We start from the raw sequence: 56,194 nt of genomic DNA, 5'->3' as shown, positions 1-56,194 counted from the left end.
CGGCCGTTTCGACCGTCAGGTGTACGTCACGCTGCCGGACATCCGCGGCCGCGAGCAGATCCTGGCCGTCCACATGCGCAAGGTCCCGCTGGGCCAGGACGTGAACCCGAGCGTGATCGCCCGCGGCACGCCCGGCATGTCGGGCGCCGACCTGGCCAACCTGTGCAACGAAGCCGCCCTGATGGCCGCCCGCCGCAATGCGCGCGTGGTCGAGATGCAGGACTTCGAGAAGGCCAAGGACAAGATCTTCATGGGCCCCGAGCGCAAGAGCATGGTCATGCCCGAGGAAGAGCGCCGCAACACGGCCTACCACGAGTCCGGCCACGCCCTCATCGGCAAGCTGCTGCCCAAGTGCGACCCGGTCCACAAGGTCACGATCATTCCGCGTGGCCGCGCCCTCGGCGTGACCATGAGCCTGCCGTCGCAGGACCGCTACAGCTACGACCGCGAGTACATGCTGAACCAGATCAGCATGCTGTTCGGTGGCCGCATCGCCGAAGAAGTGTTCATGCACCAGATGACCACCGGCGCCAGCAACGACTTCGAGCGCGCGACCTCCATCGCCCGCGACATGGTCACGCGCTACGGCATGACCGACGCGCTGGGCCCGATGGTCTATGCCGAGAACGAAGGCGAAGTGTTCCTGGGCCGCTCGGTCACCAAGACGACCAACATGAGCGAACAGACCATGGAAAAGGTCGACGGCGAGGTGCGCCGCATCATCGACGAGCAGTACGCCCTGGCGCGCCGCCTCATCGAAGAGAACAGCGACAAGATGCACGCCATGGCCAAGGCGCTGCTCGAATGGGAAACCATCGACAGCGAACAGCTCGACGACATCATGGCCGGCCGTGCACCGCGTCCGCCCAAGGACTGGACGCCGCGCATCCCGCCTTCGGGCAGCGGCGGCAGTGGTGGCACGCCGGCCGTCAATCCTGACCCGGCGCCGACCGCCGCTTGAGGTGGGCTTGAAATCAAGCAACAACGGGGCCCCTGGCCCCGTTTTCCATGGTGAGCCAGATGGTGCGGTTTGGCAGACCTCGCGTTTCAGGATTGATCTCGCGCAGCCGCGCGTGATGGGCATCGTCAACGTCACGCCCGATTCCTTCTCCGACGGCGGCGCGCACGCGTCGACCGAGACCGCGCTGAAGCACTGCGAGCAGCTGCTGAAGGACGGCGCCGACATCCTCGACATCGGCGGTGAATCGACCCGCCCCGGCAGTCCCGCCGTGCCGCTGGACGCCGAGCTGGCGCGCGTGCTGCCCGTGGTGCGCGAAGCGGTGAAGCTGAACGTGCCGCTGTCCATCGACACCTACAAGCCCGAGGTGATGCGCGCCGTGCTCGACCTGGGCGCGGACATCGTCAACGACATCTGGGCCCTGCGCCAGCCCGGCGCGCGCGAGGCCGTGGCGGCGCACCCGACCTGCGGCATCTGCCTGATGCACATGCATCGCGACCCGCAGACCATGCAGACGCTGCCGATGCAGGGCGACGTGATTCCCGAGGTGCTGGCTTTCTGGGACGCACAACTGGCGCCCCTGATGGCGCTGGGTATCGACCCTGCGCGCATCACGCTCGATCCGGGCGTCGGTTTCGGCAAGAGCGTGGCGCAGAACTTCGCGCTCCTCGGTCGACAGCGGGAATTGTTGGCAACCGGTTACCCCTTGTTGCTAGGTTGGTCCCGCAAGTCCTCCATCGGGGCCGTCACCGGCATCGACAATGCATCCGGGCGTACCGTGCCCAGCGTGGCAGCCGCCGTGCTGGCCGTGGACCGCGGTGCGGCGGTCGTGCGGGTGCACGACGTACGCGACACCGTCGCCGCCCTCGCCGTATGGCGTGCCATGCGCGCGGAGGCACCGCAAGAACACCTTCAAAGAGCAACAACATGACCCGTAAGTATTTCGGCACCGACGGCATCCGCGGCACGGTCGGCCAATCGCCCATCACCCCCGATTTCGTGCTGCGTCTCGCGCACGCCGTCGGCCGCGTGCTCAAGAAAACCCAGGCCCGTCCCACCGTGCTGATCGGCAAGGACACCCGCATCTCGGGCTACATGCTCGAGTCGGCGCTCGAGTCGGGCTTCAACTCCGCCGGCGTCGACGTGGTGCTGCTCGGTCCGCTGCCCACGCCGGGCGTGGCCTACCTCACGCGCGCCCAGCGCGCCAGCCTGGGCGTGGTGATCAGCGCCAGCCACAACGCCTTTCCCGACAACGGCATCAAGTTCTTCAGCGCGCAGGGCACCAAGCTCGACGACGCCTGGGAGCTGGCCGTCGAGGCCGCGCTCGAGGAAGAGCCCGTCTGGGTGGATTCGGCCAATCTGGGCAAGGCCCGCCGCCTCAACGACGCGGACGGCCGCTACATCGAGTTCTGCAAGAGCACTTTCGCCAACGACCTGTCGCTGCGCGGCATGAAGCTGGTGGTCGATGCGGCCCACGGCGCGGCCTACCAGGTGGCGCCGAACGTGTTCCACGAACTGGGCGCGGACGTCACCAGCATCGGCTGCGCGCCCGACGGGCTCAACATCAACAAGGGCTTCGGCGCCACGCATCCCGAGGCACTGGTCGCCACCGTGACGGCGCAGAAGGCCGATTACGGCATCGCGCTGGATGGCGACGCCGACCGGCTGCAGCTGGTCGACGCCAGCGGCCGCCTGTTCAACGGCGACGAGCTGCTGTACCTGATGGTGGCCGAACGCGTCGCGCGCGGCGAGAAGCCGGCGGGCGTGGTCGGTACGCTCATGACCAACAAGGCCGTCGAGATGGCCCTGCGTGCGCAGGACATCGAGTTCGTGCGCGCCAAGGTCGGCGACCGCTACGTGCTCGAGGAGCTCGACAAGCGTGGCTGGCTGCTCGGCGGCGAGGGCTCCGGCCACCTGCTGGCGCTCGATCGCCACACCACGGGCGACGGCATCGTCAGCGCGCTGCAGGTGCTGCAGGCCTGCGTGCGCAGCGGCAAGACGGTGGCGCAGCTGCTCGAAGGCGTCACGCTGTTCCCGCAGACGCTCATCAACGTGCGCCTCGCGCCCGACCAGGACTGGAAGAGCAACCAGGCGCTCGCCAGCGAAACCAAGCGCATCGAGGCCGAGTTGGGCGATGCGGGCCGCGTGCTGATCCGTGCGAGTGGCACCGAGCCGCTGGTGCGCGTGATGGTCGAGGCGCGCGATCCAAAGCAGTCGCAGTCTTGCGCTGAGCGCCTCGCAGCCACGCTCAAGCCCGCCGCATGACGACGGCGAACCGCATCGAAACCCGCCTCGCCGACTACCGCGATCCGCTGCAGGCGGCGGCGGTGGTCGAGCTGCTCGACAGCTACGCGCGCGACCCGGCCGGCGGCGGCACGCCGTTGCCCGCGTCGGTGCGCGAAGGCCTGCCCGCCGCGCTGGCGGCGCGGCCGCAGGCGTTCAGCGTGCTGGCTTTCGACGGCGACACGCCCGTGGGCCTGATCAACTGCATCGAGGGTTTTTCGACCTTCGCCTGCCAGCCGTTGGTCAACGTGCACGACGTGGTCGTGCGCGCCAGCCACCGTGGTCAGCGCGTGGCGCAACAGATGTTCGCGCAGGTCGAGCAGGAAGCCCGTCGGCGCGGCGCCTGCAAGCTCACGCTCGAAGTGCTGTCGGGCAATGCGCCCGCGCTGCGCAGCTACGAGCGCGAGGGTTTCGTCAGCTACCAGCTCGATCCGGAATTCGGCCACGCCGTCTTCCTGCAGAAGAAGCTCTGACCGAATGCGGTAAATAAAAATGCCGCCGACGCGCAAGGCGTAGGCGGCATGGCCAGATCGGAAAGAGAAGGGCGCGGCGATCGCGCCCTTTCTTTTGTCTGGATCAGAAGCGCGTGACAGGCGCGTCGGCGGTGGCACCCGACTTGTCGGCGGCGTACTTGCCCAGCTCCCACTTGGCGATCGCGTTGCGGTGCACTTCGTCCGGACCGTCGGCAAAGCGCAGCGTGCGCGCCTGCGCATAGGCCGAGGCCAGCGGGAAGTCGTCGCACATGCCGCCGCCGCCATGGACCTGCATGGCCCAGTCGATGACCTGGCAGGCCATGGTGGGCGCCACCACCTTGATCATGGCGATCTCGGTGCGCGCGACCTTGTTGCCGGCCACGTCCATCAGCCAGGCGGCCTTCAGCGTGAGCAGGCGGGCCATGTCGATCTTGCAGCGCGCTTCGGCGATGCGTTCCTGCGTGACGGTCTGCGAGGCGACGGTCTTGCCGAAGGCCACGCGCGACGAGGCGCGCTTGCACATCAGCTCGAGCGCGCGCTCGGCCAGGCCGATCAGGCGCATGCAGTGGTGGATGCGTCCGGGGCCAAGGCGACCCTGGGCGATCTCGAAGCCGCGGCCTTCGCCCAGCAGGATGTTGCCCACGGGCACGCGCACGTTCTCGAAGTACATCTCGACGTGGCCGTGCGGCGCGTCGTCGTAGCCCATCACGTTCAGCGGGCGCACGATGCGGATGCCCTTGGCATCGGCCGGCACGATGACCATGCTCTGCTGCGAGTGCTTGGGCGCTTCGGGATCGGTCTTGCCCATGGTGACGAACACGGCGCAGCGCGGATCGGCGGCACCGGAGATCCACCACTTGTGGCCGTTGATGACGTACTCGTCGCCCTGGCGCTCGATGCGCGTGGCGATGTTGGTGGCATCGCTGGAGGCGACGTCGGGTTCGGTCATCGCGAAGGCCGAGCGGATCTGGCCTTCGAGCAGCGGCTTGAGCCAGCGCGCCTTGATCTCTTCCGAGCCGTAGCGGGCGATGGTTTCCATGTTGCCGGTGTCGGGCGCCGAGCAGTTGAAGGCTTCGGAGGCCCATGGCACCCGGCCCATGATCTCGGCCAGCGGGGCGTATTCCTGATTGGTCAGGCCCGCACCCTCATAGCCCGAGGCCGAGGCGCTGTCGACTGGCAGGAACAGGTTCCACAGGCCTTGTGCCTTGGCCTTGGCCTTGAGCTTCTCGACGGTCTGCAGGGCGCTCCAGCGCTTGCCGGCGACCGTGTTGGCGGCCAGTTCGGCGCTGTACTCGGCTTCGGCCGGGTAGATGTGGTCTTCCATGAAGGCGAGAACGCGCTTCTGAAGCTCCTTGGTTTTGGCCGAATATTCGAAATCCATGCTGTCTCCTGGTGGGGTTAAGGGGGAGGGCTGGCTATGCCTTTTGGGCAAATTGCCAGGCCATCTCGGCCATCGGCCGTGCGCCACGGGCGGACGCCACGGCTTGCTCGCTCGATGCGGTACCGGCTTCGACGCGTTTCGCAATGCCCTGCAGGATGGCGGCCATGCGAAACAGGTTGTAGGCCTGGTAGAAATTCCAGTCGGGCGCCAGCGCCTCGGGCGTGCTGATGCGCGTGCGCTCGCAATAGCGGGCGATGTATTCGCTCTCGGTGGGAATGCCCAGCGCAGCCACGTCCACGCCGCCGATGCCGCGGCCGGTGGTGGGGGGCATGTGCCACGACATGCAGTGGTAGCTGAAGTCGGCCAGCGGGTGGCCCAGCGTGGAGAGTTCCCAGTCGAGCACCGCGATGATGCGCGGCTCGGTGGCGTGGAACATCACGTTGTCCAGGCGGTAGTCGCCATGCACGATCGAGACCTTGCTTTCGTCGCGTGCGCTCGCCGGCATGTGGGCGGGCAGCCAGTCGATCAGGCGCTCCATGGCTTCGATGGGCTGCGACAGTTCGCCGGCGCCGTCGGCCGAGGCCTTGTACTGCTTGCTCCAGCGGCCGATCTGGCGCTCGAAGTAGTTGCCGGGCTTGCCGTAGTCGCCCAGGCCGCGGGCGGCGAAGTCGACAGTGTGCAGCGCCGCGATGACGCGGTTCATCTCGTCGTAGTAGGCGGCGCGTTCGGCGTTGCTGAAGCCGGGCAGCGACTGGTCCCACAGCACGCGGCCCTGCATGAACTCCATGATGTAGAAGGCGCGCCCGATGATGGACTCGTCTTCGCACAGGCAGTACATGCGCGGCACGGGCACGTCGGTGCCCTGCAGGCCGCGCATCACCTTGTATTCGCGCTCGACCGCATGGGCCGAAGGCAGCAGCTTGGCGACCGGGCCGGGCTTGGCGCGCATCACGTAGCTCTGCGTGGGCGTGACGAGCTTGTAGGTCGGGTTCGACTGACCGCCCTTGAACATCTCGACCGTCAGCGGACCCTGGAAGCCCTCGAGGTTCTTTTCGAGCCAGGCCGCAAGCGCGTCCACGTCGAAGGTGTGCTGTTGGGACACCGCGCGGGTGCCGATGAAACTGGAGAAGTCCTGGCTCATGTCGATTCTTTTAGTTGTCTGCTACGGAGATTTGCATCAGCGCCGAGCGGTCCAGCACGACCAGTCCGGCCGGCTCGATCCGGATGGTGCCCTCGCGCTCCATCGTCTTGAGTTCCTGGTTGACCCGCTGGCGCGAGGCGCCGAGCAGCTGCGCGAGTTCTTCCTGCGCCAGTTGCAGGCCGATGCGCGTCTGGCTGCCGTCGTCCAGGCTGGGCACGCCGTAGCTGCGCACCAGATGAATGAGCTGCTTGGCCAGGCGTGCGCGCAAGGGCAGGGTGTTGAGGTCTTCCACCAGCCCGAACAGCGTGCGGATGCGGCGTGCCTGCAGCCGCATCAGCGCTTCGTACAGTTCGACGTGCGTGGCCAGAATCTTCTGGAAGTCGGCCCGCGCCACGCACAGCACGGTGGTGTCGCCGTGCGAGTACGTGTCGTGCGTGCGCCGTTCCCCGTCGAACATCGCCACGTCGCCGAACCAGATGCCCGGTTCGACGTAGGTCAGCGTCACCTGCTTGCCCGACACCGCGGTCGAGCTCACGCGCAATGCCCCCTTGGCACAGGCGATCCAGTGCTCGGGCGGGTCGCCGCGCGCGGCGAGCAGGTCGCCGTCCTTGTAGCGTTTGACAAAGGCGCATCGGAGGATGTCGTGCCGTAGTGATGGAGATAGGGAAGAAAACCAGCGACCACTGTTGATCGCTTCACGTTCTTCGATGGTAAGAATGGGGTCGTCCATGGTCTGTCCTCTCGGCGACTGAAAAGCTGTGGGGTGTCTCGGGAGCGACGCCGTGAGGCGTCACTCGTAGCGAGGCGGTGTCTTGTCGAGGAACGCGGCGATGCCGATGCCCGCGTTCGCGTGGTGCAGGTTGCGCACGAAATGATCGCGCTCCTGCGATAGCTGCGACGCCAGTGTGGCGCCGCGCGCGTCGCTCAGCAGCTCCTTGATGCTGGCCAGCGAATTCGGTGCGCGCGCGTTCAGGCGCGTGGCCAGGGCCATCGCGCCCGCCAGCGCCTGCCCGCTGTCGGTGAGCTCGTTGACGAGGCCGAAGGCATGCAGGCGCGCGGCCTCGATGCGCTCGCCGTTCATCAGCCATTCGCTCGCCAGCTGGCGCGGCAGCGCCTGCCCGAGGTGCCAGCTGAGGCCGCCGTCGGGCGACAGCGCCACGTTGCTGTACGAGGCGGCGAACACGGCGTCGCGCGCGGCCACGACGAAGTCGCAGGCCAGCGCGAGCGAGAAGCCGGCGCCGGCCGCCGCGCCCTCGACGGCCGCGATGACCGGCTTGGGGAAGGTGCGGATCGAGTCGATCCAGTTGTGCAGGCCTTCGATGCTCTCGGCCTGCACCGAGCGGTCGAGCTGGCGGTTGGCCAGCAGCCGCTGCAGCGAGCCACCGGCGCAGAACCAGGCGCCTTCGCCCACGATGACGACGCTGCGGATCTCGTCGCTGCTCTCGGCGCCGTTCAGCGCCTCGATGCCGGCGGCATAGATCTCGGGGCCCAGCGCATTGCGCTGGGTCGGGTTGACGATGGTCAGCACCATGGTGCTGCCTTCGCTGGTGCTCTTGAGTTCGGCGGTCATGGTGTGCGTGCTTATTCTTCTTCGTGCAGCAGGCTCAGGCCCAGCGCGCCGCGGCGGCGCAGCCACGGGCTCGGGCGATAGCGCGGGTCGCCGTACACGGTCTGCAGGTTGAACAGCACTTCGAGCATGTTGGTCGGCCCGTAGAGGTTGCCCATGGCGAGCGGGCCGCGCGGATAGCCCAGGCCCAGCTGCACGGCGGTCTCGAGGTCGGCCGGCGTGCACACGCGCTGCTGGCACATGTCGGCGGCGATGTTGACGATGGCGCCGATCACGCGCTGCGTGACGAAGCCGCCGCTGTCGCGGATCACGCTCACGGCCTTGCCGTCGCGCGCGAAGAGGGCGTGCGCGGCGTCGCGCACGTCGCGGCGCGTGGCCGGGTTGGTGGCGAGCACGCGGCGCTTGGTGGCGGCGTCGTCGACCAGCATGTCGATGCCGACGGTGCGCGTGGCGTCCAACCGCTCGACCGCCGCGACCGTCGTCACGTCGAAGCCCAGCGGCGCGACCAGGATGATCGACTGCGGTGCGGGAGCGCTGCCGCTGTCGATCTGCGCACCCAGCGTGTTCACCAGGCGCAGCAGCTCGGCGCGGCGCGCGGCGCGCGGCGACACCCAGACCGCGGGCGTGCCTTCGATCACCGGCGCCGGCGCCTCGGGCGTCTGCTGCATCACGCCGTTGTCGTAGCGGTAGAAGCCTTCGCCGGTCTTGCGGCCGAGTGCGCCAGCGGCCAGGCGCTGCGCGGTGATCACGCTGGGACGGAAGCGCGGCTCTTCGAAGTACTGGTGGTAGATCGATTCCATCACCGGGTGCGACACGTCGAGCGCCGTGAGGTCGAGCAGCTCGAACGGGCCGAGGCGAAAGCCGGCCTGGTCCTTCAGGATGCGGTCGATGGTGGCGAAGTCGGCCACGCCTTCGCCGACGATGCGCAGCGCCTCGGTGCCGTAGCCGCGGCCCGCGTGGTTGACGATGAAGCCGGGCGTGTCCTGCGCCTGCACGGCGCTGTGGCCCATCTGCGTGGCATAGCCGGCCAGCTTCTGGCAGACCTCGGGCGAGGTCTTGAAGCCCGCCACCACCTCGACCACCTTCATCAGCGGCACGGGGTTGAAGAAGTGGAAGCCCGCGAAGCGCGCGGGGTGCTGCAGGCCCGCCGCGATGGCGGTGACCGACAGCGACGAGGTGTTGGTGACCAGCGTGGCCGTGGGCGCGACCACGTCCTCGAGCTCGCGAAACAGCGTGCGCTTGACCTCGAGGTTCTCGACCACGGCCTCGACCACGAGGTCGCAGCCTGCGAGCGCCTGCATGCCGTCGACCGCCTTCACGCGCGCCGCGTAGGCGTCGCGCGTGGGGGCGTCGATCTTGCCCTTCTCGTGCAGCTTGTTCCATTGGGCGGCGAGGGCTTCGCGGCCGCGCTCGGCGGCACCGGCGAAGCTGTCGAGCAGCAGCACTTCGCTGCCGGCCTGGGCGGCGATCTGCGCGATGCCGCGCCCCATGGCGCCGGCGCCGATCACGCCGATTCGGGGGTAGTTCACTGTCATGGGATCAAGGTTCTCATGGGTTGGTGGGTGTCCGGGGCGGCCGCGTCGGCGCGGGTGCGCGACACGGACGAAAGCTCCGATTTTGCAATCTCGCGGGAGACCCGCGCCCCGGGTGTTACGCGGGGCATCGGAATCAGGCCGGGCGGCGGCTGCGGTCGATGGCGATGCTCAGGCCCATGGCCAGCAGCATCAGTGCAAAACCGACCCGGCTCATCCACTCGGTGGCGTCGTTCGCCAGCAGCCAGCCGCCCAGCGCCGCGCCCAGGGCCTGGCCGATGTAGATGCCCGAGCTGTTGAGCGCCACCGAGCCCGGCGCCAGGGCGGGCGCCAGCCCCACGAGGCGCGCCTGCTGCGAGGAGTTGGTGGCAAAGCAGCCCAGACCCCAGGGCACGAGCACCACCGCGAGCCACGCCAGCGTGCTGGCCAGCGGCCACAGCAGCAGGCTCAGCGCGATCAGCCCGGTCGTCAACAGCACCATGCGCCCGGCGCCGACGCGATCGATGTAGCGGCTCACCACCATGTTGCCCAACAGGCCGAAGGCGCCGAACAGCGCCCACATCAGGCTCAGCGTGTTGGCGTCGGCGCCGAAGCCCTGCTTGAGCAGCGGGCCGAAATAGCTGAACAGCACGAACTGGCCGACGCCCTGCAGGGCCGTGACCGACACGATGCCCATCAGCACCGGGCTGCGCAGCACCCGCGACCAGGCGGCGGCCGTGAGCGCGGCGGGCCGGATGCCGCTGGGCAGTGTGAGCCAGACCGAGGCCGCGCTCACCACGCTGAGCGCCGCGATGGCCATGAAGGCCATGCGCCAGCCCAGGTGGCCACCGATCAGCGCGCCGATCGGCAGGCCCAGCACCGAGGCCACCGACCAGCCGAGAAAGACGAAGGTGACGGCGCGCCCGCGCTGCTCGGGCGCCACCAGCATGCCGGCGCAGGCCGCGGCCTGGGGCGTGAAGATGGCGGGCGCGATCACCGTCAGCATGCGCACCGGCAGCAGCGCGCCGAAGCTGGGCACGAGCGCCGCAACCACGTGCCACGCGGCGTACCAGAGCAGGGTGAGGGCCAGCAGCTTGCGGCGGTCCCAGCCAGCGACGGCGGCGGCCAGCAGCGGGGCGCCCAGGCACATCACGAAGGCGGCCGCGCTGATCAGCTGACCCGCTGTGGCGACCTGGATGGCCAGCGAGGCGCTGATTTCATTGAGGGTGCCCGGCACGACCATCACGCCCGTGCCGATCACGAAATTGCCGGCCAGCAGCGCCCAGAGCGCGCCTCGCTGCGGCGCGGGCCGGCTCATGCGTTCACCGCCGGACCTGCAGCGCGCCGGGATTCACGATGTTCGTGGGGTTGCCCTTGATGAAGCTCACGACGTTGTCGAACGCCTGGCCGAAGTAGCTTTCGTAGCTTTCCTGCTCGACATAGCCGATGTGCGGCGTGCAGATGCAGTTTTCGAGGCGCAGCAGCGCATGGCCCTGCAGCGGCGGTTCGCTCTCGAACACGTCGATGGCCGCCAGCCCGGGGCGCCCGCGGTTGAGCGCGGCCAGCAGGGCATCGGCTTCCACCAGCTCGGCGCGCGAAGTGTTGACGAACAGCGCCGTCGGCTTCATGCGCGAGAGGTCTTCGAGCTTGACGAGGCCCTGGGTGTCCTCGTTGAGCCGCAGGTGCACCGACAGCACGTCGGCGGCCGCAAAGAATTCGTGGCGGTTCTGTGCCACCTGGAAGCCGTCGGAGCGCGCCTTGGCGCAGCTGGCCTCGCGGCCCCAGATCACGACCTGCATGCCGAAGGCCTGCCCGTAGCGGGCCACCAGCTGGCCGATGCGGCCGTAGCCCCAGATGCACAGCGTCTTGCCCTTGAGCACCGAGCCCACGCCGAAATTCGGCGGCATCGATGCCGACTTGAGGCCCGACTGCTGCCAGGCCCCGTGCTTGAGGTTGCTGATGTACTGCGGCAGGCGGCGCATGGCCGCCATGATCAGCGCCCAGGTGAGTTCGGCGGGCGCCTGCGGCGAGCCCGAGCCCTCGGCCACCGCCACACCGCGTTCGGTACAGGCCGTGACGTCGATGTGGCCGCCGACGCGACCGGTCTGGGAAATCAGCTTGAGCTTGGGCAGCTTCTCGATGAGCTGGCGGGAGATCTGGCTGCGCTCGCGGATGAGCACGATGACGTCCGCATCCTTGAGGCGAACCGACAGTTGGCCGATGCCCTTGACCGTGTTGGTGTAGACCTTGGCGGCGTAAGCGTCCAGCTTGGCAGCGCACTGCAGCTTGCGCACGGCGTCCTGGTAGTCGTCGAGGATCACAATGTTCATGGCATGCCATTGTGCCTCGCAGCATCGGCACGTCGCACGTGTGAACGTTTGGATACCCCGCGCCAGATGGCGCCCGGGAGGCCTGTTTCAGACCGTTAGGGGTGAATCCGTCGTGCGCGTGCGGGGTGCGCAGGCACGACGGGCTCGTTCGCACCTTCTCAGTGCAGGTGGCTGGGGCGGGGTGCGCCGCTGCCGGCTTCTGCGGCTTCCAGTGCGGCGAGCCGGTCGAGTTCGGCGCACACGTCGGCCATGCGGCCGGAAATCACGACCCGGTTGGCGCAGCCGCGCTGCGAGCCTTGGCGGTCGACCACGCGGACCACGCGCAGCGGACGGGCGGGCGTGGCGGCGGACGGTGACGCGGCCGGCGCCGGGCTGCCAGCGGTGCGCGCCGTGCAGGCCGGGCGAATGGCCACGTAGCGCAGGCCAGCGGCAGCGTCGCCGCTCTCACCGTGCGACGGGCGGCGGGCGGGCATCCAGCGGGTGGCCAGCGATTGCAGGGGCGACCAGAGGTCGGCGATGGCGAGGAGGGCGATTCCCATGTGAACTCCAAAAAAGTATGAGGTTGAACACAGGCAGGATTTCTTGAATCGGCCACGACAGGGTGATGGCGACTTCGCGCCATACGCCCGCCACCTGTCGCGGCCGGATGAGGTGCTGCTGCGTGTGGGCAGCAGGCCCGGGGCCTACATCAGCATCGTGTTGCGGATGAGGCCGACCGCGAGGCCTTCGATCTCGAAGGGCTCGCCGGGCTGGACGATGATGGTCGGGTAGTCGGGGTTCTCGGCGTGCAGTTCGATCACCTGCTTGTTGCGCTTCAGGCGCTTCACGGTGACTTCTTCGCCCAGGCGTGCCACCACGATCTGGCCGTTGCGCGCTTCCTTCGTGGCCTGCACGGCAAGCAGGTCGCCGTCCATGATGCCGGCGTCGCGCATCGACATGCCGCGCACCTTGAGCAGGTAGTCGGGCTGGCGCTGGAAGAGCGTGTTCTCGACGTAGTAGGTCTGGTCGACGTGCTCTTGCGCAAGGATGGGCGAACCCGCCGCCACGCGGCCGATGAGCGGCAGCGCGAGCTGGGCCATGCCGGGCAGCGAGAGCGAGAACTGGTTGCCTTCGCGGTGGCGCGTTTCGTGGAGCGAGCGCAGCGCATCGCCCTTGAGGCGGATGCCACGCGAAGTGCCGCTGACGAGTTCGATGACGCCCTTGCGGGCCAGGGCCTGCAGGTGCTCCTCGGCGGCGTTGGCCGACTTGAAGCCCAGCTCGTTGGCGATTTCGGCGCGCGTGGGCGGCGCACCGGTGCGTGCGATGGCGCCCTGGATCAGGTCCAGGATCTGCTGCTGGCGGGCGGTAAGCTTCACTGCGAACTGCATAGTGGTTTCCTTGCGGCACTGGCTAGATATCCAGTACCTGTATTTTTAACCAGTTTTCAAAAGTTGACAAGCCATGACTCATTCCTCTTCGTCCGAGACGCGCCGCGTGGTCGTGCTGGGCACCGGCGGCACCATTGCCGGCAAGGCCGCCAGCAGCGGCGACAACATCGGCTACACCGCCGGACAGGTGGGCGTGGCGGACCTGCTGGGCGGCATCGAGGCGCCGGCCGGCGTGACGCTGGTGGCGGAGCAGGTCGCGCAGCTCGACAGTAAGGACATGGACGCCGACACCTGGCGCCAGCTGGCCGCGCGCTGCGCGCACTGGCTGGCGAAGCCTGATGTGGCCGGCATCGTGGTCACCCACGGCACCGACACGCTGGAAGAGACCGCCTTCTTCCTGCACGCCGTGCTCTCGCCGGCCAAGCCGGTGGTGCTGACCTGCGCGATGCGCCCGGCCACGGCCCTGTCGCCTGACGGTCCGCAGAATGTCCGCGACGCACTCGCTGTGGCCTCGACGCCCGGCGCACGGGGCGTGACGGTGGTGTGTGCGGGCACGATCCACAGCGGCCTCGATGTGCAGAAGGTGCACACCTACCGCCTTGATGCCTTCGCGTCGGGCGACGCGGGGCCGGTCGGCTATGTGGAAGAGGGCGAGGTGCGGCGCGTGCGTGCGTGGCCGCAGGGCGCGCCGTTCGATGCGGCGCGGCTGGAGGCGGTATCGAAGCCGTGGCCCCGCGTCGAGATCGTCATGAGCCACGCGGGCGCGAGCGGTGCGATCGTGGAGGCGTTGCTGCTCCCGTCGGCTGAGCCCTTGCGCGGGCTGGTCGTGGCCACGACTGGCAACGGCACCGTGCACCATGCACTGGAAGCCGCGGCGTTGAAGGCGCAGGACGGCGGTGTCTCCGTGCTGCGCGCCACGCGCTGTGCGAACGGACGCATCCTGCCGAAACCCGGTGACGGGCTGCGGGATGCGGGCGCACTCACGCCGGTGAAGGCGCGGGTTGCGCTGGTGCTGGAACTCTTGGGAGTGGCCGCCCTCCCGGAATCGGAGGGCGGCTAGGAGAAAGAGGCTGACGAATCAGCCTCTGAATCAGCTGTTCAGTGCGGCAAGCGCGCGCTGCGTGATCTCGTCGACCGTGCCCACGCCCTGGATGGCGCGGTACTTCGGCGCGGCGGCTGGGTCGGTCTTGGCCCAGGCCGAGTAGTAGTCGACCAGCGGACGGGTCTGCTGGCTGTAGACGTCGAGCCGCTTGCGCACGGTCTCTTCCTTGTCGTCTTCGCGCTGGATCAGCTCTTCACCGGTCACGTCATCCTTGCCTTCCACCTTCGGCGGATTGAACTTGACGTGGTAGGTGCGGCCCGATGCCGGGTGCGAGCGGCGGCCGCTCATGCGTTCGATGATGTCGCCGAAGGGCACGTCGATCTCGAGCACGTAGTCGAGCTTGACGCCGGCTGCCTTCATGGCGTCGGCCTGCGGAATGGTGCGTGGGAAGCCGTCGAACAGGAAACCGCCGTTGCAGTCGGACTGCGCGATGCGTTCCTTCACGAGGTTGATGATCAGGTCGTCGCTGACCAGTGCACCCGAATCCATGATCGTCTTGGCCTGCAGCCCGAGGGGGGTGCCTGCCTTGACCGCGGCGCGCAACATGTCGCCGGTCGAGATTTGGGGGATGCCGTATTTCTGGCAGATGAAGGTCGCTTGCGTGCCTTTGCCTGCTCCGGGCGCGCCCAGCAAAATAAGTCTCATGGTGTCCTCGGAAGGTTCTTAGATTTTGTGTCGCGCCCCATGCGCACCCTCAGGCGCGCCGAGGCGGAATTGCATCGAGGATAGCATGCGTCCCCGTGACAAATTGCCGCCGTCTCCCTCGGGGCGGCCTGCAGCTCACGCAGGCGAGCCGGCCGCGAAGACGGCGCGCACGCGTGCCAGGTCTTCGGGCGTGTCGATCCCGGGGCCCGGTGCCACATCGCTCACATGCACCGCGATGCGGTGTCCGTGCCACAGCGCGCGCAACTGTTCGAGCGCCTCGGTGGCTTCGACAGGGGCGGGTGACAGCAATGGAAATTGCCGCACGAAGCCTGCGCGATAGCCGTAGATGCCGATGTGGCGCAGCGGTGCGGGGCTGGGCAGCACCGACGGCGCCGCACCACCCGACGAGCCGTCGCGCCACCAGGGGATCGGCGCGCGGCTGAAATAGAGCGCATGGCCTTGCGCATCGAGCACGGCCTTCACCACGTTCGGGTTCATGAAGTCGGCCAGCGAGTCGATCGCGTGGACGGCGGTGCTCATCGCGGCCTGCGGGCGCGCGCCCAGCGTGGCGGCAACGGCGTCGATCAGCGCGGGGTCGATCAGCGGCTCGTCGCCCTGCACGTTGACGACGATCGCGTCACCGTCGAGCCCGAGCTGTTCGCAGGCTTCGGCCAGCCGGTCGGTGCCGCTGGGGTGGTCCTGGCGGGTGAGCAGGGCCTCGATACCATGCGCCTTGCAGGCGTCGATGATGGTGGCGTCGTCGCCGGCCACCACCACGCGGGCGGCGCCAGACTGGCGGGCACGCTGTGCCACGCGCACGACCATCGGCAGGCCGGCGATGTCGGCCAGCGGTTTGTTGGGAAGTCGCGTCGAAGCCAGCCGGGCCGGCACCAGAACGGTGAAGCTCACAGGCCCAGCTCTTCGTCGGACAGCGTGCGGGCCTCGTTCTCGAGCAGCACCGGGATGCCGTCGCGCACCGGGTAGGCCAGGCGCGCGCTGCGCGAGCAGAGTTCCTGCTTCTCGGCGTTCCAGGTCAGCGGGCCCTTGGTGACGGGGCAGACGAGCAGTTCAAGCAGCTTGGTATCCATCGAGCGATGATAGCTTCGCGTCGAGGGCGGCGAAGAACGCCGGCGAGGGTTCGAAGTGCAGTGGCACGGCGAGCGCGTCGGGCGCCTGCTGCCAGAGCTTGACGGCGTCTTTTTCCGTGCAGACGAGGGGCAGGGCGGGGTCGGCCGGGCGTTGCCAGCCAGTGAAATCGTGGTGGTCAGGCAGCGCGAGGGTGTCTGCGAGCGTCAGGCCGCGTGCGCGCAGCATCGTGAAGAAGGCCTCTGGCCGTGCAATGGCAGCGAGCGCGATCACGGGCTGGCCGGCGAGCGTGTCGAGCGGGATGCGCCGGCCGTCCTTCGCGAAGGCGTACGGCGCCAGCTCGCGGGTGGCGGTGTAGCCCTCGGCGAAGGCGGGCCGCTCGCCGCTGTGCAGCAACAGGTCGCAATGGCGTGGCCACGGCTCGCGCAGGGGGCCGGCCGGCAGCAGCCAGCCGTTGCCGACACCGCGGTCATCGAACACGCAGATCTCGATGTCGCGCGCCAGCGCCAGATGCTGCAGGCCGTCGTCGCTGACGATGACCTGCGTGGCCGGGTGCTGCTCGAGCAGGGCGCGTGCGGCCTCGATGCGCTGCCGGGCCACGAAGACGGGCGCGCCGGTGGCGTGGTGGATCAGCGCGGGTTCGTCGCCGACGTCCTGCGGATCGCTGTCGGCCCGGACTTCACGGCAGTCGTCGGTGCGGCGGCCGTAGCCGCGCGACACCACACCCACCCGCAGGCCGCGCGCCTGAAGATGGCGCACGACGGCCATCACGACCGGTGTCTTGCCGGCTCCACCCGCAATCACATTGCCGACCACGATCACGGGTACCGGCACGCGTCCGGTTTTCTGCCAGCCCCATCGATAGAAGGCGCGCCGCAGCGCGAAGAGGGCGCCGTAGACCTGCGACAGCGGCCACAGCAGGCAGGCCAGCGCACCGCGGCGCAGCCAGGCGTCCTGCAGCCGCGCGCCGGTCGACACTCAGTGACCGGCCTGGGCCGTCGACTGGGCGGCGAAGGTGATCTGCATCAGGCCGGCGCGGCGCGCGGCCTCCATCACCGTCACCACGGCCTGGTGCGGGCTGGCGGCGTCGGCGCTGATGATCACGACGCTGTCCTTGCCACCGGTGGCGGCAGCACCGAGCGCGGCGGCCACGGTGTCGACGCTGCGGTCCGCTAGCGGCGATTTGTTGATCACGTAGCGGCCGTCGGCCGACACCGCCACGATCACCTCTTTCGGGTAGTCGCGCTGGGCGTCGACGTCCGCCGTCGGCAGCCGCAGCTGCATCTCGGTGAACTTGCTGTAGGTGGTCGACAGCATCAGGAAGATCAGCACGACCAGCAGCACGTCGATGAACGGGATCAGATTGATCTCCGGCTCGTCGCGCGCGCCGTGGCGAAACTGCATGCGGCCCCGAGTCATAGGCTCACCCCCAGGCTGCGCGCACTTCGTGTCGCTACGCCAACCCCCTTCCGGGGGCGACACCTGCGGCCCGGCGAAGCCGGTTCCGCGGTGTCCCTGGTGTGGCGGCCGTCGGTTGCTGCGATGGCCGTCATTTGCGAAGTGCGTTCAAGTGGCGCGCGAAGCGCTCGCCCGAGAGTTCGAGGTTCAGCAGGTACTCGTCGACGCGGCTGCGGAAGTAGCGCCAGAAGATCAGCGTGGGAATGGCCACGATCAGGCCGAAGGCCGTGTTGTACAGCGCGATCGAAATGCCGTGCGCCAGCTGCGCCGGGTTGCCCGAACCGACCGCACCGCTGCCGGGCGACTGCGAGCCGAAGATCTCGATCATGCCGATCACCGTGCCCAGCAGGCCGAGCAGCGGCGCCGCCGAGGCGATGGTGGCCAGCGCCGGCAGGTAGCGCTCCAGCTTGTGCGCCACGGTGCGGCCCGAGGCCTCCATGGCGGCGCGCAGGTCGTCTTCGGTGCAGCGCGGGTTGGCATTCAGTGCGCGCAGGCCGGCGGCCAGCACCTGGCCGAGCATGGAGTTGCTTTCCAGTTTGGTCACGACATCCGGGCCGGGAACCGCGCCGCGCGACACGGTGATGGTCTCGTCCAGCAGCTTCGGCGGAAGGACCTTGACGGTCTTGAGGCTGGTGAAACGTTCAATGACCAGCGCGAGTGCGATGACCGAACAGGCGAGCAATGGCCAGATTGGCCAGCCCGCGGCAACAATGATGGAAAACAAGAAAATCCTCCGGCCCGTAGACTGCAAATGCGCGGCGATTATCCACCGAGCCACCATCGGCTCGCGGCTTGTTTGCGTGTCGGCAAGGACGCACAGATTCTGTGGATAACTTTGTGATTAACCCATCGCGCAATGTCTCCGAACCCGCATGGGACGGGCTTTCCGTTAGATCGATTGAATTTTGAGCAGCACTTTTTTTAATGAAATCAACAGCTTGCACGAGAACTCGTGCATCTGTTCCACCATACCCCTCCAAAGTGGGGGGCACGGCGCCCGTTGTGGAAGAGTGGCGCTCGGCGGCGGAGGGGCGCGATGAGCTTCAGGGAGCCGAATGCCGCGCCCGGGCCGCGCGTGTGGGCCGTGGGCGCGCTGTGCCGCGCGGTGGCCGATGCGCTCGATGCGCGCTTCAATCCGGTCTCGGTGCGCGGGGAAATCTCGGGTTTCTCGCGCGCGTCGAGCGGTCATTGCTATTTCTCGCTCAAGGACGAATCCGGCCAGCTGCGCTGCGCGATGTTCCGTCGCGCGGCGAGTCTGCTCGACTTCACGCCGCGCGACGGCGACCAGGTCGAAGTGCGCGGCCGGCTGGCGGTGTACGAACCGCGCGGCGATCTGCAACTAGTGGTCGAAAGCCTGCGGCGCGCGGGGCAGGGCGCGCTGTTCGAGCAGTTCCTGCAGCGCAAGGCACGCCTCGAGGCCGAAGGCCTGTTCGACCCGGCGCGCAAACGGGCGCTGCCCTCCATGCCGCGTGCCGTGGGCGTTGTCACCTCGCTGGGGGCTGCGGCGCTGCATGACGTCGTGACCGCGCTGCGGCGGCGTGTGCCACATATTCCCGTGGTGCTGGCGCCGGCGGCAGTGCAGGGCGCCAACGCGCCGGCCGAACTGGTGCGCGCCTTGCAGTCGCTCTACACGCTGGAGCCGGCTGTCGACGTGATCCTGCTGGTGCGCGGTGGCGGCTCCATCGAGGACCTCTGGGCCTTCAACGACGAAACGCTGGCGCGCACCATCGTGCAGAGTCCTGTGCCGGTAATCAGCGGTGTGGGGCACGAAACCGATTTCACCATCGCCGACTTCTGCGCCGACCTGCGCGCACCGACGCCGACGGCCGCCGCCGAACTCGTCAGCGCGCCGCGCGACCTGTGGCTCGGCGCGCTCGACCTGCTCGACGAGCGGCTCGGCGACGCGCTGGGTGGGCGGCTCGATGTGCTTGGCCAACGGCTGGACCAGGCGGCTGCGCGGCTGGGCCGCCCGTCGGGCCTGGTCGCGCGCCAGCAGTTGCGGCTGGCGCACCACGCGCAGCGGTTGCACTACGCGGTGCTGTCGCGCCGGGAGCGATTGGCGCAGGTGCCGCAGGCCATCGCCACCGATTTTTCCGCGAAGTTCGCGCGTTCGCTGACGCAGCGGCGCGAGCGGCTCGAACGCGTGGCCCTGCGCCTGCGACTGCTCGACCCGGCCCTGGTGCTGCAGCGCGGCTATGCCTTGCTGACCGACGGCGAAGGCCGCGCGGTCGTCAGCGCAGGCAGCCTGCAGGCCGGCGATGCCGTGGTTGCACGCCTTTCGGACGGCTCGGTCGACCTGACCGTGACGCCCGGCGGCGCGACGGGAACACGTCTGACGCCGCCCCCATGATTACTTCCTAGAATCCTTCATTCCCCACAACCAACCCACGAGAAAAAACCATGGAACATGTGCTCCCACCCCTGCCGTACGCCATCGACGCACTGGCCCCCGAGTATTCGAAGGAAACGCTCGAGTACCACCACGGCAAGCACCACAACGCCTACGTGGTGAATCTGAACAACCTGCAAAAGGGCACCGAGTTCGAAGCGATGACGCTCGAAGAGATCGTCAAGAAGTCCAGCGGCGGCATCTACAACAACGCCGCGCAGATCTGGAACCACACCTTCTTCTGGAACTGCATGAAGCCGCAAGGCGGCGGCGCACCCACCGGCGCGCTGGCCAAGGCCATCGATGCCAAGTGGGGCAGCTACGACGCCTTCAAGGAAGCCTTCGTGAAGTCGGCCGTGGGCAACTTCGGCTCGGGCTGGACGTGGCTGGTGAAGAAGGCCGACGGTTCGGTGGACATCGTGAACACCGGCGCCGCCGGCACGCCGCTGACCACCGCCGACACCGCGCTGCTGACCGTGGACGTGTGGGAGCACGCGTACTACATCGACTACCGCAACCTGCGCCCGAAGTTCGTCGAGACCTTCCTGGCCAAGCTGGCCAACTGGGATTTCGCGGCGAAGAACTTCGGCTGAAGCCGGGCCTGGCGCTTGCCATGAAAAAAGCCGACCTGCGGGTCGGCTTTTTTACGGGCGCTCAATTGCTCAGCGCTTGGCGGCCGAGAAGAGCTCTCCGCCGAGCTTGGCGCCCTTCTTGATGTTCTTCTTGGCGAACCAGCCCTGGTTCATCTCGAGCACGTAGCGCACCGGCTCCTCGGAGCAGTGCGAGTTCTCGGTCATCGGCTGCATGTCGACCAGGTTGACGATGCGGCCGTCGTCGGCCACGAAGGCGGCGGTCAGCGGCAGCAGCGTGTTGCGCATCCAGAAGCACTGCGTGGCCGGCTGCTCGAAGACGAAGATCATGCCCTCGGCCTGCGGCATCGTCTTGCGGAACATCAGTCCGATCTCGCGCTCGCGAGGCGATTGCGCCACTTGCGCATCGATCTTGTAGAGGCCGACCGACAACTGCGTGCGTGCCAGATCGGTTTGGGGTTGCGGTTGAATTTGCTGCTGCGCGTGGGCCGGCGCCAGGAAGGACGCGGACACCAGAAGCAGCGCGGCGAGACGCTGAAACATCGGATGACTCTTTCGGGGCGGCGACACACGAGGTCGGCCCGTGACCAATAAAAATGCCCGCTGAAGCGGGCATTGCCGGGAGCTTGAAAGCTTACACCTTCTTGGCGGCGGCCGCGTGGGCCTTGGAGACGTGACGCACCTTGTGCTTCTTGACCGTGTGCTTGGCCTTGGCCTTGTGGACGGCGGGAGCGGCCGGCGCTGCGGGCGCGGGCTCGGCGGCTTGGGCGAATGCACCGGCTGCGAAGAGGCCGGCGACCAGGGCTGCGATCAGCTTGTTCATGAGAAATCCTTTGAGATTGTTGATATGGATCACCTCCCTGCGGAAGGCCTCCATTCAACGGACCTCAAGAACCCCGGTTGACAGTGGTTGAACAAAACTGCGAACGAAAAAAAGCGCTCTGGAGAGCGCTTTTCTTAGGGGGACAGACCGGCTTACTTGGCGCCGGGCATGTCAGGCGTGCCGCCTTGGGTGGCCTTGCGCTTCACGCTGCCGTCCTTGTTGCGGCGACGATCGTCGCGGGTCTTGGCGCGCTTTTCGCCAGCAACGCCAGCCTTGTCGGCACCGAAGGCGCCGCCTTCAGGCGTCTTGGCGATGTCGCCAGCAGCGGGAGCCACTTGACCAGCGGGCTTGGCTTCCTTCTTGGCTTCAGCGCGAGCTTGCGGCTTGCTGTTGGTCGCGTTGCCTTGTTCGGGCGTGGTACCGGCCGGGTTCTGGGCGTACGCGCCAGCGGCGAACAGGCCAGCGATCATGACTGCGAGAAGTTTGCTCATTGATGATTCCTCTATCGAGAATTGGTTGGAAACGCCTCCCGGCGAGCAGAAGGTCAGCCAGTAACGGGCTCTATCGCCCTACGGTTGACAATTGTCCGCTGATGGGTTGCGTCTAAAATGTACAGCGATTTGTTAGCGCGCTGTACAGCGATTCTCCCTCGCTGTCTGAATTCGCAGACAGTCGTTCGAATTACGTCACTCCCGGAGTCAAGCCCCCTCATGTCCAGCTATCAGCACATCAAAGTCCCGACCGAAGGCCAGAAGATCACGGTCAACGCTGACAATTCGCTCAATGTGCCCGATCAGCCGATCATTCCGTTCATCGAAGGCGACGGCACCGGGCTGGACATCACGCCGGTGATGCTTAAGGTGGTGGACGCCGCAGTGGCCAAGGCCTACGGCGGCAAGAAGAAGATCCATTGGATGGAGGTCTACGCCGGTGAGAAGTCGACCAAGGTCTACGGCCCCGACGTCTGGCTCCCCGAGGAAACCCTGCATGCGGTGCGCGACTACGTGGTGTCCATCAAGGGCCCGCTGACTACGCCCGTCGGCGGAGGCATCCGCTCGCTGAACGTGGCGCTGCGCCAAGAGCTCGACCTGTACGTCTGCCTGCGGCCCATCCAGTACTTCGAGGGCGTGCCCAGCCCGGTGCGCGAGCCGCACAAGACCAACATGGTCATCTTCCGCGAGAACTCGGAAGACATCTACGCCGGCATCGAGTTCGAAGCCGAAAGCGACAAGGCCAAGAAGCTCATCAAGTTCCTGCAGGACGAGATGGGCGTCAAGAAGATCCGCTTCCCCAACACCTCGGGCATCGGCGTCAAGCCCGTCTCGCGCGAAGGCACTGAGCGCCTCGTGCGCAAGGCCTTCCAGTACGCGATCGACAACGACAAGCCCAGCGTGACCCTGGTCCACAAGGGCAACATCATGAAGTTCACCGAAGGTGGCTTCCGTGACTGGGGCTACAACCTGGCCGCCAAGGAATTCGGCGCCGAGCTGATCGACGGCGGCCCTTGGATGAAGTTCAAGAACCCCAAGACGGGCAAGGAAATCACCGTCAAGGACAGCATCGCCGACGCGTTCCTGCAGCAGATTCTGCTGCGTCCCGCCGAGTACAGCGTGATCGCCACGCTGAACCTCAACGGCGACTACGTGTCCGACGCGCTGGCTGCACAGGTCGGTGGCATCGGCATCGCACCGGGTGCGAACCTGAGCGACACCGTCGCCATGTTCGAGGCCACCCACGGCACGGCCCCCAAGTACGCCGGTAAGGACTATGTGAACCCGGGTTCCGAGATCCTGTCCGCCGAAATGATGCTGCGCCACATGGGCTGGACCGAAGCGGCCGACCTGATCATCAGTTCGATGGAAAAGTCGATCGCCAGCAAGAAGGTCACCTATGACTTCGCGCGCCTGATGGACGGCGCGACGCAAGTGAGCTGCTCTGGTTTCGGTCAGGTCATGATCGACAACATGTAATTGCGATCGCTGACGTCGAGAAACGTCAGACCCTTATCAAGCCCTCGAGCTTCCGAAAGGAGTCGAGGGTTTTTTCTTGCCTGTCGCCCTCGCGATATCGTTAGTGAATTACCTCCTTTGTGCTCTGAACGTAAGGAGAGGCGGGCAAACATCACAGATCAATAGGCTCCGTCTTTCGTTTAACCATTGGTAGAAACTGTGCTGTGTTTGCCTCGCAGCGAGCCGCCAGAATCGCGCCCATTCCAAGAAGCATAGGGGGCGCGAAGTGGGGAAAAAGAACGCAGGAATCTGCCGGCAACAGGGGGCCTCGCAGGCGACTCGATCGAACAGGGCGTGCACGCTGCACGGCAGATCGCGCAATGACGATCTCTCGGCGAGCGCTGTTCGGCAAGCTCAATCTCACCTTGTTTCGCGGCATCGAATCCGCCACTGCATTTGCCAAGCTGCGTGGCAATCCCTATGTCGAACTGACGCACTGGATTCATCAGCTCTGGCAGCTCAACGACAGTGATCTGCACCGCATCTGCCGGCACTACCAGATCGACGCGCAAGCCATCGAGAAAGACTTCGCATCGGCCTTGTCCAGCTTGCCATCGGGTGCCACCTCGCTGACCGATTTTTCCAGTCACATCGAAGCTGCCATCGAGCGCGCGTGGGTGCTCTCGAGTCTCGAGTTCGGCGCGCATTGCGTGCGTGGTGCTTGGTTGTTTGCTGCGCTGCTTCAGACGCCTGACCTGCGGCGCGTGCTTCTTGGCATCTCGCCTGCGTTTCAGAGAATCCCAGCAGACCAACTGACGGAGGCCATCGGTGCCATCGTGGCCGGCTCCCCCGAAGGGCAGGAAGGACCGCACGATGGCTCTGGTTTGCCATCAGCGCTGCCTGGTGAAGCCAGCGCCGCGCTCGCAGATGCGGCGTCGGATGGAAAGTCCGCGTTGCGGCGCTACTGCACGGATCTGACCGAGCGCGCGTCTCAAGGGCAGATCGATCCGGTCATCGGGCGCGGACACGAGATCCGCACGATGGTCGACATCCTGCTGCGTCGCCGTCAGAACAATCCCTTGCTCACAGGAGATGCGGGCGTCGGCAAGACCGCGGTGGTCGAGGGGCTCGCGTTAGCCATCGCGCAAGGCGAGGTTCCTCCCGATCTGAAGAACTGCCGCCTGTGGAGCCTCGATGTCGGAGCCCTGTTGGCCGGCGCAAGCATGCGCGGGGAGTTCGAGTCCCGCCTCAAGGCCTTGCTGGAAGAGGCGGGCAAGTCGGTGCAGCCTGTCATCCTCTTCATCGATGAGGTCCACACCTTGGTCGGTGCGGGCGGGCAATCCGGAACCGGCGATGCCGCCAACCTGCTCAAGCCAGCGCTTGCACGAGGAACCTTGCGCACGATCGGTGCCACCACCTGGAGCGAGTACAAGCGCCACATCGAGAAAGACCCGGCGCTGACGCGACGCTTTCAGACGCTGCAGGTGGCAGAGCCCGACGAGATTACTGCGACCGAGATGGTGCGTGGCCTTGTCGCCATCTTTGCCGAGCACCACGGCGTGCTCGTGCTCGATGAGGCTGTGCGCGCCGCCGTGACGCTGTCGCATCGCTACATCCCTGCACGTCAGCTGCCCGACAAGGCGATCAGTCTCCTGGACACCGCATGTGCGCGCGTTGCCATGTCGCTTCACGCGCCGCCGTCTGAAGTCGAGCAATGGCGGCACCGCATCGCGGCCCTCCAGGTCGAGCTCGAACTGCTGAGTCAGGAGGGTGTCGTTGCCCAGGGGAGTGATGCGAGAGCGCTGCGCCTCGACGCCGCCCGATCTCAACTCGATGCCGCGCAGCAGGCGTTGACCCTGCACGAAGTGCGATGGCAAGACGAGCTTGCACTGGTTCGCACGATTCATGGATTGAGGACCAAAAAGAGGGAGGAGGCGAAAGAGCTGAGCTGCGCCGAGGGGAATGCACCCTCGGCGCAGCTGGAGGCCCTTGAACTCGAGCTTGCCGCGCACCAGAAGGAGTTGCCTCTGATTTTTCCCCAGGTGGACGAGGCCGTGGTGGCGGGCATCGTGGCCGATTGGACCGGAATTCCCGTAGGGCGGATGGTCACCGACGAGGTCGCGGCAGTCGTTGCGCTTCAATCACGACTGGAAGCGCGCGTGATCGGCCAGGGGCCTGCGCTCGCGGCGATCGCCGAGCGCATGCAGACGGCGCGGGCGCAGCTGACCGATCCAAACAAGCCGGTGGGTGTCTTCCTGCTGGCCGGCCCTTCGGGTGTGGGCAAGACAGAGACGGCATTGGCACTGGCCGAAGCCATGTATGGCGGTGAGCAGAACCTCATCACCATCAACATGAGCGAGTTCCAGGAGTCGCACACGGTGTCGACCTTGAAAGGCGCGCCCCCGGGTTATGTCGGCTTCGGTGAAGGTGGCGTGCTCACGGAGGCCGTGCGCCGAAAGCCCTACAGCACGATCCTGCTCGACGAGGTGGAAAAAGCCCACCCGGATGTGCACGAGATCTTCTATCAGGTGTTCGACAAGGGGTGGATGGAAGATGGGGAAGGGCGTCGTGTCGATTTCCGAAACACCACGATCCTGTTGACGAGCAACACTGGTGCGGAACTCATCGCCGCTCTGAGCGAAGACCCCTTGCTGACGCCCGATGTCGAGGCCCTGCGCGATGCACTCCAGCCGGCGCTGCGAACGGTCTTTCCTGCGGCCTTCCTTGGCCGGTTGACCGTCGTGCCTTACCTGCCCTTGGGCCCGGACGCACTGCGCGACATCGTGAGCTTGCACCTGGATCGGGTGGTCGAGCGCATGCATGCGCAGCATGACATTGCGCTGGACTACACGCCTGCGCTGCTCAATGAAATCGTTAGCCACTGCGGTGCCTACGAAACCGGGGCTCGCCGTCTGATCGGCTTCATCGAACAACGTCTCCTGCCGATTCTTTCCCGGCAATGGCTGGATGCCCTTCAAGCGCGGCAAAAGATCCGGCGCATGACTGCCGACGTGAAGCCGAGCGACAGCGCCAACCCGGCCTTGCAAGGAGGAGGCGCCATCGTCTGTCACACCGAGTTCGCCTGAGTCCAGCGAGCCATCTCGTTGCCTCCGAAAAGGCGCGATGCCAGGTTCTTGTCTGTCTTTTTTCACCAGGGAGTTTTCATGGCCACCAACAACAACAGCAGTCAGAAGTTCATTGCCCGCAACAGGGCACCACGTGTGCAGATCGAGTACGACGTGGAAATCTACGGGTCCGAGAAGAAGATCGAATTGCCTTTCGTGATGGGCGTCTTGTCCGATCTGTCTGGCAAGCCGACGCAGACCTTGCCTCCTGTGCCCGAGAGAAAGTTCCTCGATATCGACATCGACAACTTCGACGAGCGAATGAAGGCCATCCAGCCGCGCGTGGCATTCGCCGTGCCCAACACGCTGACGGGCGAAGGCCAGCTCATGGTCGACATCACCTTCGAGAGCATCGAAGACTTCTCGCCGGCCGCCGTCGCACGAAAGGTAGAGCCACTCAGCAAGCTCCTTGAAGCTCGCACGCAGTTGGCCAACCTGCAGACCTACATGGACGGAAAGGCGGGGGCCGAAAGCCTCGTCAACAAGCTGCTTCAAGACCCTTCGCTCATGAAGTCGCTGGCGAAATCCGCCAAACCCCGCACCGACGACCTGGACGGCGCACCTGCGTCCGATTCCGCCGCGTGACATTCAGACCAAGGAACTTCAGATGACCACCCTCATGGACAACGTGCTCGAGGCGCCCGAAGCGACGCGCTACACCGACCCCACCGACTTCTCGGCCCTGCTCGACAAGGAATTCAAGCCCAAGACCGACGAAGCGCGAGATGCCGTCGAGGCGGCCGTCAGGACGCTGGCAGAGCAGGCGCTCGTCAACGCCGCAACGATGACCGACGACGCCTACAGCAGCATCGAGGCCATCATCGCCGAGATCGACCGCAAGCTGTCGGAGCAGATCAACCTCGTGCTCCACAAGGAAGACTTCCAGAAGATCGAGTCGGCCTGGCGAGGCATGCACCACCTGGTATACAACACCGAGACGGACGAGAAGCTCAAGATCCGCTTCATGGACGTCTCCAAGGACGAAGTCCGTCGCACGCTGCGTCGCCACAAGGGAATCGCTTGGGACCAGAGCCCGATCTTCAAGCGCATCTATGAAGAGGAGTACGGCCAGCTCGGCGGCGAGCCCTACGGGTGCCTGGTGGCCGACTACTACTTCGACCACACGCCGCCCGATGTCGAGCTGTTGGGAGCAATTGCCAAGGTCTCTGCAGCATCTCACGCGCCGTTCATCGCCGGATCGGCGCCCTCGTTGCTCGGCATGGAGTCGTGGCAAGAGCTTGCGAATCCGCGCGACCTCGCAAAGATCACGTCGAACCTCGAGCACGCCCCGTGGAACTCGCTGCGAAACACAGAGGACTCCCGCTACGTTGGTCTGGCAATGCCTCGATTCCTGGCCCGGTTGCCTTATGGCGTGAAAATCAATCCTGTCGACGAATTCGACTTCGAAGAGGAAACCGAAGGCGCCGATCACCGCAACTACGTATGGAGCAATGCGGCCTATGCCATGGCGGTCAACATCAACCGCAGCTTCAAGCTCTACGGCTGGTGCACGATGATCCGCGGCGTGGAGTCGGGTGGCACCGTCGAGAACTTGCCGTGCCACACCTTCCCGACCGACGACGGCGGCTTCGACATGAAGTGTCCGACCGAAATCGCGATCTCCGACCGCCGCGAGGCTGAGCTTGCGAAAGCCGGACTGATTCCGCTGGTGCATCGAAAGAACACCGACCATGCCGCGTTCATCGGTGCCCAGTCGCTCCAGAAGCCACAGGAGTACATGGACCCGGACGCGACCGCCAATGCCAATCTGTCGGCACGGCTGCCGTATCTTTTCGCCAGCACGCGGTTCGCGCACTACCTGAAGTGCATCGTGCGCGACAAGATCGGCTCCTTCAAGGAGCGCGACGAAATGCAGCGCTGGTTGAACGAATGGATCATGCATTACGTCGACGCCGATCCTGCGAATTCGTCCCAGGAAACCAAGGCCCGGCGACCCCTCGCGGCTGCCGAAGTCGTGGTGGAGGACGTCGAAGGCAATCCGGGCTACTACAGCGCGAAGTTCTTCCTGCGTCCGCATTTCCAGCTCGAAGGCCTGACCGTTTCTCTGCGTCTGGTTGCAAAGCTGCCGTCGCTCAAGGAAGCGGCCTGACGCCGAACCGCCATCGAATTGTTCGAGGAAGTGGCGCGCAGACGCCACGGCATTTCCAAGGACGCGCCATCAAGAGCGCTCGTGCATTCGTCATTTACCGACAAATTCAAATACAGGGAGTTTTCTCATGTCACAAGACATTTTTCTGAAGATCAACGGCATCGAAGGCGAATCGCAGGATTCGGACCACAAGAACGAGATCGAGGTTCTGGCCTTCAACTGGAAAGCCTTCCAGGAATCCACCATGCACGCCGGCTCGGGCGGCGGCGCAGGCAAGGCGACGGTCGAAGACCTCGAGTTCGACCACTACATCGACCGTTCGAGTCCCAACCTCATGAAGTACTGCCTGACCGGCAAGCACGTGCAAGAGGCCAAGCTCACGGTTCGCAAGGCCGGCGGCAACCCGCTGGAGTACCTGAAGTTCACCTTCTCCGACGTGATCATCACCTCGATCCAGCCCTTCGGCTCGAACTCGGATGAGATGCGTGTCAAGGAGCGCGTGCGCCTTTCCTTCTCCAAGATCAAGCAGGAGTACTCCGTGCAGAACGCACAAGGCGGCAGCGGCGGTGCCGTCACTGCGGGCTACGACATCAAGGGCAACAAGGAGTCCTGAAGCCTTCGCTTCGCCCCGGATCCGTCCGGGGCTTTTCGACTTCGGTTCGCGCAAGGGGGTTGAGGAGGCGCGAATCGAAGTCGGTTCTTTTGCGTTCCCTTTTTTCAGTTTGATTCCCACATGAATCTCGACATGCCAGGGCTGTGCCGGAGTGTTGCGTCCCGACGCGGGTTGTCCAGGTGGATGTCGCGTCCCAGGTTTCCAGGCCTGTGGGGATTTGCATTGGCAGTTGCGTTGGCAGGGCCTTCGCTGGCATATGCGCAGTTCTCACACCCAAGAGAGCAAACCAAGCTCGATATCACGGTCACTGCGGAAGCCGGTGTCAACCCGGACGACAAGGGGAGGGCGGCACCCATCATGGTCCGCATCTACGAGCTCAAGTCGGAGGCAACCTTCGAGTCGGCCGATTACTTCTCGCTGCACAACAGCGACAAGACCGTGATGGGTGCCGACCTTCTGGTGCGCGATGAGTTCATCCTGCGACCCGGAGAGGTCAAGAAGATCCGGCGCATGTCGCACCCCGAGCTCGCCGCGATCGGCGTGATCGCCGGCTATCGGGAGCTTGCGCAAAGCGAGTGGCGCCTTGTGCAGAAAGTCGATCCTGCCCCCGAGGCCGCCTGGTATCGCACCGTCATCCCCGCCAACAAGGTCAAGCTGGAGATCGCCCTTCAAGGCAAGGGCATCCAGCTGACACCCATCAAGTAGCACGTCTGCGGCCCGAAAGCACAACGATCGAACCCATGAGCTGGTACAACAAAGTCGCCTGGAGCGAAGGGCTCTTCCTGCGTCCGCAGCTGTTTCAACAGCAGGAGCGCTACCTCGAACATCTGGCGCACAAGCGTGCCGCCTCGTTGACTCCCTTTTACTGGGGGTTCAACCACTACAGCATCGATGCGGAGTCGCTCTCACTGGGCAAGCTGGTACTGGCCAGCGCGGCCGGGATCTTCTCGGATGGCACGCCCTTCGACGCACCGGGCCAGACGCAGCCGCCAGCGCCGCTCACGATCTTGCCGGAGCATCTGGAGCAGGTCATTCACCTGGCGGTGCCGATCCGGACGCCCAACGGAGAAGAAACGACGTTCGATGACGCCAGCATCTCTGCGTCGTCATTGGCCCGGTTTTCGGTGTTCGATACGGAGCTGCGCGATGCCAACTCGATCGGACAGGGTGCAAAGACCGTTCAACTGTCCCGTCTGCGCCTGCGTCTCCTACCGCAACGCGAACTGACCGACGCCTGGATCGGCTTGCCGCTCGCGAAGGTGACGGTGCTGCGCTCGGACGGAAGCATCGCCGTCGACCCGCACCTGATTCCACCGGTGGCAGGCTATGGCGCAAGCCCCTTGCTGGCGGACTGGATCACCAATCTGCACGGTTTGTGCAAACTGCGCGCGCAATCGTTGGCCGCCCGACTGAGTGGCAACGACGGCAAGTCCAGCGAAGCTGCCGAAGTGTCCGACTTCCTGCTGCTGCAGATCCTCAACCGCTACGAGCCCATGCTCGAGCACTGGCTTCGGGTGCGTGAGACCTCTCCAGAGATGCTCTACACCGCGTTGCGCACGTTGAGCGGAGAGTTGGCCACCTTCGTTCGCGGAACCACCCGTCGCCCGCAACCGCATCCTGCCTATCAACACCTCGACCCGTACCTCTCCTTCAGGGAGTTGATCGGGGATGTGCAGGCCTTGCTGAACGACGTGCTCGTGCGAAGCGCCCAGAGCATCCCCTTGGCGTCAAGACCCAATGGTGTGCGCGTTGCGAGCGTCGAGCCCGCGGAGTTGCAGGGCTTCTCCAGCCTGGTGTTTGCGGTCGCGGCACACACGCCGCCGGAACAGTTGGCGAGCCAGTTTCCCGCCCGCTGCAAGGTGGGGCCAAGCGACAGGTTGACCGAGCTCATTCGGTCCCATCTGCCGGGGATACCGCTGCAGACCTTGCCCGTTCCGCCGCGTCAGATTCCCTTCAATGCAGGCTTTGTCTACTTCCAGATCGATCCTCGTGGTCCGTTGTGGGAGCACATGGTCAAGCACGGTGGGCTGGCGCTGCATGTCGCGGGCGAGTTTCCGGGGTTGCGCATGGAGCTTTGGGGAGTGAGGGAAAAATGAATCCCCTGAAATTTCCGACCCGTTTGTACGAAGGGGTCCTCTACGAGATCAAGAAGGGCGCCGAGCTCGCACTGTCGCATGGGCCTTTGCGATCGGGCAAAGGGATGGTGAGCGGAATGATCGCACTGGTGCTGGCCAACTTCAGCATGCTGGGCGTGTTGTTGTTCCAGTTTCCGGATTTCCTCAGCACGCCCAAGGTGCGTGAGTACCTGAGCTTCGATGTGATGCGAATCGTGTTGCTGAGCGCGATGGCATTGTGCGGAACCTTGGCGGTGTTCAACGTTGTCTTCGGGCGGGTGCGACGCCTGTCTGCATGGGCATTGCTCTGGTTGGCCGTGGCCGTTGTGGGGTCGAAGTTGGGCGTCAGTGCAACGGGCAATGGCTGGCTTCCTGTTGCGGGGCAGCTGGCTGTTGTCCCCTATCTGGGGGTTGACTGGTTGATCTTCGATTTGCTGGCGACGACCCTGCTTTTCACCACGATCGAAAAGCTTCGACCCCTGAAGCCAGAAATGCCGGTTTTCAGGAAAGACTGGCAGACCGACTTCATGTACTTCGTCACAGGCCACTTGCTCATTGGCGTGACGTTGTTTCTCGTCTATGCCGTCTTGTATGGCGTGAGTGGTGCGCTTGCCGATCTCAATCCCGCCGCACAGGGCACGTTGCGCGGCTGGGTGCGGCAGCTGCCGTTCGGCTACGCACTGCTGCTGCTTTTGCTGATCACCGACTTCGGACGGTACTGGCTGCATCGCTTCTATCACGAGACCGCCATCGGATGGCGACTGCACTCGATCCATCACAGCGCCGAGCATATGGACTGGATCTCCGGAAGCCGGACCCATGGCGTGGAAACGGTGATCTCGACGGTGGTGATCCTGGCGCCAGCGTTCTTGCTGGGCTTTTCACAGAGCGTGATCAACGTCTACGTCTTGATCGCGGGCGTGCAGGCCGTGTTCAACCACACCAATGCATCGGTGCGGCTGGGGCCCCTGCGCTATCTCATCGTGACACCGAACTTTCACCATTGGCATCACAGCCGGGACGCGGAAGGCCTGGATCGATGCTACGCCGCGCATTTTGCATTCTGGGACTATCTGTTCGGTACGGCGGTCAAAGCCGACAAGAACAAGATCTGGCCGGATGGCTATGGGGTCGTTGGCGACTACGTCCCGCGAGGGTTCTGGGCGCAGCAGTTGCATCCGATCCGATGGTCGGGGCGGTGGGTCGATGCGCACGGCGTCGTGCACAGAGAGAACCGTTGATCGGAGGCGCAGATGACCACACCCATCACCAGTCTCCAGAAAGAGTACATCCGATTGCTCGACGGCAGCTCGGCCGCGATGACTATTGCCGGCGCGCACATGGCTTCGGGCGCCTTCGTCGGCGTGTCCTGGAAGAACCTGACTTTTGTCGGATGCGACTTCGCAGGGGACGGCAACATCAAGCTGGCATCGATGTCGGGCTGCAAGTTCATCGACTGCCGGTTTCTGGCACCCCATCACGACTTCGGCGTGATGACCGATGTGAGCTTCACCCAGTGCAGTTCGACTGGGCGTTCGATCGTCTGTGGGGGCGATGGAAGCACTGGCGTCCTGTTCGAAGAGTGCAGCTTTGACGGCGGAAGTTCTGCACCCCCAGCCCACGAAGGCATGGGATGCATGGGAGAGGTCACCTTTCGCAATTGCACAGGTCGCGGCGAAGTGCTGGTGGCCGGCACCCGCCTCACCATCGACAGCTGCCGGTTCGATCACATGACCTTCGCCATCGGCCGCCAGCGCCGGCGCGGGACACCGCTGGCGGCCACCGTCCTGATCGACAACTCGCAGGGCCCCGGCGTGTGGCGAATGGTCGATTGCCGCATGAAGACCAGCCACATCCAGAACAGCAGCTTCGAGCAGATCGTCAACGACAGCTCCGAGTGCGAGGCCTGAGCAGGCTTCGCTTTTTCATCGGGCTCGGCCCGTTCATTTTTCCAACGCTCCAATGCTCTACAAAGAAGAATTCAACGAGGCGCCCGCGGGAGGTGGTGGAACCGACCCGCGCGACGGATCCGGTGATGGCGAACTGTTCGGCGAGTCGGCCGATGTCGCGCATCTGGTGTCCGAGTCCTCGACGCAGGAGCGCCTGACCGCGGTCGCGGCGGCTCAGAATCCCTTGCTGGAGGCGGCCCAACCCTTGCTGCGGGCCCTGGCAGACATGCCCGCTGCGCTGGAAAGCGACGGCGTGGCGTTGTTCCATCAGTTGCTCGAACGCGAGGTGGCCGCTTTCCAATCCATCTGCACCACTGCGCAGGTCCGGCACGAACACGTGGTGGCCGCGAGCTATGCGCTGTGCACCGCGCTCGACGAAGCGGCCAACAGCACGCCGTGGGGCGGCGGGCAGGGCGGAGAGGCCGGTATCTGGGCTGGCCAACAGCTGGCCGCGAAATTTCACGGCGATACCAAAGGCGGTGACAAGTTCTTCCTTCTCGTCGGTCGCCTCGCCGCGAGCCCCCAAGAGCACGTAGATCTGCTTGAAGTGCTGTACCAGATCCTCGGGTTGGGTTTCGAAGGTCGCTTCAGCACCGCGGCGAACGGGCGCCGGCAGCTTGAAACGGTTCGTCATCGGCTGTTCTCTCTGCTGGGCAACGCGCGCGGCGATGTCCCGAGCGACTTGTCGCCGCATTGGAAGGGTGTGGGGGCTGGCAAGTTTCGCTTGCTGCGCAGTGTGCCGGTGTGGGTCACCGGCTCGGTGCTGACGCTGATCCTGTTTGGCCTGTTCGCTTGGTACAAGTACCAACTGTTGCAGTCGAGCGCCGATCTGCAGCAGCGCATTGCCGCCATCGGCCGGCTGCGTCCCCCGCCGGCGCCTCCCGTCAAGCCGCTGCGCCTGAAGGAATTGCTGGCGAGCGAAATCGAGCGAGAGACGGTGAGCGTGGACGAAGACGAGCGCCGCAGCATCGTCACCTTCAAGGGCGACGAGATGTTCGTCCCCGGTCAGGCGCGCCTCAGTGCACGGATTCTTCCCGTGCTGGCGAAGGTGGCTGACGAGATCAACCAGGTCTCCGGCACGGTCCAGATCACCGGCCATTCGGACAACCAGCCGATTCGCACGCGCGAGTTTCCCGACAACCAGGTCCTGAGCGAGAAGCGGGCACAGGCCGTGGCCGAAGTGCTGACGGGCAAGGGCGTCGTGCCGTCGCGCATCCAGACCGAGGGGCGCGGCGCCACGGTTCCCATCGCAGACAGCGCCACTGCTGCGGGACGTGCCCGCAACCGGCGCGTCGACATCATGGTCACGCAGGGCACTGGCGTCAGCGCCAACGCCAGCGCGGGTCCAGTGAAGCAGCCAGCCGTCGCCCCGCGCTAGACGCAAGGCAGGAATCCATCACTCATGCAATATCTCAAACAGTTCCTGGCCTTCCTGTTTTCCCGACAGATGCTGGCCTTCCTCGCGATCGTGCTGCTGGTCCTCGCGATCTGGTTCATCGGCCCGCTGCTCGCGGTGGATGGGCTTCGCCCCTTCGCCTCGGTCGGGGTGCGCGTGACCTTCATCGTCATGCTGCTCGTGCTCGGTCTTCTCTGGATGGTGTCGGGTCCCTACAGCCTGTTGGGCGTGGCTGCGCTCTGCCTGCTCGTATGGCATGCAGGGCCTCTGCTGGCCATCGGGGCGGCGAAGCCATTGGCGCCGCTCTGGGTGCGCACCATGGTCATCTGCGCCATCCTTGTGATGTACGCGGTGTACTGGCTCTACCGTCTCTGGCAGGCCTTGCGCAACAACGACGATCTGCTCGCGAAGTTCCTGCGCTTTGGCCAGGATGCCGACAAGGACGACAGCGCGAAAGAGGAGCTCAAGACAGTCACCGCCACGGTCACCCGCGCCCTGGCCCAGCTGAAGGGCTTGCGTGGGCGCGGCGGGCTTCGCCGGATCCTGGAGGGCAAGCGCTACCTCTACGAACTGCCGTGGTACATGATCGTCGGCAGTCCGGGCGCGGGCAAGACGACGGCGCTCCTGAACGCCGGACTGCAGTTTCCCTTGGCGCGTCAGATGGGGCACGCGTCCAGAAGCATGGTGCTCCGGTCGGAAGGCGGTACGCTGAACAGCGACTGGTGGTTCTCGAACGAGGCCGTGTTGATCGACACGGCCGGCCGCTACACCACGCAGGAAAGCAACCCGGTCTCGGACCCCATCGAGTGGCGGGGATTCCTGGGGCTGTTGCGCAAGCACCGCACGCGCGCGCCGCTCAACGGCGTCATCGTCGCGCTCAATGCGGCCGAGCTGCTCACGATGTCCGAGATGGAACGCGCAGAGCATGCAAGCATGGTGCGAGACCGGTTGGCTGATCTGCGCCAGGAGCTCGGCATCCGCTTCCCGGTCTATGTGATCGTGACGAAGATCGATCTGCTGCGGGGCTTCAGCGAGTACTTCCAATCCCTCACCAGTGAAGGCCGCACCCAGACCTGGGGCTTCACGCTGCCGTTCCACGGCATCCAGAACTCGCGCGCGGCGGTGCGCGACCGCGAGCCGCTGCGCGCCCAGATCGAGGCGGAGCTGGCGTTGCTCAAGGACCGCCTGGCGGCGGGCCTGCGCGCCCGGTTGAACGAGGAGTTCGACGTCGACCGCAGGAAGCGCCTGTTCGCGTTGCCCCAGGAACTGGCCGGCATGTCGGCGCTCCTGGTGCCGATGCTCGACGAGATGTTCCTGGCGTCGCGTTTCGACGGAACCCAGCTGCACGACACGCTGCGTGGTGTCTATTTCACGAGTGGCGCCCAGGCCGATCTGGAAATGCCCGCCGATGCCGGCACGCTGTTTCAGCGTCTGCAGCGCAGTCTGGGCCTGGGGGCGGGCGGCGCATCTGCGGCTGGCAACGAAGAGGGAGGCAAGCCACCGGGAAGAATGGCCTCGACCATGAGGGGACAGCAAGGGTTCTTTCTGCAGGACCTGCTGACCAAGGTGATCATTCCCGAGGCGCATCTGGTGCGCCCCAATCTGCGCTGGGAGTTCCGCTTCCGGTTGCTGCGTCTCACCGGGCATGCGCTGGCCGGGGTGATCTTCCTGTGGCTTGCTGGCGCGCTGGCCCTGAGCTTCGGCAACAACCGCCAGTACCTGAGCGCCGTGGGCCAGCGCGCCGAGGCGCTCACCGTGCAGGTGCGCCAGCTGTTCGCCGATTTCAAGCCCGCAGGGGTCCCGGACGTGCTCAGCGGGGCACGCGAGTTGCCGGGCTATTCGGGCCTCGACATCGACAACCCGCCCGGCAGCTTTCTCTACGGCCTCTACACGGTGCCTCCGGTGCTGGATGCGGCCAGCGATACCTACGCCCAGCTGCAGGATCACACCCTGCTTCCCTCCGTCCTGCAGCGGATGGAGAGCGTGCTGAAGCAGAGCATGAACGACGGCGATGCCAAGACCGCGTACGAGGTCTTGCGTGTCTACAAGCTGCTGCACGACAAGGAGCGCTACATGCAGGGCGGAGCGCAGGATGTACGCAACTGGGTGCTGAAAGACTGGGAGAGGGCCGACAGCGCTGCCGCCTTTGGCGGCCGGGCATCGATGGTGGGGCATGTCACGGCTCTGTTCTCCGGTGCCCGACCAGTGCAGTCCGCATCGCTGCCCAACGAGGCGCTGGTGCGTGCGGTGCAGAACTTCCTGGACAGCAATACCTCGAGTCAGCGCGTCTATGAACGCGCCAAGGCCGCCATGCTTTCCGAGGCGCCCCAGGAGTTCACGCTGGTGCGCGCGGTCGGCCCCCAAGCCGGGACCGTGTTTTCCCGCGCAGGCGGATTGCCTCTGGAAAAAGGGGTGGCGGGCCTGTTCACCTATGACGGCTACCACGAGGTCTTCAACAAGCGCTTGCCGGAATTCGTGGTGCGGGCCCTCGACGACGATGCATGGGTCATGGGACGCGGCGCGCAGGGCGGCGCGACCTTGGCCACGCAAATGAAAACACCGGCGCTGCTCGACGAAGCGGCCCGCAAGCTGCGCAACGATCCGCTGCTCGATGACATCCGGCGCCAGTATTTGGCGGAGTACGCCCAGCATTGGGAGTCCTTTCTCGAATCGATCCGCACCGTGAGCGGCAGCGACACCACGGGAACGAGCCTGGGCTTCGATCTGAGTGTGCTGCGGCAGCTTGCCGCGCCGGACTCTCCGCTGGCACGGTTGGCGAGAGCGGCGGCCCGCGAGACCACCTTGTCGCGGCCGCTGGTGGTTCGCACGCAGGAGGAAAAAGGCTTCCTCGACAAAGCCACCGACGAACTGAACAAGCAGACCAACGCCATCGGCCGGAACCTCGGCATCCGGGCCGAGGAGCGGCTTGAAAAGCAGATCGTCGACAACCGCTTCGCCGCGCTGCGCGAGGTCGTCACGGGGCAGGCCGACATTGGCGTGACCAGCGCCGGTGCCGCTGCGGGCAAGCCGGGGCTCGAAAACATCTCTGGCCTGCTGAACGAGTTCTACACCTTGCTGGTCGTGGCAGACACGGCGCTCACAGCCGGAAGCCTGCCTCCCGGAGGTGCCGAGGTCGGCGCCCGTTTGAAGCTGGAGGCCGGCAAATTGCCGGCGCCCTTTCGTGAGGTGCTGACGGCGCTGGCCGCAAGCGGTGGCGACAAGGTGATGCTCGGCTCCACCGGCATCCTGCGCAGCCAGGCTCAACTGCAGCTCGACCGCATCATGGGGTTGATGGCGATGCAGGTCAGCGAGCCCTGCAAGCGCGGCGTGGAAGGGCGATACCCGCTGGCCGCCGTGACGCAGGACGCGTCCATCGAAGACTTTTCGCTGGTGTTCGCTGCAGGCGGGGCTGCGGACGAGTTCTTCAACAAGCACCTCGCCCCTTATGTCGACATGAGCGTGCGGCCGTGGCGCTACAAGGACCCGAATGTGGCCAATGCCATGGTCGGCATCGACGCGGCGGCAGGCAATGGCGCCGGGCTGAAGCCGGCCACTTCCGGTCCGACCTTGCTCGGTGAATTGCTCAAGCTTCTGGCCCAGAGTGGTCCGAGTCTCGACGCCTTCTACCGCGCACAGCAGATTCGCGACCTGTTCTTCCGCGACGCGGGCGGCAAGAAGCTGGCCTGGAAAATCGATCTGCGTGTGCTCGAGCTCGAGCCCAGCATCACCGAACTGGTCATCGACATCGACGGGCAAGGGCAGCGCTACGTTCATGGCCCGGTGCAGGCCTTTACCGTGAACTGGCCGGGGCCCCGCGGCGGGGCGATGGCGGAGATCACGGCCAATCCCCGCATTTCGAACCCGACCTCGACCTTCCTGGCCCATGGGCCGTGGGCCTTGTTTCGTCTTCTGGAGAAAGGGCGCATCGTGAGCACGGCCACGCCGGGGCGATTGAGCGTGGAATATGCGTTCGACGGCCGCAGGGCGTTGATCGATGTCAGTTCGGGCAGTCAGCCGAATCCCCTCGGTAGCGATGTGCTCAAGGGCTTTCGTTGCCCTGGACGCGCAGCCTGACCCATGCGGATGTGGAGCATGCTGCGTGCCGCGTGGCACGTCACCCCGCCCGCCATCTGGGGAAAACTTCCCGGTCATGCGGATTTCGTTCGCAGCGGCGTCCGCCACGGAGAGCCGGACGCGTGGATGCCTTGGCTGGCCCAGCAGTGCCGCCATGCCGGGGCGGACGCCACGGCACGTGCCATGGCGATTCCCGTCGCCTTCGTGCTTCCGCCAGGAACGCTGGCGTTCGCGCGGCGGCGCTTCGTGCTGGGCGTGATCGCGCCGTCCGTCGACAAAGTGGGGCGGCACCACCCTTTGCTCGTTTATCAACTGGCGCATCCGCGCTGGACGCAGGCGCACTTCGGCGCTCAGGTGCAGGAGCCCCTGGATTGGCAGTTCTGGCTTGCGCGTGCCGTGGCCCGTCATGCCTGTGCCCAGGGGGCGGCCGATCTGCGCGTGCTGGAGCGCACGGTGCGGGCGCTGTGGCGCGCGCAACAGTCGCAGAACGGGCGTGCGGCATTGAAGGACGAGAGCAACCGCGCGCATCGGCGCCGGCAGATGCAGGCATTGCTCGAACGTGGGGCGGGGCCCGCGTTGCCGGACGATCCCGCCGCGGCGCTGCAAGGCGTTCGCTTTCTGCCATGGGCTGACTGGCCGAGTCGGCTGCAGGGCCCCCGGGCGGAAATGGCGTTCTGGCAGCAGGACGCGCAAGGGCGCTTTGTCGGGGCGGCCAACCGACTGCAGAAGCTGTGGGGGGACGCACCATGATCCGCATGGAGACAAGGGAGGGCGACCCCGAAAAGACCCCATTGCGCCTGCAACTCACGCACAGCAACGGCGAGCCACGGCGTGGCGCGTTGTCGATCCCTCCCTCCGGCGCCGGCATGGCCGATGCGCTCCAGCTGTGTGGGGAGCGTCAGAGCGAAGCGCAATGGCGCGCGGCCAATCTGTGCCGCATCGCATGGAGCGACAGTGCGGGGGAATGGCGTTTGACGAACAGCAGCCACACGCTGATGTGCGTGTGTCGGGGCGAGCGCGTACCCGCAGGAGCGAGCGTGCCGGTCGCGCCGGGGGACACGCTGGAACTCGGGCTGTTGCGTTTCACGGTCGAGCAAGGTGCCCCGGCCGACGTGAGGCAGCCGAGCACGCAGGCGCCTAGTCGGCGCGGGTCCGCCGATGCCGATGCCGATGCCGATGCCGAGCGAGGCGCGGCGTCGCACACGCCCACGTCCGACGCGCCGCCCTTTGATCTGCGTGTATTGGCCTTCAACGACCCTCCGGAGGGCGGCGAGCGCGATGAACACGTGGATGTGCTGGCGAACCCGTTCGGCGTTCTCGACATCGCGGGGGCGCAACCGTCGCCCGTTGCCGATGTCCTGGCGGGGCTGCTCGGTGACGCGCCCGCGGCTGCGCAAGCACGACCTGCTGTGCGCCCAGCGAGCCCGCCGGCCCGTGGCGATGGCCGCCCGGCCAGTCTGCTCGACGAACTGCACGAGGAGTTCGTCCGCGTCGTGCGCGATCCCGCTCAACTCTCGGGGCGTGTCGACTGGGAGGGGCTGCTGGCATCGGGCAACGAAGCCGCGCCCACGCTCGATGACTTGCGCCGGCAGGCGGAGCCGTACCCGTTGCTGCGCGACATCCTGCTGCCGCGCGAGGGCATCGACCGGATCATCGAAGACTTCGAGCCCCTCGTGAGATCAGGCTTGCTCGACCAGGAGGTGCCCGAGGACGTGCTGGGCCTGTTCGCCCCGGAGCTGGCGCGCGACAGCCGTGCGCCATTGCCCAGCCTGACACGGCAAGAGCACCATGACCTGTCGCCTGACAGCCATCTTCACCTGGGGTCGACAACGCCGCACCGCGTGGGCAGCGACGAAGGCGAGGGGAAGCCATGACGAAATGCCCGGAGACTGCCCCCGGCGGGACGCTTCAAGACATGCTGGGACGATTGCGGCGTGCGCCGTGGAGGTTCGGCTTCCTGTCCCTGTTGAGGCGCTTCGGCGCGTCCCACCTGCAGCATCCCCCCGTCGGCTTGGCCAGGCGCCCTCAGCATGAGCCGTTCCGGCTGGGGCAGGCGGCGGCCTTGACCTTCGCGCCGCGCGAAATCGCCAGCGTGGTGCTGCCCGGCGAGTCGGAGCGCCGGGTGCCGGGAGCGTCGCCGACGCGGTCCGGCAACAACCCGACGCTGCCGGTCGTGCGCCTGTACGGCCTCGGGCTCCTGGGCCCCAACGGCCCGTTGCCGCTGCACTACACCGAACTGGTGCGAGACCGCACGGAAAACCACAACGACAGCACCCTGGCGGACTTTCTCGACCTGTTCCATCACCGCTACCTGACGCACATGTACCGGGCGTGGGCGCAAGGGCAGGCCGCTGCCGGGCTCGACCGGTCGGAGGACGAGGCGTTCAGCCGCTACATCGCACGCCTGACAGGGCACGACCCGCTCGAGATCTGCGATTCGGTGCTGCCCGCGCACGCCCGGTTGGCAGCCTCGACCCACCTGGCCCGCGAAGCCCGCAATCCCGACGGGCTGGCCGCCACGCTGGCGCACTTTTTCGCCGTGCCCGTGCAGCTGCAGGAGTTCGTGCACCACTGGATCCGGATCGATCCCGAGGACCAGAGCCACCTGGGGCGCGCGCGGACCTCCAGCATCATGGGCGTCGGGGCCATGGCGGGGGAGGTCGTGGCCGACCGGCAGAACAAGTTCCGCCTCTTGCTCGGCCCGCTGAGCCTGGAGCAGTACCTGCGTTTCACCCCTCAGGGGCAGGACCTGGGCTTGCTCGTCGAATGGGTGCGGGGCTTTGTCGGCTACGAATTCGTCTGGGAGGTGGAACTGCGTGTGCGCAACGACAGCACCCCGCCGGCACGGCTCGACGACGCCGAGAAGCTCGGGTGGTCCACCTGGCTCGGCGGCTCCGGCCGCGCGGAAGACGGGCGGCCTGCCGTCGATGCGCCGCGTTCGACGCCCGGCTACACCGTCGGCATGGTGTTCGAGCCCGAGGCGTACATCGGCTCGCGCCATCACGGCCAAGCGGCCGCGGCGCGCTGAATCTTTCATTGGGAGAACCTGCTCCATGACTGCCCCCATCCACACCGACGCCGAGCCCACAGCCTACGCCACGCGCGCCCGCATCGAGGCGGGCGACCGGCTGTCTCCCTTCAGCGCGACAGCGCCTTGTGGCCCCAGCCTGGAATACGACGCCGAATACGCCGTCCTGCTGGCGCGCATGTCCCCGCGTGGCGATGCGCAATACGGGCAGTTCGTCGGAGCACCCGACGCCCCGAACTGGGCCGAGATCGAACGGGACTGCCGTCGGCTGCTGTTGCGGACGCGGGACATCAATCTCTTTGTCTGGCTGTGCCGAGCACGCACCCGTCTGGCGCAGGCGGCAGGGCTTGCGCAGTCGTTGGTGCTGCTGGTCGAGGCGCTGCGGACCTGGCCCGAAGCGGTGCACCCCCAGTTGGTGATCGAAGGCGAGCGCGACCCGGCCGTGCGCGCCAATGCGCTCGCTGCGCTGGCCGATCCGGAGGGCCTGTTGAGCGACGTGCGAGAAGTCGTCATTGCAGCCAATGCCGCGCGGCACCTGACGGTGCGTGAAGTCGAGCGCGCCTTTGCGATGCCCCGGGCGCCGGACGCAACCAGTCCGGAGGCCATGGCGCAGCAGTTGGCAGACCTCGCGGCCGCTGCGTCGGGCGACGACCAGGCGCCGCTGCGCCTGTTGGCGCAAGCGGCCGAGGCGGCGGCGCAGATCGTCGCCTGGGCCGCCCAGCACCTGGGGCCGGACGCGCCTCCACTGCATGCGCTGGTGCGGTTGCTGGCCCCATTCCAGCGAACCGGGGCATCGGCGCCGCCTGTCGCGTCCGCAACAAGACCTGACCCGCTTCCGTCGTGGCCGGCAAGCACGCCAGCCGGTGAGGGCCTGGCGACACGCGACGACATCCTGCGTGACATTCGCAAGGCCCGCCGATGGTTCGAGAAGCACGAACCGAGCAGTCCTGTCGCCGTGTTGCTCAAGCAGGCCGAACGCATGACCGGCCTGCGGTTTTCCCAGGTGGCCGATGCCATTCCATTTGATCTGCTGCGCAAATGGGATGCCGACGAGGAGGCTTCGCTGTGACGCTGATCCAGGCCAATTTTCTTGTCATCTGCTTCGCGGTCGGCGCCGCTGGCGCCTTGCTCGGCCTCTGGGTGTTCTCGCACAGGCTCGGCAGGCAACTCGAAGCGCAGCGCCGTGCCTCGGATTCGGAGTGCGAACAGATACGGCTGGCGATCCGCGCCGAGTTGGCGCTGCTCGGGCAGCAGCAGACCGCACATCAGAAAGCGCAACGCTTGGCACTGGCGCGTTGGCAGGCGGAACAGGACGCGCGACGGCTGGCTGAATGGCAGGCGTTGTCGCCAACGCTCCCCACCTTGACGGGCAGAAGAGGAGGGCCGGTTGCGCCGCCCGTTGCACCGTCACCCCAGCAGCGGCCGAGACCAGTGCCACCAGTACCGGCCTTGCACGAGGATTCGGAGCTGCAGAACTCGCCGGTCCCACTCGCGCTGCCCGCAGCCGTTCACGAGGAAGCAGAATCGGCACCCGAGCGCGAACTCACCGACGAAGAAATCGACGCCTTGCCGCCCGATCTGCCGGTTCCGACCCGGGTGCCGGGCCGAAAATTGCCGGCGCCCAAAGGTCCCGTTCTGCGCAATCTGTAAAAAAGACCGGCAATCTGCCGGTTTTTTTACGTCTGTCTTCGTGCTGTCGTACACGACGCATGCCTCTTGATTTGTCGAATAGGCGTCACCAAGTCTGTTGGCGTCGGCACGGTGCTTGCACGCTCTATAGAATCTTTTTCATGGCAACGAGAATTCCCAAAACTCCCAGCACCCCACCGGCGCAGAAACCGGCGGGCGACGACGGAGATTCGGTCGTTCTGGAGCGCCGCCCGCAAAAAACGGCGCCGCCCCAGATGTACCAGGTCGTCATGCTGAACGACGACTACACGCCGATGGAGTTCGTGATCGTCATCCTGCAGGAATACTTCAGCAAGGACCGAGAAACGGCGACCCAGATCATGCTCAAGATCCACCTCGATGGCCGGGGTGTCTGTGGGGTTTATTCCCGCGACATGGCGGCCACCAAGGTCAATCAGGTGATGGAGGCCGCGCAGCAGGCAGGGCACCCGCTGCAATGTGTCAGCGAACCGGTCGCGTGAACCAGTTGAATTGCACGCGCTCCAACCCATCTGAGAACTTATTTACAGCAAGGCAAAAGGAAATCACATGATTGCCCAGGAACTGGAAGTCAGCTTGCACATGGCCTTCGTCGAGGCCCGGCAGCAACGCCACGAGTTCATCACCGTGGAACATCTGCTGCTCGCTTTGCTGGACAACCCGAGCGCCGCGGAAGTTCTGCGCGCCTGCTCGGCGAACGTCGACGACCTGCGGGCGTCGCTCACCAACTTCATCAAGGACAACACGCCGCAAGTGGCGGGTACCGATGATGTCGACACCCAGCCCACCCTGGGTTTCCAGCGCGTGATCCAGCGCGCCATCATGCATGTGCAGTCCACCGGCAACGGCAAGAAGGAAGTCACCGGCGCCAACGTGCTGGTCGCGATCTTCGGCGAGAAGGATTCGCACGCCGTGTACTACCTGCACCAGCAGGGCGTCACCCGCCTGGACGTGGTCAATTTCATTGCCCACGGCATCAAGAAGAGCGACCCGCCGGAAGCCGTCAAGGGCAGCGGCGAAGCACCGCAAGGCGAGGGCGAAGAGGGTGGCGGGGAACGCAACGAGAAGGCCTCGCCGCTCGAGCAGTTCACGCAAAACCTCAACCAGCTCGCCAAGGACGGCAAGATCGATCCGCTGATCGGCCGTGAATACGAGGTCGAGCGCGTCATCCAGATCCTGTGCCGCCGGCGCAAGAACAACCCGCTGCTCGTGGGCGAGGCCGGCGTGGGCAAGACCGCGATCGCGGAAGGCCTGGCATGGCGCATCACCCAGGGCGACGTGCCCGAGATCCTCGCCGAGGCGCAGGTCTACTCGCTCGACATGGGCGCGCTGCTGGCCGGCACCAAGTACCGCGGTGACTTCGAACAGCGCCTGAAGGGCGTGCTCAAGTCGCTCAAGGACAAGCCGAACGCCATCCTGTTCATCGACGAAATCCACACCCTGATCGGTGCGGGCGCAGCCTCGGGCGGCACGCTCGATGCGTCGAACCTGCTCAAGCCGGCGCTCTCCAGCGGCCAGCTCAAGTGCATCGGCGCCACCACCTTCACGGAATACCGCGGCATCTTCGAGAAGGACGCGGCCCTGTCGCGTCGTTTCCAGAAGGTCGACGTGGTCGAGCCGTCGGTGCAGGAAACCGTCGACATCCTGAAGGGCCTGAAGTCGCGCTTCGAGGAACACCATGGCGTGAAGTACGCCGTGGCGGCCCTGCAGGCTGCAGCCGAGCTCAGCGCCAAGTACATCAATGACCGTCACCTGCCCGACAAGGCCATCGACGTCATCGACGAGGCCGGTGCCGCCCAGCGCATCCTGCCGCCGAGCAAGCGCAAGAAGACCATCAGCAAGACCGAAGTCGAGGAAATCGTCGCGAAGATCGCGCGCATTCCCCCGGCCAACGTCAGCAACGACGATCGCAGCAAGCTGCAGACGATCGAGCGCGACCTCAAGAGCGTGGTGTTCGGCCAGGACAAGGCACTCGAAGTGCTGGCCTCCGCGGTCAAGATGGCGCGTTCGGGCCTTGGCAAGGGCGACAAGCCGATCGGCTCGTTCCTGTTCTCCGGCCCCACGGGCGTCGGCAAGACCGAAGCGGCGAAGCAGCTGGCCTACATCATGGGCATCGAGCTGATCCGCTTCGACATGTCGGAGTACATGGAGCGTCACGCGGTGAGCCGCCTGATCGGCGCGCCTCCGGGCTACGTCGGTTTCGACCAGGGCGGTCTGCTGACCGAGGCTGTCACGAAGAAGCCGCACGCGGTGCTGCTGCTCGACGAAATCGAGAAGGCGCACCCGGACATCTTCAACGTGCTGCTGCAGGTCATGGACCACGGCACGCTGACCGACAACAACGGGCGCAAGGCCGACTTCCGCAACGTCATCATCATCATGACGACGAACGCGGGTGCAGAGACCATGAACAAGGCGACCATCGGCTTCACGAACGCGCGGCAGGCCGGCGATGAAATGGGCGACATCAAGCGCCTGTTCACGCCTGAATTCCGCAACCGTCTGGACGCCATCGTCAACTTCAAGGCGCTCGACGAACAGGTCATCCTGCGCGTGGTCGACAAGTTCCTGCTGCAACTGGAAACCCAGCTCAGCGAGAAGAAGGTCGAGGTCACCTTCACCGACAAGCTGCGCAAGCACTTGGCGAAGAAGGGCTTCGATCCGCTGATGGGCGCACGCCCGATGCAGCGCCTGATCCAGGACACGATCCGTCGTGCACTGGCCGACGAGCTGCTGTTCGGTCGCCTGACCGACGGCGGTCGCCTCGAAGTCGACCTCGACGAGAAGGACGAAGTGCTGCTCGACATCCAGCCGATCCCGAAGAAGGAAGGCAAGTCGAAGCCCGAAGCCGAGGAAGCCGCCACGGGCTGATCCCGCCTCTCTGAGGAACGAAGTCAAAGGCCGGTAGCATTCGCTGCTGGCCTTTTTCTTTGGGCCGGCCGAAAACACCCCGCCTTCACCCGCTTTTGCCTTGATCCTCCCCGAACTCAGCCACGAATGGAAAACCGGCCTCTCCCTGGCGTGGAGCGGCTACATCGCCGTGCTGTCGGTCTGGATCGTGATGCAAAAGCGCGCGCCGGTGTCCACCATGAGCTGGATCCTGTCGCTGGCGCTGCTGCCGTTCGCGGGCTTCATCGTCTATTACTTCCTGGGGCCGCAGCGGCTGCGCAAGCAGCGGCTCAAGCGACTGCGCAACCGCGCGAACGCGCATGCGCAGGCGGATCTGGCGCGGCTGCGCGATGCCTCGCAGCATGCGCCGCCGGCGCTGCAGCAGATGGCCCGGCTGGGCACGGCCGCCTGCGGCCTGCCGGTGTCGAGCGCGACGGGCGTCGAACTGCTCTCGGGCGGCGCGCGCACCTTCGACGCGATCTTCGAGGCCGTGCGCGCGGCGCGCGACCATATCCACCTCGAGTACTACATCTTCGAGCCCGACCGCATCGGCACCGCGCTGCGCGACCTGCTGGTCGAGCGCGCGCAGGCCGGCGTGCGGGTGCGCCTGCTGCTCGACGCGCTCGGCTCCAAGCGCATCGGCCGCAAGTTCATGGCGCCGATGCACGCGGCGGGCGTGGAAGTGGCGCTGTTCCACGACACCAAGATCGGCCGGCGCCTGCGCCCCGTGACCAACTACCGCACCCACCGCAAGATCGTGGTGTGCGACGGCCGCGTGGGCTTCACGGGCGGCGTGAACATCACCGACGAGGAAGACAAGCGCACCAACCCCAAGGACGCGTACCACGACGTGCACGTGCGCATCGAAGGCAGCGCGGTGCGCTGGCTGCAGACCACCTTCCTCGAAGACTGGAGCTACGCCACCGGCGAAAAGCAGCACCGCTCCGACGCCGTCCTGGACGCGCTGTTGCCCCAGGTGGAGGCGGGCGACATCCCGGTGCAGATCGTCACCAGCGGCCCCGACAACGCTTTCGAGGCCATCCACCGCATGCACGTCGAGGCCATCCATTCGGCCACGCGCCGGGCCTGGCTCACCACGCCGTACTTCGTGCCGGGCGAGCCTGCGCTGATGGCGCTGACCAGCGCGGCGCTGCGCGGCGTGGACGTGCGGCTGCTCGTGCCGCGCCGCAGCGACTCGGCCATCGTGAGCGCCGCGGCGCGTTCGTACTTCGACGAGCTGATCGCCGCGGGCGTCAAGATCTGGGAGTACAAGGAGCGCATGCTGCACTCCAAGACGCTGGTGGTCGACGACCATTGCGCGATGATCGGCACCGCCAATTTCGACAACCGCAGCTTCCGGCTCAACTTCGAGGTCTGCGCCGTGGTCTACGGGCCCGCGCTGACCCAGCCGCTGGCGGCACAGTTCGAAACCGACCTGCACAGCTCTGGCGCGGTGCGCGCCCATCGCCCGCAGACTTTCTGGCGCCGCCTCGGCGACGCCATTGCGCGACTGTTTTCTCCCTTGCTCTGAATGAACCACACCTTTCTCTGGCACGACTACGAAACCTTCGGCGCCGTGCCGCGCCGCGACCGTCCCTCGCAGTTCGCGGCCATCCGCACCGACGCCGAGCTCAACGAGGTCGGCGAGCCGCTGATGATCTATTGCAAGCCCGCGCCGGACTACCTGCCCAGCCCCGAGGCCTGCCTGATCACCGGTATCACGCCGCAGGTCTGCCTGGAGCGCGGCATTCCCGAGCACGAGTTCGCGGCCCACATCGAGCAGGCCTTCTCGCAGCCCGGCACCATCGGCGTGGGCTACAACACCATCCGCTTCGACGACGAGGTCACGCGCTTCCTGTTCTGGCGCAACCTCATCGACCCCTACGCGCGCGAATGGCAGAACGACTGCGGTCGCTGGGACCTGCTCGACGTGGTGCGCCTCACGTATGCGCTGCGCCCCGACGGCATCGAGTGGCCGAAGAAGGAAGACGGCAAGCCCAGCTTCAAGCTCGAAGACCTGGCGCGCGCCAACGGCCTGCTGCACGAGTCGGCGCACGATGCGCTGTCCGACGTGCGCGCCACCATCGCATTGGCGCGGCTCATCCGCGACAAGCAGCCCAAGCTCTTCGACTTCGCCTTCGGCCTGCACAAGAAGGACCGCGTGGCGATGGAGCTCGGCCTGCCCGCGATGCGCGAGACCGCCAAGCCCTTCCTGCACGTGTCGGGCATGTTCCCGGTCGAGCGCGGCTGCCTGGCCGTGATGTGGCCGCTGGCCAGCCACCCGACCAACAAGAACGAACTGCTGGCCTGGGACCTGTCGCAAGACCCGAGCGAGCTGCGCGACCTCGACGCCGAGACGCTGCGCCTGCGCCTGTTCACGCGCACCGCCGATCTGCCCGAAGGCATGACGCGGCTGCCGATGAAGAGCGTGCACCTGAACAAGTCGCCGATGGTGGTCGGCAACCTGCGCACGCTGGCACCGGCCATGGCCGAGCGCTGGGGCGTCGACATGGACACCGCCATGCGCCACGCCGCCATCGCGCGCGACCTGCCCGACATGAGCGCCATCTGGTCGCAGGTTTTTTCCCGCCCGAAGGAAGCGACGCCCGACGTCGATGAGGACCTTTACGGCGGCTTTGTCGGCAACGGCGATCGCCGGCGCCTGAACCAGCTGCGCGGGCTGTCGCCCGAGGGGCTCGCCAAGGAGCGCGTGGCCTTCGACGACGGGCGGCTCGAAGAAATCCTCTTCCGCTACCGCGCACGCAACTGGCCCGAGTCGCTGAACGAGGAGGAAACCGAGCGCTGGGAAGCGCTGCGCGTGGCGCGCCTGTTCAAGGGCGAGGGCGGGGCGCGCACCATCGAGGCGCTGTTCAGCGAAGTCGACGCGTTGTCCGAGAACGCCGACGAGCGCGGCGAGGAAATCCTGGGCGCGCTGTACGAGTACGCCGAGTCGATCGCGCCCGAGGCCTGAAAGACCGAACGGCCGGCATGAGCAACGTCGCACGCCACCGGCTGTTTCGCGCAGGCGTGGCGGGCGCGCTGGCCGCTGCGGTGCTTGCAGGTTGCGCCGCAGGGCCGTCCGGCAACTGCGCAACAGGCTTCGAAGCCCTCGAGCGCGACACCCTCTATTTCGGCCGCGCCATCCCCACGGGCGGTCAGGTGTCCGACGCCGACTGGGCCGACTTTCTCGACACCCGCGTGACGCCGGCCTTTCCGCAAGGCTTCACCGTGCTCGACGCCGCCGGCCAGTGGCGTGGTGCGTCGGGGCAGGTGGTGCGCGAGCCCTCGAAGCTGGTCGTGCTGCTGCACCCGCGCGACGCGAAGGCCGACGCGGCCATCGCCACCTTGATCGACACCTACCGCCAGCGTTTCGCGCAAGAGGCGGTGTTGCAGGAAAGGCAGTCCGTCTGTGCCCGTTTCTGACGCCGTTTCCACCGTTCGCCGGTTGATCCCCGCCGACGCGCCGGCCTACCGCGCGCTGATGCTCGACGCCTACGCGCGGCACCCCGAGGCCTTCACCTCCACGGTCGAAGAGCGCGCCAGCCTGCCGCCGACGTGGTGGGAGACGCGCCTGCGCACGGACGCCGATGCCGCAGAGGTGGTGTACGGCGCTTTCGATGTCGCCGGGGCGCTGATCGGCGCGGCGGGGCTGGGCCGCGAATCGCGGCAGCGCACGCGCCACAAGGCGACCTTGTTCGGCATGGTGGTGGCGGAATCGGCACGGCGCGCGGGCGCCGGGCGACAACTTGTGCGGGCCTTGCTCGCGCATGCACGCACGCTCGACGGCGTGCGCGTGGTGCAGCTGACGGTGACCGAAGGCAATCGCCCGGCGCAGGCGCTGTACGAGCGCTGCGGTTTCCAGGTCTTCGGCGTCGAGCCGATGGCCACCGTGCTCGATGGCGCGTTCTCGTCGAAGGTCCACATGTGGTGCGACCTCGGCGCTGCACCGCCTGAGGCTTAGTCGCCGCGCTCGCGCACCATCAGCAGCGCCGGCCCGTCGGGCGTGACCACTTCGCCCAGCGCACGAAAGCCGGCCTTGGCATAGCTGCGGATCGCGCGGGCGTTGCGGGGCGACGGATCGGTCTGGATGCGCGTCACCGCCGGGTCGGCGAACAGCTGGTCCGTGAAGGCGCGCACCATCGCGCTGCCGAGGCCGCGATTCAATTGCTCCGCCTGCGCCAGGAACTGGTCGATGCCGCGCGCCCCCGGGTCGCGCTCGTCTTCCCACCAGCCGTCGCCCGAACCCATCACGACGTACGACTGGATGAATCCCAGCGGCTGCCCGTCGCGCAGCGCGATGTACCCGCGGTCGGGCGAGTCGGCCGCCAGCATCGGCGTGAAGTCGGCCTCGACCTCGGCCAGCGTCGGCACGGGCGTCCACCATTCGGCCACGTGCGGGCGGCACAGCCACTCGTGAAGCATCGCGAAATCCGTGGATTGCAGGGGCCGGAACGAGATCGAATGCATCGCGGGCGCTCTAGCGGGAGATCCGGTCCACGATGTCCTGCGCCAGTGAGGCGATGGTCAGCGGCGCGCAGCCTTCGGCGTTGTTGCTCACGGTGACGAAGGCGTTCTGCCCGGCGCCCGTGGTGCCCGCGATCACCTTGGCCAGCGCGGCGCGGGTTTCCGGGTCGGGGTCGAGCACCTTGTCGAAGGGGCCGTAGAGCTTTTCGGCGTCTTCATAACCGAAGCGGCCGTGGCGGCGGTGCAGGTTCCAGCGACACACCAGCGGCCCGGGCCACAGGGCGCGCAGCATCGGCAGCTGGTCTTCGATGGGCGGCATCTTCGCGTGCAGGCCCATGCAGAAGGTCGCGCCCACGCTGCGCAGCATGTCGGCGAAGGCGGGGCACAGCAGCTGCGGGTCGCGCACCTCGACCGCGAGGACGGCGTCGGGCGCGATCGGCTTCAGGTCGGGCATTGCCGCCAGCATCGCGCCGATGCGGGCGATCAGCGCGGGCTGGTCGGCCAGCAGGTGCGCGGGGATCGGGCTCAGCTGGAACACCAGCGCGCCGATGCGGTGGCCCAGCCCGTCGAGCGCCGGCTGCACGAACTCCTGCAGCGCGATCTCCTGGCTCAGGAACACCGGGTTGGCCTGCGTGCCGCGGCCGCTTTCGTCGCGCACGGTGGCGTCGGTCACCAGGCTCGGGGCCTTCACGACGAAGCGGAAGTCGTCGGGCACCATGGCCGCGTAGCGCGCGTACTGGCTGGCCGTGAGGGCGCGGTAGAAGTTGCGGTCCAGGCTCACCGTGCGCAGCAGCGGGTGCTGCGCGAGCGCCGACAGGCCGTTCTTCGACAACACGGTTTCGGCATAGTCGCCGTCCCAGACCAGTCCGGCCCAGCCCGGGTAGCTCCACGACGAGGTGCCCAGGCGCAGTTGCTGCGGCAACTCGGCGGCGAGAGCGACCAGCGCCGCGTCGGGTGCCACCGGCTTCACGGTGGCGCCACGCGACTTCTTCGGCGAAGGCAGCGGCGCGTCGGCCGCTTCGGCCGGGCGCGGAAGTTCGGGGAAGTCGGAAAAGAGGGAGTCCTGCACGTCAGCCATGTCTGGGTCGGCATTTTCGGCCAAGCGGGGAGGCCCGTCGGCGCCGGGCACAATCCGCGCCATGACACAGTGGTTGCGTACGCGGGGCGGTTGGTGGCTGGCTTGGGTGGTGCTCACGGCCGCCGGCGCCGTGTGGTTCGCACGCGCCGAGCTGACCCGGCTCCAGCAGGATTTCGAGACCGACGCGCGCATCGCGCACCGGCTCATGAGCCAGCAGGTGGTGCAGTACGACGCCGTGCTGGCCACGCTCGCCTTGCTGGAGCCCAACGCCGGCGCCGACTACCCCGAGCGGCGCCTGCCGTCGGTGTATTCGTCGATCCTGCGCGTGCAGCGGCGTGCGGCCGACGAGCCCTGGCCCGATGCCGAGCACGCCGACGCACTGGCCGCCGCCGAGGCCCGCTCGCGCGCCGAACGCCGCGCCGACCTGGCCGTGCTCGACCTCGCGCACGGCCGCTACCAGCTCGTGATCGGCTCGGAGCCGCTGAGCTACGCGCTCGAGATCGACCTCGTCGGCTCGGTGCCCTGGCGCGACTGGCCCATGAACCCGCAGCGCAGCCCCGTGCGTCTGGTCCTGCAGCGCGACGGCCAGCAACTGGTGTTGCAACACGGCCAATCGGCCGCGCATGGCTGGCGCTACAGCCTGAGCAAGGAGCTGGCGTCGCCGAGCCAACCCTTCGAGCTGGTGGCCGAGCGCCAGGTCGGCTGGGCCGAGCTGCCGTGGCGCACCATCGGCGGCTGGGCGGTGGCGATGGCGCTGCTGCTGGCAGGTCTGTGGGCCGCGCAGCGCCAGCGCATCGCGCGGCGCCGCGCCGAAGAGCTGCTGCGGCTGGGCCAGGTGGCGCGGCTCAATGCGCTGGGCGAGCTGTCGGCCGGGCTGGCGCACGAGCTCAACCAGCCGCTCACGGCCGTGCTGGCCAACGCCCAGGCCGCGCGCCGCCTGCTCGACGACGACCCGCCCGACCTCGCCACCGCGCGCGACGCGATGGGGCAGGCCGTCGAGCAGGCCCGCCGTGCCTCCGGCGTGGTCGGCCGCCTGCGCCGCGTCATCGAGCGCCCCGAGGCCGGTGGCGACGTGAAGCCACTGGTGCTGCAGGAGGTGGTGCGCAGCGCCATGCACCTGCTGGCGCCCGAGTTCGCGCGCCACGGTGTGGCGGCCCAGTTCGACGCCAGCGCGCAGGCGCCCGTGCGCGTGCAGGCCGAGGCCGTGGCGCTGGAGCAGATCGTGCACAACCTGCTGATGAACGCGATGCAGGCGCTGGACCTCGTGCCCGCGGCCGAGCGGCGCCTCGTGGTCTCGGTCGGGCGCAATGGCGAGGAGGGCGTACTGACCGTCACCGACAACGGCCGCGGCATCGCACCCGAGGCGCTGCCGCGCCTGTTCGAACCTTTCTTCAGCACGCGCGAAGGCGGCCTGGGCCTCGGCCTGAGCCTGAGCGAAACGCTGGCCAGCGGCATGGGCGGCAGCCTGAGCGCCGCGAATGCCTCGCCGCGCGGTGCGCGCTTCACCTTGCTGCTGCCGCTGGTGGCACCTTCGACATGACGATGCCAACCACCGCCGACCAGCCGCAATCGCCCCTGATCCACCTGATCGACGATGACCAGGCCGTGCGCGACAGCCTGTCGCTGCTGATCGGCACCGTCGGCCTGCGCGTGCAGGGCTGGGCCGATCCGCAGGCCTTCATCGACGGCTTCGACCGCGCGAGCGTCGGCGCCATCGTGCTGGACGTGCGCATGCCTGGCATCAGTGGCCTCACGGTGCTCGACCGGCTGGTGGCGCAGGGCGTCGACCAGCCCGTGATCATGCTGACCGGCCACGGCACGGTCGAGATGTGCCGCCGCGCCTTCAAGGCCGGCGCGGCCGAGTTCCTCGAGAAGCCGGTGGACGACGAGCAGTTGCTCGAAGCCCTGCAGCAGGCCGTGCGCCAGCATGTGCGCACGCGCGAGCGCTCGCAGGCCGACAACGCCGCGCGCGAGCGGGTGGCGCAGCTGTCGGAGCGCGAGCGCGAGGTGCTGGCCTTCATCGTGCAGGGGCTCACCAACAAGGAGATCGCCCGCGTGCTGGCGCTGTCGCCGCGCACCGTCGAGACCCACCGCGCCAACCTGTTCGCCAAGCTCGATTGCGACTCGCTGGCACAGCTGATCCGGCGCTATGCCGTGCTGGCGTCGGGTGCGGGAGAAGAGGGCGCTCCGTAGTTCTACGGAGTGCCGGGCGTAGCCGTACGAATGGTTGCAGCGGACCTTATTTTTTACAGTGACACCGTGGTCGGCACAGGCCGGCACGAACCCTCTCATCACTGGAGAAACAACACATGCAATCGATCATCCGCGTTGGCGGCCTCGCCGTTCTGCTCGCTGCTTCCGTCGCCCAGGCCCAGACGCCGGCCCCCGCCGTGCGCACCGAGAAGAACATCTCGCTCGCGCTGGCCAACCAGATCGCCGCAGAAACCGTGGCCGCCTGCGCCGCCAACGGCTACAACGTGGCCGCCACCGTGGTCGACCGCGCCGGCACCGTGCGCGCCGTGCAGCGCGCCGACAACGCCGGCCCGCACACGCTGTCGTCGAGCGAGCGCAAGGCCTGGACCTCGGCTTCGGCCAAGAGCCCCACGCAAGCCATGATGGAAGGCGCCCAGAAGAACCCCGGCGCCGCCAACCTCGTGTATCTGCCGGGCTTCCTGCTGCTGGGCGGCGGCGTGCCGATCAAGTCGGGCAACGAAGTGATCGGTGCCGTGGGCGTGGGCGGTGCGCCCGGCGGCCACCTCGACGAGCAGTGCGCCAACGCCGCGCTCGAGAAGGTCAAGGGCCAGCTCTGATGACGGCGCGCGGTCTCTGGTCGGCGGTGCTCGCCGCCGCGATCGGCTGGAGCGCCGCGCCCGGCGCGGCGGCCCAGGTGCCGCCGCTGGCTGCCGAAGTGCTGGCCTATGAAGGCCTGCACCGCGCCGCCTGGCACGGCGACCTGCCCAAGCTCAAGAGCCTGATCGCCTCCGGCGCCAGCCTCGATGTGCGCGACGCGCGCGGCCGCACGCCGCTGCAGGTCGCCACCTATGCGCGCCAGCGCGACGCCGTGACGCTGCTCGCCAAGGCAGGCGCGAACATCGACCTGCTCGAGGACGACCGCTACGACGCCGTGACCATCGCGTCCGTGGCCGACGACGTGACCACGCTCACGCTGCTGCTGCAACTGGGCGCCAAGCCCGGGCAGGTCACCAGCCGCTACGACGGCACCGCATTGATCGCCGCTGCGCACCTGGGGCACGACGAGGTCGTGCGCCGGCTGGTCGCGGCCGGTGCGCCGCTGGACCACGTGAACAACCTGCACTGGACGGCGGTGATCGAGTCGATCGTGCTCGGCGACGGTGGCGCCCGCCACCAGCGCACGCTGGCCGCGCTGATCGCCGGTGGCGCCAACCTGCAACTGGCCGACCGCCAGGGCCTCACGCCGCTGCAGCTCGCAAAGGCGCGCGGCTACACCTCGATGGTGAAGCAGCTCGAAGCGGCACGCGCCAAGTAGCCTGCTGCACCGCAAGCCGGGGGCGACTCGGGGACAATCGGACCTCCCCACGAGGAACCCGCCCCATGTACATGCCTCCGCAGTTCAACGCCAAGGACCCGGCCGTCGCGCTGGGCCTGATGCGCGACCACCCCTTTGCCAACCTGATCTCGAACGACGACGAGGGCCTGCCCTTCGTCACGCATCTGCCCATCGTGGCCGAGCAGCGCGAGGGCGATGCGCTGGTGCTGCTGGGCCACTGCGCCAAGCCCAACCCGCACTGGCGCTACCTGCAGGCGCGGCCGCGCGCGGTGGTGGTGTTCCAGGGCCCGCACGCCTACCTGTCGCCTTCGGTCTATCCCGACCTGGCGCGGGTGCCGACGTGGAACTACCTCGCGGTCCATTGCACCGTCGAAGCCCGGCTCGTCGAGGCGCCCGAGGCGAAGGACGCGCTGCTCAAGAAACTCATCGGCGACCACGAGCCGGCCTATGCCCAGCAGTGGAAGGACCTCGGCGAGGAGTTCCAGCGCAAGATGCTGGCCGGCATCATGGGCTTCGAGCTGCACGTGACGGCGCTGCAATGCAAGATCAAGCTCAACCAGCACCGGCCCGAATCGCATGCGGCGATGCGCGAGGTCTACCGCGCCGGCTCGGCCGACGAGCAGGCGCTGGCCGTGTGGATGGACCGGCTCGGCATGGCCGTCGCACCGGAGGCGCGCTGACATGCGGATGTTCGGTTTGATCGGCCTCGTGCTCGCGCTGGTGGTCGTCGGGCTGCTGGCGAAGCAGCAGCTGTCGCGCACCGCCATTGCCAAACAACCGGCCGTGCCCGGTGCGTCGGCCCCGGCGGCGGTCGATGCGCGCACGCAGGCGCAGCAGGTCCAGCAACAGGTCAAGGACGCCCTCGACGCCGCGGCCCAGGCCCGCAAGATGCCCGATGACAACTGAGCCGGCCGCATCGACATCGGACGCGCACTGGATGGCGCTCGCGCTGCAGGAAGCGCAGCGCGCAGCCGACGCGGGCGAGGTGCCGGTGGGCGCGGTGCTGGTGAAGGACGGGCAGGTGATCGCGACCGGCCGCAACACGCCGGTAGCGCAGCACGACCCGAGCGCGCACGCCGAGATCAACGCACTGCGCGCCGGCGC

Annotated in this window: 56 protein-coding genes (2 of these 56 running past the window's edge); 36 read left to right on the top strand and 20 right to left on the bottom strand. The window is 66.7% G+C overall.

Annotated features, from left to right (window positions below; translation table 11 throughout):
• The 4 genes from ftsH to AC07OX_RS19535 form a co-directional block, all read left to right on the top strand.
• On the top strand, positions 1-961 hold the 3' portion of the coding sequence (ftsH, locus tag AC07OX_RS19550) for an ATP-dependent zinc metalloprotease FtsH (protein WP_062471558.1). The gene continues 956 nt to the left of window position 1, outside the view; 961 of the gene's 1,917 nt are visible here — the last part of the coding sequence; its start codon lies beyond the left edge, outside the window; its stop codon occupies positions 959-961.
• A gap of 115 nt (positions 962-1,076) precedes the next feature.
• Complete coding sequence (gene folP, locus AC07OX_RS19545; RefSeq protein ID WP_495261610.1) at positions 1,077-1,889, top strand: dihydropteroate synthase; 813 nt, start codon at positions 1,077-1,079, stop codon at positions 1,887-1,889.
• Entirely contained in the window at positions 1,886-3,223 is a 1,338-nt protein-coding gene (glmM, locus tag AC07OX_RS19540; protein ID WP_447743853.1) for a phosphoglucosamine mutase, read from the top strand. The genes folP and glmM overlap by 4 nt, the downstream gene beginning before the upstream one ends.
• Positions 3,220-3,714 (top strand): GNAT family N-acetyltransferase, encoded by a 495-nt coding sequence (locus AC07OX_RS19535; RefSeq protein WP_495261609.1) that lies wholly within the window; start codon positions 3,220-3,222, stop codon positions 3,712-3,714. Before glmM ends, AC07OX_RS19535 begins: the two co-directional genes overlap by 4 nt.
• A gap of 103 nt (positions 3,715-3,817) precedes the next feature.
• On the opposite strand, the gene AC07OX_RS19530 is transcribed toward AC07OX_RS19535, so the two are convergent.
• From AC07OX_RS19530 to lexA, 9 genes are all read right to left on the bottom strand, one after another.
• Complete coding sequence (locus tag AC07OX_RS19530) at positions 3,818-5,095, bottom strand: acyl-CoA dehydrogenase family protein (RefSeq protein ID WP_062471546.1); 1,278 nt, start codon at positions 5,093-5,095, stop codon at positions 3,818-3,820.
• A gap of 34 nt (positions 5,096-5,129) precedes the next feature.
• Entirely contained in the window at positions 5,130-6,236 is a 1,107-nt protein-coding gene (locus tag AC07OX_RS19525) for a phosphotransferase (protein WP_139706561.1), read from the bottom strand.
• 10 nt (positions 6,237-6,246) lie between these two features.
• On the bottom strand, positions 6,247-6,966 hold the full coding sequence (locus tag AC07OX_RS19520) for a Crp/Fnr family transcriptional regulator (RefSeq protein ID WP_056581250.1): 720 nt from the start codon (positions 6,964-6,966) through the stop codon (positions 6,247-6,249).
• 60 nt (positions 6,967-7,026) lie between these two features.
• Positions 7,027-7,806: an oxepin-CoA hydrolase, alternative type gene (locus tag AC07OX_RS19515; RefSeq protein ID WP_070060542.1), complete on the bottom strand. Its 780-nt coding sequence runs from the start codon at positions 7,804-7,806 to the stop codon at positions 7,027-7,029.
• An 11-nt stretch (positions 7,807-7,817) separates the two neighbouring features.
• A complete protein-coding gene (locus AC07OX_RS19510) occupies positions 7,818-9,338 on the bottom strand; it encodes a 3-hydroxyacyl-CoA dehydrogenase (protein WP_495261608.1) in 1,521 nt (506 codons plus the stop codon).
• A 133-nt stretch (positions 9,339-9,471) separates the two neighbouring features.
• Positions 9,472-10,632, bottom strand: a complete 1,161-nt coding sequence (locus tag AC07OX_RS19505; protein ID WP_095745201.1) for an MFS transporter — start codon at positions 10,630-10,632, stop codon at positions 9,472-9,474.
• A 4-nt stretch (positions 10,633-10,636) separates the two neighbouring features.
• Positions 10,637-11,644: a D-2-hydroxyacid dehydrogenase family protein gene (locus tag AC07OX_RS19500; RefSeq protein ID WP_062471528.1), complete on the bottom strand. Its 1,008-nt coding sequence runs from the start codon at positions 11,642-11,644 to the stop codon at positions 10,637-10,639.
• Between the two features lie 158 nt (positions 11,645-11,802).
• Complete coding sequence (locus AC07OX_RS19495; RefSeq protein ID WP_495261607.1) at positions 11,803-12,183, bottom strand: hypothetical protein; 381 nt, start codon at positions 12,181-12,183, stop codon at positions 11,803-11,805.
• Between the two features lie 144 nt (positions 12,184-12,327).
• Complete coding sequence (gene lexA / locus AC07OX_RS19490) at positions 12,328-13,011, bottom strand: transcriptional repressor LexA (protein ID WP_062471522.1); 684 nt, start codon at positions 13,009-13,011, stop codon at positions 12,328-12,330.
• A gap of 73 nt (positions 13,012-13,084) precedes the next feature.
• Here lexA and AC07OX_RS19485 point away from each other — a divergent pair, with 73 nt between their 5' ends.
• Positions 13,085-14,071 (top strand): asparaginase, encoded by a 987-nt coding sequence (locus AC07OX_RS19485; protein ID WP_495261606.1) that lies wholly within the window; start codon positions 13,085-13,087, stop codon positions 14,069-14,071.
• 30 nt (positions 14,072-14,101) lie between these two features.
• Here AC07OX_RS19485 and adk read toward each other — a convergent pair whose 3' ends face one another.
• The 6 genes from adk to AC07OX_RS19455 form a co-directional block, all read right to left on the bottom strand.
• Positions 14,102-14,758: an adenylate kinase gene (gene adk, locus AC07OX_RS19480; protein WP_495261605.1), complete on the bottom strand. Its 657-nt coding sequence runs from the start codon at positions 14,756-14,758 to the stop codon at positions 14,102-14,104.
• A 135-nt stretch (positions 14,759-14,893) separates the two neighbouring features.
• Entirely contained in the window at positions 14,894-15,667 is a 774-nt protein-coding gene (gene kdsB / locus AC07OX_RS19475) for a 3-deoxy-manno-octulosonate cytidylyltransferase (protein ID WP_495261604.1), read from the bottom strand.
• Positions 15,664-15,846 (bottom strand): Trm112 family protein, encoded by a 183-nt coding sequence (locus AC07OX_RS19470; RefSeq protein ID WP_013541700.1) that lies wholly within the window; start codon positions 15,844-15,846, stop codon positions 15,664-15,666. The genes kdsB and AC07OX_RS19470 overlap by 4 nt, the downstream gene beginning before the upstream one ends.
• Positions 15,827-16,822 carry a tetraacyldisaccharide 4'-kinase gene (lpxK, locus tag AC07OX_RS19465; protein ID WP_495261603.1) on the bottom strand — a complete coding sequence of 332 codons (996 nt, stop codon included), beginning with the start codon at positions 16,820-16,822 and terminating at the stop codon, positions 15,827-15,829. The genes AC07OX_RS19470 and lpxK overlap by 20 nt, the downstream gene beginning before the upstream one ends.
• Entirely contained in the window at positions 16,823-17,248 is a 426-nt protein-coding gene (locus tag AC07OX_RS19460) for an ExbD/TolR family protein (RefSeq protein WP_062471507.1), read from the bottom strand.
• Between the two features lie 145 nt (positions 17,249-17,393).
• The gene (locus tag AC07OX_RS19455; RefSeq protein WP_095947709.1) at positions 17,394-18,026 is read right to left on the bottom strand and encodes a MotA/TolQ/ExbB proton channel family protein; all 633 of its coding nucleotides are present in this window, start codon (positions 18,024-18,026) and stop codon (positions 17,394-17,396) included.
• A gap of 312 nt (positions 18,027-18,338) precedes the next feature.
• Between AC07OX_RS19455 and xseA the strand changes: the two genes are divergently transcribed.
• Both xseA and AC07OX_RS19445 read left to right on the top strand, forming a co-directional pair.
• Positions 18,339-19,652 carry an exodeoxyribonuclease VII large subunit gene (xseA, locus tag AC07OX_RS19450; protein WP_495261602.1) on the top strand — a complete coding sequence of 438 codons (1,314 nt, stop codon included), beginning with the start codon at positions 18,339-18,341 and terminating at the stop codon, positions 19,650-19,652.
• A gap of 50 nt (positions 19,653-19,702) precedes the next feature.
• On the top strand, positions 19,703-20,284 hold the full coding sequence (locus tag AC07OX_RS19445) for a superoxide dismutase (RefSeq protein WP_095745206.1): 582 nt from the start codon (positions 19,703-19,705) through the stop codon (positions 20,282-20,284).
• A gap of 69 nt (positions 20,285-20,353) precedes the next feature.
• Here the strand turns inward: AC07OX_RS19445 and AC07OX_RS19440 are convergent, their stop codons facing one another.
• The 3 genes from AC07OX_RS19440 to AC07OX_RS19430 form a co-directional block, all read right to left on the bottom strand.
• Positions 20,354-20,824: a DUF192 domain-containing protein gene (locus AC07OX_RS19440; protein WP_082548869.1), complete on the bottom strand. Its 471-nt coding sequence runs from the start codon at positions 20,822-20,824 to the stop codon at positions 20,354-20,356.
• A gap of 91 nt (positions 20,825-20,915) precedes the next feature.
• Positions 20,916-21,104 carry a hypothetical protein gene (locus tag AC07OX_RS19435; protein WP_070060553.1) on the bottom strand — a complete coding sequence of 63 codons (189 nt, stop codon included), beginning with the start codon at positions 21,102-21,104 and terminating at the stop codon, positions 20,916-20,918.
• A 152-nt stretch (positions 21,105-21,256) separates the two neighbouring features.
• Complete coding sequence (locus tag AC07OX_RS19430; protein WP_062471494.1) at positions 21,257-21,595, bottom strand: hypothetical protein; 339 nt, start codon at positions 21,593-21,595, stop codon at positions 21,257-21,259.
• A gap of 219 nt (positions 21,596-21,814) precedes the next feature.
• Between AC07OX_RS19430 and icd the strand changes: the two genes are divergently transcribed.
• The 22 genes from icd to AC07OX_RS19320 all read left to right on the top strand — a co-directional run bounded on the left by icd (position 21,815) and on the right by AC07OX_RS19320 (position 49,980).
• A complete protein-coding gene (icd, locus tag AC07OX_RS19425) occupies positions 21,815-23,074 on the top strand; it encodes an NADP-dependent isocitrate dehydrogenase (protein WP_062471491.1) in 1,260 nt (419 codons plus the stop codon).
• Between the two features lie 359 nt (positions 23,075-23,433).
• The gene (gene tssH / locus AC07OX_RS19420) at positions 23,434-26,139 is read left to right on the top strand and encodes a type VI secretion system ATPase TssH (protein WP_495261601.1); all 2,706 of its coding nucleotides are present in this window, start codon (positions 23,434-23,436) and stop codon (positions 26,137-26,139) included.
• Positions 26,140-26,217: 78 nt separating this feature from the next.
• Positions 26,218-26,763, top strand: coding sequence for a type VI secretion system contractile sheath small subunit (gene tssB / locus AC07OX_RS19415; protein ID WP_495261600.1), 546 nt, complete (start codon positions 26,218-26,220; stop codon positions 26,761-26,763).
• 34 nt (positions 26,764-26,797) lie between these two features.
• Positions 26,798-28,288, top strand: coding sequence for a type VI secretion system contractile sheath large subunit (gene tssC, locus AC07OX_RS19410; protein ID WP_495261810.1), 1,491 nt, complete (start codon positions 26,798-26,800; stop codon positions 28,286-28,288).
• Between the two features lie 127 nt (positions 28,289-28,415).
• The gene (locus AC07OX_RS19405; RefSeq protein ID WP_062471480.1) at positions 28,416-28,901 is read left to right on the top strand and encodes an Hcp family type VI secretion system effector; all 486 of its coding nucleotides are present in this window, start codon (positions 28,416-28,418) and stop codon (positions 28,899-28,901) included.
• A 120-nt stretch (positions 28,902-29,021) separates the two neighbouring features.
• Positions 29,022-29,606 carry a type VI secretion system lipoprotein TssJ gene (gene tssJ / locus AC07OX_RS19400; RefSeq protein ID WP_495261599.1) on the top strand — a complete coding sequence of 195 codons (585 nt, stop codon included), beginning with the start codon at positions 29,022-29,024 and terminating at the stop codon, positions 29,604-29,606.
• 35 nt (positions 29,607-29,641) lie between these two features.
• Entirely contained in the window at positions 29,642-30,997 is a 1,356-nt protein-coding gene (tssK, locus tag AC07OX_RS19395) for a type VI secretion system baseplate subunit TssK (RefSeq protein WP_495261598.1), read from the top strand.
• Positions 30,994-32,256: a sterol desaturase family protein gene (locus AC07OX_RS19390; protein ID WP_495261597.1), complete on the top strand. Its 1,263-nt coding sequence runs from the start codon at positions 30,994-30,996 to the stop codon at positions 32,254-32,256. Before tssK ends, AC07OX_RS19390 begins: the two co-directional genes overlap by 4 nt.
• A gap of 12 nt (positions 32,257-32,268) precedes the next feature.
• Positions 32,269-32,925 (top strand): hypothetical protein, encoded by a 657-nt coding sequence (locus AC07OX_RS19385; RefSeq protein ID WP_495261596.1) that lies wholly within the window; start codon positions 32,269-32,271, stop codon positions 32,923-32,925.
• Positions 32,926-32,977: 52 nt separating this feature from the next.
• Complete coding sequence (gene tssL, locus AC07OX_RS19380) at positions 32,978-34,342, top strand: type VI secretion system protein TssL, long form (protein WP_495261595.1); 1,365 nt, start codon at positions 32,978-32,980, stop codon at positions 34,340-34,342.
• Between the two features lie 24 nt (positions 34,343-34,366).
• Positions 34,367-38,434, top strand: a complete 4,068-nt coding sequence (tssM, locus tag AC07OX_RS19375) for a type VI secretion system membrane subunit TssM (RefSeq protein WP_495261594.1) — start codon at positions 34,367-34,369, stop codon at positions 38,432-38,434.
• An 18-nt stretch (positions 38,435-38,452) separates the two neighbouring features.
• Complete coding sequence (gene tagF, locus AC07OX_RS19370; protein WP_157755059.1) at positions 38,453-39,184, top strand: type VI secretion system-associated protein TagF; 732 nt, start codon at positions 38,453-38,455, stop codon at positions 39,182-39,184.
• Positions 39,181-40,308 (top strand): TagK domain-containing protein, encoded by a 1,128-nt coding sequence (locus AC07OX_RS19365; protein WP_495261593.1) that lies wholly within the window; start codon positions 39,181-39,183, stop codon positions 40,306-40,308. Before tagF ends, AC07OX_RS19365 begins: the two co-directional genes overlap by 4 nt.
• On the top strand, positions 40,305-41,462 hold the full coding sequence (gene tssG, locus AC07OX_RS19360; RefSeq protein ID WP_495261592.1) for a type VI secretion system baseplate subunit TssG: 1,158 nt from the start codon (positions 40,305-40,307) through the stop codon (positions 41,460-41,462). The genes AC07OX_RS19365 and tssG overlap by 4 nt, the downstream gene beginning before the upstream one ends.
• 25 nt (positions 41,463-41,487) lie before the next feature.
• A complete protein-coding gene (locus tag AC07OX_RS19355) occupies positions 41,488-42,531 on the top strand; it encodes a type VI secretion system protein TssA (RefSeq protein ID WP_495261591.1) in 1,044 nt (347 codons plus the stop codon).
• Positions 42,528-43,112, top strand: coding sequence for a hypothetical protein (locus AC07OX_RS19350; protein WP_495261590.1), 585 nt, complete (start codon positions 42,528-42,530; stop codon positions 43,110-43,112). Before AC07OX_RS19355 ends, AC07OX_RS19350 begins: the two co-directional genes overlap by 4 nt.
• A gap of 140 nt (positions 43,113-43,252) precedes the next feature.
• On the top strand, positions 43,253-43,612 hold the full coding sequence (gene clpS, locus AC07OX_RS19345; RefSeq protein WP_062471456.1) for an ATP-dependent Clp protease adapter ClpS: 360 nt from the start codon (positions 43,253-43,255) through the stop codon (positions 43,610-43,612).
• Between the two features lie 67 nt (positions 43,613-43,679).
• Positions 43,680-46,001, top strand: a complete 2,322-nt coding sequence (clpA, locus tag AC07OX_RS19340; protein WP_062471453.1) for an ATP-dependent Clp protease ATP-binding subunit ClpA — start codon at positions 43,680-43,682, stop codon at positions 45,999-46,001.
• A 100-nt stretch (positions 46,002-46,101) separates the two neighbouring features.
• Entirely contained in the window at positions 46,102-47,550 is a 1,449-nt protein-coding gene (gene cls / locus AC07OX_RS19335) for a cardiolipin synthase (protein WP_159277066.1), read from the top strand.
• Positions 47,551-48,990, top strand: a complete 1,440-nt coding sequence (gene sbcB / locus AC07OX_RS19330; RefSeq protein ID WP_159271896.1) for an exodeoxyribonuclease I — start codon at positions 47,551-47,553, stop codon at positions 48,988-48,990.
• A gap of 17 nt (positions 48,991-49,007) precedes the next feature.
• Positions 49,008-49,442, top strand: coding sequence for a DUF3574 domain-containing protein (locus AC07OX_RS19325; protein ID WP_495261589.1), 435 nt, complete (start codon positions 49,008-49,010; stop codon positions 49,440-49,442).
• Positions 49,429-49,980: a GNAT family N-acetyltransferase gene (locus AC07OX_RS19320; protein WP_495261588.1), complete on the top strand. Its 552-nt coding sequence runs from the start codon at positions 49,429-49,431 to the stop codon at positions 49,978-49,980. Before AC07OX_RS19325 ends, AC07OX_RS19320 begins: the two co-directional genes overlap by 14 nt.
• Here the strand turns inward: AC07OX_RS19320 and AC07OX_RS19315 are convergent.
• Complete coding sequence (locus AC07OX_RS19315) at positions 49,977-50,486, bottom strand: GNAT family N-acetyltransferase (protein ID WP_495261587.1); 510 nt, start codon at positions 50,484-50,486, stop codon at positions 49,977-49,979. The two genes, AC07OX_RS19320 and AC07OX_RS19315, sit on opposite strands and share 4 nt — an antisense overlap.
• 10 nt (positions 50,487-50,496) lie before the next feature.
• On the bottom strand, positions 50,497-51,561 hold the full coding sequence (locus tag AC07OX_RS19310) for a DUF72 domain-containing protein (RefSeq protein ID WP_495261586.1): 1,065 nt from the start codon (positions 51,559-51,561) through the stop codon (positions 50,497-50,499).
• 61 nt (positions 51,562-51,622) lie between these two features.
• On the opposite strand from AC07OX_RS19310, the gene AC07OX_RS19305 reads away from it, so the two are divergent.
• From AC07OX_RS19305 to tadA, 7 genes are all read left to right on the top strand, one after another.
• Positions 51,623-53,101 carry a sensor histidine kinase gene (locus tag AC07OX_RS19305; protein ID WP_491513772.1) on the top strand — a complete coding sequence of 493 codons (1,479 nt, stop codon included), beginning with the start codon at positions 51,623-51,625 and terminating at the stop codon, positions 53,099-53,101.
• Entirely contained in the window at positions 53,098-53,754 is a 657-nt protein-coding gene (locus AC07OX_RS19300; protein WP_495261585.1) for a response regulator transcription factor, read from the top strand. Before AC07OX_RS19305 ends, AC07OX_RS19300 begins: the two co-directional genes overlap by 4 nt.
• Positions 53,755-53,870: 116 nt before the next feature.
• The gene (locus AC07OX_RS19295) at positions 53,871-54,371 is read left to right on the top strand and encodes a GlcG/HbpS family heme-binding protein (protein ID WP_056581174.1); all 501 of its coding nucleotides are present in this window, start codon (positions 53,871-53,873) and stop codon (positions 54,369-54,371) included.
• Positions 54,371-55,069, top strand: a complete 699-nt coding sequence (locus tag AC07OX_RS19290; RefSeq protein ID WP_495261584.1) for an ankyrin repeat domain-containing protein — start codon at positions 54,371-54,373, stop codon at positions 55,067-55,069. Before AC07OX_RS19295 ends, AC07OX_RS19290 begins: the two co-directional genes overlap by 1 nt.
• 65 nt (positions 55,070-55,134) lie before the next feature.
• The gene (locus AC07OX_RS19285) at positions 55,135-55,770 is read left to right on the top strand and encodes an FMN-binding negative transcriptional regulator (protein WP_495261583.1); all 636 of its coding nucleotides are present in this window, start codon (positions 55,135-55,137) and stop codon (positions 55,768-55,770) included.
• Position 55,771: 1 nt separating this feature from the next.
• Positions 55,772-55,996, top strand: coding sequence for a hypothetical protein (locus tag AC07OX_RS19280; RefSeq protein ID WP_495261582.1), 225 nt, complete (start codon positions 55,772-55,774; stop codon positions 55,994-55,996).
• A protein-coding gene (gene tadA, locus AC07OX_RS19275; protein WP_495261581.1) for a tRNA adenosine(34) deaminase TadA crosses the window boundary here: on the top strand, positions 55,986-56,194 show its beginning. The gene runs 907 nt beyond the window's last position; only the first 209 of its 1,116 coding nucleotides appear in the window; it begins with the start codon at positions 55,986-55,988; the stop codon falls past the right edge of the window. The genes AC07OX_RS19280 and tadA overlap by 11 nt, the downstream gene beginning before the upstream one ends.

This window comes from Variovorax sp. GW821-FHT09D07 (genome assembly GCF_059416345.1).
This window is presented reverse-complemented; position numbering and strand designations above follow the sequence as displayed.

Bases quoted from the DNA above. Each gene is read 5' to 3' on its own strand.
- folP (WP_495261610.1), top strand. From the start codon at position 1,077: ATGGGCATCGTCAACGTCACGCCCGATTCCTTCTCCGACGGCGGCGCG.
- glmM (WP_447743853.1), top strand. From the start codon at position 1,886: ATGACCCGTAAGTATTTCGGCACCGACGGCATCCGCGGCACGGTCGGC.
- AC07OX_RS19535 (WP_495261609.1), top strand. From the start codon at position 3,220: ATGACGACGGCGAACCGCATCGAAACCCGCCTCGCCGACTACCGCGAT.
- AC07OX_RS19530 (WP_062471546.1), bottom strand. From the start codon at position 5,095: ATGGATTTCGAATATTCGGCCAAAACCAAGGAGCTTCAGAAGCGCGTT.
- AC07OX_RS19525 (WP_139706561.1), bottom strand. From the start codon at position 6,236: ATGAGCCAGGACTTCTCCAGTTTCATCGGCACCCGCGCGGTGTCCCAA.
- AC07OX_RS19520 (WP_056581250.1), bottom strand. From the start codon at position 6,966: ATGGACGACCCCATTCTTACCATCGAAGAACGTGAAGCGATCAACAGT.
- AC07OX_RS19515 (WP_070060542.1), bottom strand. From the start codon at position 7,806: ATGACCGCCGAACTCAAGAGCACCAGCGAAGGCAGCACCATGGTGCTG.
- AC07OX_RS19510 (WP_495261608.1), bottom strand. From the start codon at position 9,338: ATGACAGTGAACTACCCCCGAATCGGCGTGATCGGCGCCGGCGCCATG.
- AC07OX_RS19505 (WP_095745201.1), bottom strand. From the start codon at position 10,632: ATGAGCCGGCCCGCGCCGCAGCGAGGCGCGCTCTGGGCGCTGCTGGCC.
- AC07OX_RS19500 (WP_062471528.1), bottom strand. From the start codon at position 11,644: ATGAACATTGTGATCCTCGACGACTACCAGGACGCCGTGCGCAAGCTG.
- AC07OX_RS19495 (WP_495261607.1), bottom strand. From the start codon at position 12,183: ATGGGAATCGCCCTCCTCGCCATCGCCGACCTCTGGTCGCCCCTGCAA.
- lexA (WP_062471522.1), bottom strand. From the start codon at position 13,011: ATGCAGTTCGCAGTGAAGCTTACCGCCCGCCAGCAGCAGATCCTGGAC.
- AC07OX_RS19485 (WP_495261606.1), top strand. From the start codon at position 13,085: ATGACTCATTCCTCTTCGTCCGAGACGCGCCGCGTGGTCGTGCTGGGC.
- adk (WP_495261605.1), bottom strand. From the start codon at position 14,758: ATGAGACTTATTTTGCTGGGCGCGCCCGGAGCAGGCAAAGGCACGCAA.
- AC07OX_RS19470 (WP_013541700.1), bottom strand. From the start codon at position 15,846: ATGGATACCAAGCTGCTTGAACTGCTCGTCTGCCCCGTCACCAAGGGC.
- AC07OX_RS19460 (WP_062471507.1), bottom strand. From the start codon at position 17,248: ATGCAGTTTCGCCACGGCGCGCGCGACGAGCCGGAGATCAATCTGATC.
- xseA (WP_495261602.1), top strand. From the start codon at position 18,339: ATGAGCTTCAGGGAGCCGAATGCCGCGCCCGGGCCGCGCGTGTGGGCC.
- AC07OX_RS19445 (WP_095745206.1), top strand. From the start codon at position 19,703: ATGGAACATGTGCTCCCACCCCTGCCGTACGCCATCGACGCACTGGCC.
- AC07OX_RS19440 (WP_082548869.1), bottom strand. From the start codon at position 20,824: ATGTTTCAGCGTCTCGCCGCGCTGCTTCTGGTGTCCGCGTCCTTCCTG.
- AC07OX_RS19435 (WP_070060553.1), bottom strand. From the start codon at position 21,104: ATGAACAAGCTGATCGCAGCCCTGGTCGCCGGCCTCTTCGCAGCCGGT.
- AC07OX_RS19430 (WP_062471494.1), bottom strand. From the start codon at position 21,595: ATGAGCAAACTTCTCGCAGTCATGATCGCTGGCCTGTTCGCCGCTGGC.
- icd (WP_062471491.1), top strand. From the start codon at position 21,815: ATGTCCAGCTATCAGCACATCAAAGTCCCGACCGAAGGCCAGAAGATC.
- tssH (WP_495261601.1), top strand. From the start codon at position 23,434: ATGACGATCTCTCGGCGAGCGCTGTTCGGCAAGCTCAATCTCACCTTG.
- tssB (WP_495261600.1), top strand. From the start codon at position 26,218: ATGGCCACCAACAACAACAGCAGTCAGAAGTTCATTGCCCGCAACAGG.
- tssC (WP_495261810.1), top strand. From the start codon at position 26,798: ATGGACAACGTGCTCGAGGCGCCCGAAGCGACGCGCTACACCGACCCC.
- AC07OX_RS19405 (WP_062471480.1), top strand. From the start codon at position 28,416: ATGTCACAAGACATTTTTCTGAAGATCAACGGCATCGAAGGCGAATCG.
- tssJ (WP_495261599.1), top strand. From the start codon at position 29,022: ATGAATCTCGACATGCCAGGGCTGTGCCGGAGTGTTGCGTCCCGACGC.
- tssK (WP_495261598.1), top strand. From the start codon at position 29,642: ATGAGCTGGTACAACAAAGTCGCCTGGAGCGAAGGGCTCTTCCTGCGT.
- AC07OX_RS19390 (WP_495261597.1), top strand. From the start codon at position 30,994: ATGAATCCCCTGAAATTTCCGACCCGTTTGTACGAAGGGGTCCTCTAC.
- AC07OX_RS19385 (WP_495261596.1), top strand. From the start codon at position 32,269: ATGACCACACCCATCACCAGTCTCCAGAAAGAGTACATCCGATTGCTC.
- tssL (WP_495261595.1), top strand. From the start codon at position 32,978: ATGCTCTACAAAGAAGAATTCAACGAGGCGCCCGCGGGAGGTGGTGGA.
- tssM (WP_495261594.1), top strand. From the start codon at position 34,367: ATGCAATATCTCAAACAGTTCCTGGCCTTCCTGTTTTCCCGACAGATG.
- tagF (WP_157755059.1), top strand. From the start codon at position 38,453: ATGCTGCGTGCCGCGTGGCACGTCACCCCGCCCGCCATCTGGGGAAAA.
- AC07OX_RS19365 (WP_495261593.1), top strand. From the start codon at position 39,181: ATGATCCGCATGGAGACAAGGGAGGGCGACCCCGAAAAGACCCCATTG.
- tssG (WP_495261592.1), top strand. From the start codon at position 40,305: ATGACGAAATGCCCGGAGACTGCCCCCGGCGGGACGCTTCAAGACATG.
- AC07OX_RS19355 (WP_495261591.1), top strand. From the start codon at position 41,488: ATGACTGCCCCCATCCACACCGACGCCGAGCCCACAGCCTACGCCACG.
- clpS (WP_062471456.1), top strand. From the start codon at position 43,253: ATGGCAACGAGAATTCCCAAAACTCCCAGCACCCCACCGGCGCAGAAA.
- clpA (WP_062471453.1), top strand. From the start codon at position 43,680: ATGATTGCCCAGGAACTGGAAGTCAGCTTGCACATGGCCTTCGTCGAG.
- sbcB (WP_159271896.1), top strand. From the start codon at position 47,551: ATGAACCACACCTTTCTCTGGCACGACTACGAAACCTTCGGCGCCGTG.
- AC07OX_RS19325 (WP_495261589.1), top strand. From the start codon at position 49,008: ATGAGCAACGTCGCACGCCACCGGCTGTTTCGCGCAGGCGTGGCGGGC.
- AC07OX_RS19315 (WP_495261587.1), bottom strand. From the start codon at position 50,486: ATGCATTCGATCTCGTTCCGGCCCCTGCAATCCACGGATTTCGCGATG.
- AC07OX_RS19310 (WP_495261586.1), bottom strand. From the start codon at position 51,561: ATGGCTGACGTGCAGGACTCCCTCTTTTCCGACTTCCCCGAACTTCCG.
- AC07OX_RS19305 (WP_491513772.1), top strand. From the start codon at position 51,623: ATGACACAGTGGTTGCGTACGCGGGGCGGTTGGTGGCTGGCTTGGGTG.
- AC07OX_RS19300 (WP_495261585.1), top strand. From the start codon at position 53,098: ATGACGATGCCAACCACCGCCGACCAGCCGCAATCGCCCCTGATCCAC.
- AC07OX_RS19295 (WP_056581174.1), top strand. From the start codon at position 53,871: ATGCAATCGATCATCCGCGTTGGCGGCCTCGCCGTTCTGCTCGCTGCT.
- AC07OX_RS19290 (WP_495261584.1), top strand. From the start codon at position 54,371: ATGACGGCGCGCGGTCTCTGGTCGGCGGTGCTCGCCGCCGCGATCGGC.
- AC07OX_RS19285 (WP_495261583.1), top strand. From the start codon at position 55,135: ATGTACATGCCTCCGCAGTTCAACGCCAAGGACCCGGCCGTCGCGCTG.
- AC07OX_RS19280 (WP_495261582.1), top strand. From the start codon at position 55,772: ATGCGGATGTTCGGTTTGATCGGCCTCGTGCTCGCGCTGGTGGTCGTC.